Genomic DNA, 54,402 nt, shown 5'->3' on the forward strand with positions numbered 1-54,402 from the left:
GGTACCGGCCGAGGTGACACCCAGCAGCACCGCCACCGCGGCGACACCCGCTGCCGCCAGCCGCTGGGGGAGCGCCCGCTCGGCCGGGGCGTCCCACGGGCCGAGCGGCCGGGGTGGCCGAGGCCGGGCGGCCCGGTGCGCGGACCGCAGCGCCTCGACGTCCTCGACGACCGCCAGCCGCGTACCGGTGGCGCCGGCGTGGGCCAGGGTGAGGTAGAACCGGGCGTTCGCCGCGCCCGGTGCTGGTACGCGGAGACCCGCCGGGGTGCCACCGTCGGCGCCGTGCAGCAGGGTGACCGGGCGGCCCGGATGGTGCCCGAGGCCGTGCAACTCCCGCAGGGGCCAGTCCCGCCGGACGTCGTGCCCGGCGAAGGCCACCCGCCGGTCGGTCACCACTGCGGCGCCGCTGTCGACCACGCGCAGTCCCGCCGGCAGCGGACCGTCGGCCGGGTCGAGACAGCCGGCGAGCGTGCGGCCCGGCGCCGGTAGCCCGGGCAGGTGCCGGGCCGTGGCCTCGACCAGGTCGACGGTGGGCAGGATGCGGTAGACGACCTCGCCGTCGTCCAGCGGCACCGGGAGCGCGTTGCCGGGCAGCGCACAGCCACGGAAGCCCGCCGCCTCCATCGACAGCCGGTCCAGGTGTTCGGCGCGGCGCCGCCAGATCCGGGCCGCGGCCTCGTACGCCTGGCGCCGGCGCTCGTTCTCGCGCCGTGCCCAGGCCAGCCGCCGCTGCGGATGAGCGCCGATCGCATCGGGTCGCCTCGCCGTCACACCTGGTACAACGCTCTCCGGAAAGCGCGGATACGTGAGCGCGGCTATCGTCCGGTTTGGCGGTGGTATGCCCGCGATTAGACTTCGGGCATGCCGCGGATCGTCCAGTTGCTGGCCTCGCCCGTGCACCGGTACGTGGGCCGCCCGGCGGACGGACCAGCCCCCGCGCCACCGGGCGAACTGGTCGACCGGGTGGAGCTACGAGCCGGGCTCGGCATCGTCGGTGACCGCTACTTCGGCCGCCCCGCGCACCGGCAGGCGAGCGTCACGCTGATCGCGCGGGAGTCGCTGCCGCCCGGCGCGGACCTCACCCAGCTGCGGCGCAACGTGCTGACCGAGGGCATCCCGGTGGACGAGCTGGTCGGCCGCGTACTCACGCTCGACTCCGGCGACGGCCCGGTCCGGCTGCGCGTGCACCGGGCCGCACCGCCCTGTGCCTGGCTCGACGTGGTGGTCGCCCCCGGCACCTGGAAGGCGATGCGCCGACGCGGCGGCGTCCGGTGCGCCCCGCTCACCGACGGCGTCCTGCGGGTCGGGCCGGTCACCGTGTCCGTGGACGATTGACCCGGTTCGGGAACTTTCCCCACCCGAGGGCCGACCAACCGGGGGCGACCGGCACTCCGGCGCCGGCAGGAGGGACGCCAGGAATGAACCGAGCGGGGCGCGCATCCGTACCGTCCGGCATGAGCAAGCCGGACCGGCGGGCCGGCCGCGGATGAGCCCGGACGCCGACGACGAGCAGGTGACCGGGTGGGCGCGCCGCGCCGCCCGGGGAGACCAGCTGGCCGCGGCCGCGTTCGTCCGGGCCCTCCAGGCACCGGTGTGGCGGTTCCTCGCCCACCTCGCCGGGCCCGCCGAGGCCGACGACCTCGCCCAGGAGACGTTCCTGCGCGCGCTGCGCAGCCTGCCCGGCTTCGCGGGCCGGTCGTCCGCGCGTACCTGGATCTTCACCATCGCCCGCCGGGTCGCGGTGGACCACGTGCGCGCGGCGACCGCCCGGCCCCGGGTGGCCGCGCTGCCGGACTGGCAGGCCGCCGCCGAGGCGGCCGGCGCGGTGACCGGCGGCGGGGACGACGGTGTCGTGCTGCGCGGCCTCATCGCCACGCTGGCACCGGACCGGCGGGAGGCGTTCGTGGCCACCCAGGTGCTCGGCCTGTCCTACGCCGAGGCGGCCGAGGTGTGCGGCTGCCCGGTGGGCACCATCCGCTCCCGGGTGGCCCGCGCCCGGGAGGACCTGGTCGCCGCCTGGTCCGGCGACGCCCGCGACCGCCGGGCCCGCTGAGACCGCGACCACCGGGACCACGGCGAGGCGCAGGTCCGCGGGGGGACCGTCAGGCGGCCCGCCGGTCGCGGGCCTGTGCGGGGTACGGGCCGGGCGGCACCAGCCGCAGCGACGGCGCGGCCGGTTCCTCGGTCCGCAGCGCCCACCGGGATCCCCCCGACCGGCGCTGGCCGGGCGGGGTGTCGCCGGGACGCCGGCCGAGCCGGGACAGCACCAGCATCACGGCCCAGCCGACCAGCAGGAAGCCGTGGCTGACCAGCCGGGTCATCGCCACCTGCCCGGTGATCAGGTCGTTCACCGACAGCAGGACGAGCGTGGCGACGAACGCACTGAGCATCGGCAGCAGGCCGGACGGGGCGGACCGGCGCGCCGCCACGTAGAGGAACCCGGCGCCGACCGCCACGTTCCAGGCCGCCGACTCGTGCCACAGGTGCTGGCCGGAGGCGTGCGCGTGCGTGACGACCGCCTCCCGGCCGATCTGGGCCAGGCCGAGTACGAGCTGCACCGCGCCGAGCAGGCCGAGCGCCCCGCGCAGCCCGAGCGTGATCCGGTGGCGGCGGCTGGGCCGGGGCGGGGGAGCGGCGGCCAGGACCGCGTCGACCAGGTCGGGCACCCGCGGGGCGAGCTGCGTACGGGCCCGCCGGGTCACCGACGCGGCCGAGTCGAACCAGCCGCGGCAGCCGGCGCAGCCGGTCAGGTGCGCCTCGGCCGCCTCGATCTCCGACTCGGACGCCTCACCGTCCAGCTGTGCCGACAGGATCTCCCGCCACTGCTCACACACCATGTAGGGATAGTCGTCGGGACACCTCGCCTGGTTCCCGGCGGGGTGCGGGTCACGTCTGCGCGGCCGGTGACCGTTCCGCCCACGCGTGCAGCGCGTCCCGGTCGCCGGCGGAGTCGAGGTTCAGCGCCGCCTCGATGAGCGCCAGATGGGTGAACGCCTGCGGGAAGTTGCCCAGGGCGGTGCCGTCGGGCGCGCGTTCCTCCGGGTGCAGGCCGAGCGGCCCGGCCCGGCCGGCGAGCCGGTCGAAGATCTCCCGCGCCTCGCCGTGCCGGCCGGCCAGCACCAGCGCGGAGACCAGCTCGAAGGAGCAGAGCAGGAACGCGCCCTCGGTGCCGGGCAGCCCGTCGTCGACCCGGTAGCGCCGGATCAGGTCGGGCGCGACGGCGAGGTCGGCCCGGATCCGCTCGACGGTGGCGACCATCCGCGGGTCGTCGCCGGGCAGGAACCCGACGAGCGGCATCCGCAGCAGCGACGCGTCCGGCTCGGTGTCGCCGTACGCCATGACGAAGCTGCCGGCGCGCTCGTCGTAGCCGCGGTCGAGCACCTCGGCGTGCAGCGCGTCACGTTCCCGGCGCCACCGGTCCACCGGGGCGGTCCGGTCACCGAGCAGCCCGGCGAGGCGGATGCCCCGGTCCAGGCAGACCCAGGTCATCACCTTCGAGTTGACGTAGTGCCGGCACGGGCCGCGGATCTCCCACACCCCGTGGTCCGGTTCCCGCCAGCGCTGCGCCATGGTCTCGACGTGACGCCGCAGCAGCGCCCACTGCGGGCCGGTCAGCTCACCGGTGAGCAGCTGGTAGGCAAGCGCCGCGTCGAGGATGTGCCCGTACGTGTCGAACTGGATCTGGTGGGCCGCCTCGTTGCCGATCCGCACCGGCGCCGAGCCGGCGTAGCCGGACAGGTGCGGCAGCTCGCGCTCCTCGGTGGGGTGGCCGTGGATGCCGACGAGCGGGGCGAGCGGATGCTGCCGGGCGCAGACGCCGAGCAGGAAACGCAGGTAGCGGCGGCCCTCCTCGGCGTGGCCCAGGCGGAACAGCGCGAGCAGCAGCAGCGCCGCGTCCCGGTGCCAGGTGAAGCGGTAGTCCCAGTTGCGTACCCCGCCGATCTCCTCGGGCAGCGACGTGGTCGGGGCGGCCAGCAGCGCGCCGGTCTCGTCGTAGGACAGGCCCCGCAGCACCAGCGCGCTGTGCCGGACCGCGCCGGCCGCGAAGCCGCTGTAGTCGCCGCGCGCCGACCATGCCCGCCAGGTGTCGGCGGTCCGCCCGGTCAGCTCGCCGGCGTCGGCGAGGGCGGGCACCGGGTCGGCGTACCCGAGAAGCAGCGTGGCGTCCTGCCCGGCGCGCAGCTCCGCCTCGGCGACGAGCGTGCCGCCCTCGACCGTGACCGGCAGGTCGGTGCGCAGCCGCAGCGGCGTGCCGTCGGCGTGCCAGCCGGTACCGTCGCGCCGCCAGCGCACCGGGCGTGCCCCGTACCCGGGCCGGGGCGTCAGCTCGGCGCGGACCCGCAGCACACCGTCGGTGACCCGCAGCCGGCGCACCAGCACCCGCTCGGCGTGGATCGGCCGGTCGGCGGCGCCGGGCCGGACCGCGAGCAGGTCCTCACCGGCCGCCGCGCCGGACGGGGCGGCCCAGTCGTTCTCCAGCACCAGCGTGTCCGCCCGGTAGCGGCGCCGCGGCGCCGGGCAGCCGGCGACGGTGAGCGTGAACCGGCCGCCCGCGTCCCGGTCGAGCAACCGGGCCGCGACCGCGTCGCCCGCCGCGTCCGGTACGCAGAACCACTCGACCGCCCCGTCCGGCGCGACGAGCGCCGTGGTGTGCGTGTCGGACAGGAACGCGTACGCGTCGATCGGCGGGAACGCCGGCGGCGACTCGGGCACGGCGGTGACTACCCGGGGCGGGCACGGGTAAGCGGGCCGGGGAGGGCCGCTGTGACACGCGAGTTCGTGAACTGGTCCGGCAGCCTCCGCTTCACGCCGGCGGAGCGGGCCGAGCCCGCCGACGAGGCGGAGGTGTGCGCGCTGGTACGCCGCGCCCGGGAGAGCGGCACCACCGTCCGGCCGGTCGGCTCCGGGCACTCGTCCAGCCCGCTGGTGCGTACCGACGGGATCCTGCTGAGCCTGGACCGGCTGTCCGGCGTGATCTCCGACGACGGGCACCTCGCGACCGCGTGGGCCGGCACCAAGCTCAGGGCGCTCGGCGAAGGGCTCTACGACGCCGGGCTGGCCATGGACAACCTGGGTGACGTCGACTACCAGTCGATCGCCGGGGCGACCGCCACCGGCACCCACGGCACCGGCATCGGCTTCGGGAACCTGAGCACGCAGGTGACCGGCGCGCGCCTGGTCACCGGCACCGGCGACGTGCTGGACGTCGACGCGCGCCGCAACCCGGACCTGCTGCCCGCCGTCCGTCTCTCCCTCGGCGCGCTGGGCGTGGTCACCCGGATCACGCTCGACGTGCAGCCGAGCTATCAGCTGCACCGCCGCTCCTGGTGCGCGCACCTGGACTGGACCCTCGACCACCTCGCCGAGCTCCAGCACACCAACCGCAACATGGACTTCTACTGGTACCCGCGCAGCGACCGCACGCAGATCCGGGTGATCAACCGCATCGACACGGACGCCGCGCCGGAGCGGGCGGAGGTCCGGTTGCCGGGCGGCGAGCCCCGGCAGAGCCAGGTCGGGCCGACCCACCGCACCATTCCCCGGGACCGGGAGCTGCGCTTCGAGGAGATCGAGTACATGCTGCCGTCGGAGGCGTTCCCGGCCTGCTTCGCCGAGGTGCGCCGCCGGGTGCGCGACCGGCACCGCCGGGTGGCCGCCTGGCGGGTTCTCGTGCGCACCATAGCCGCCGACGACATCTGGCTCAGCAACGCCTACGGCCGCCCCACCACCACGATCGCCTGCCTGCAGAACACCTCGCTGCCGTATGAGGAGTACTTCCGGGACGTGGAGGCGGTGTTCCGGCACTACGGCGGACGCCCGCACTGGGGCAAGAAGCACTGGCTCGGCGCGCGGGACCTGCGTCCCCTCTTTCCCCGCTGGGACGACTTCCAGGCGGTGCGCCGCCGGCTCGACCCGGGCGGGGTGTTCCTCACCCCGGACCTGGCCCGCCTGCTGGAGGAGCAGTGAACGGGCCGGTCGGCGCCCGGATCTGGGTGGTGCCCGGCGGGCACGTGCCGTTCCCCGCGCACGGCCCGGAACCGGCGTTCACCGCCTTCGACCAGCTCTGCGTGCTCAACGCCGGCGACGAGGACGCCGAGCTGGAGCTGGACTTCTACTACCAGGACGCCGAACCGGCCGGGCCGTACCGGATACGGGTCGGTGCCCGACGCATCCGGCACGTACGGGTGAACGACCTGATCGACCCGGAGGCGGTGCGGCTGGACCGCCCGTACGGCTGCGTGCTGCGCTCCCCGGTCCCGGTGGTGGTGCAGTTCCTGCGGCAGGACACCCGGCTGCCCGGGGTGGTGGCGCTGACCGGCACGATGGCGTACCCCGGGTGAGGTTCGAGCGGGCGACCGCGGGTACCCGGGCGCATGCGGGATGCCGTCGACCGGGTACGCGACGCCGGGCGGTCGAGCCGCCGGAGGCTGCGCACGTACTTCCTCGTGGCGGTCCAGGCCGGCCTGGCCGCCGCGCTGGCCTGGACGGTGGCCCGCGAGGTGCTCGGCAACCCCGACCCGACGTTCGCGCCCGCCGCGGCGGTGAGCGTCATCGCCGCCTCGCTGGGCAACCGCACCCGGCGGACCGTGGAGCTGGTGGTCGGGGTGGTCCTCGGCATCGTCGTCGGCGACCTGCTGGTGCGTCTCTTCGGCACCGGCCCGTGGCAGACCGGCGTGATCGTGTTCCTGGCGGTCTCCGCGGCGGTGCTCGTCCGTGGCACCGGCGCGCTCGTCACCCAGGCCGGCGGTACGGCTGTCCTGGTCGCCACGCTGACCCCGGTGTCGCCCGACCTGGAGCTGCCCCGGACCGTCAACGCGCTCGTCGGCGGCGTCGTCGGCCTGCTCGTGGTGCTGGTGATCGCGCCGCTGAACCCGCTGCGCGCGGTCCGCCGCGTCGCCGACCCGGCGCTCGACACGTTCGCCCGCCAGATGACCGCGTCGGCGGAGGCGCTGGCCCACGCCGACGTGCGCGCCGCCGACGAGGTGCTGGAGCGGATGCGCGCCGCCGAGACGGAACTGGACCGCATCGACGAGATGGTCGGCGCCGCCGCCGAGGTGGTCCGGTTCTCGCCGGTGCGCTGGCGGCGACGGCGGGCCCTGGCCGCGTACCGGCGCGGCGCCGAGCACCTGGACCGGGCGTTCCGCAACAGCCGGGGCATGGTCCGCCGGATCGGCACCGCGTTGCGGGACCGGGAGCCGGTGCCGCCGGAGCTGCCCGCCGCGCTGGAACACTTCAGCGAGGCGATCCGGCTGCTGCACCGGGCGTTCCTGGCCGCCGACGAGCCGGTCGCCGCCCGGGAACGGGTGCTGCGCGCGGTCCGCGCCGCGGGCGAGGCGTGCCGGCAGGACATCGGCTTCTCCGGCACCATCGTGGTGTCGCAGCTGCGGACCGTCGCCAACGACCTGCTGCGCGCCACGGGCGTACCCCCGGACGAGGCCCGCCGCCAGGTCCGCCGCGCGGAGGCGGCCCGCTGAACGGGCCGCTCACACCTCGGTCAGGCGGGACTTCTGCACCTTGCCCATCGCGTTGCGGGGCAGGGCGCCGACCAGCCGCACCTGCCGGGGGCGCTTGTGCGCGGACAGGTGCCGCGCCACGAAGTCGATCAGCTCCGCCTCGGCCACGCCGTCGCCGACCACGTACGCGGTCACCTGCTGCCCCAGGTCGGGGTGGGGCGTGCCGACCACCGCCGCCTCCCGCACCCCCGGGTGGGCCAGCAGCGCGTCCTCCACCTCGCCGGCCCCGATCCGGTACCCGCCGCTCTTGATCAGGTCGGTGGCGGCCCGGCCGACGATCCGGTGTGCGCCGTCCGGGCCGACAGTCGCGACGTCGCCGGTGCGGAACCAGCCGTCCGCCGTGCGGGTGGCCGCGTCGGCGTCCGGCCGGTTCAGGTAGCCGTCGAACAACGTGCTGCCGCGTACCTGGAGCTCACCCATCGCCTCGGCGGGCAGCGGGCCGCCGTGCTCGTCCACCACCCGCGTCAGCACGCCGGGCAGCGGCACGCCCACCGTGCCGGGCCGCCGGGGACCGTCCGCGCGGGCGCTCACCGTCACGAGCGTCTCGGTCATCCCGTACCGCTCCAGCGGCCGGTGCCCGGTCAGCCCGGCCAGCGCCGCGAAGACCGGCTCCGGCAGCGCCGCGCTGCCGGACACCAGCAGCCGGGCGCCGCGCAGCGCCCGCGCCGCCGCCGGTCGCGCCGCGATCCGCGACCAGATCGTGGGTACGCCGAAGTACATCGTGGCGCCCGCCGCCGCGTACCGCTCGGGGTGGGGCCGGCCGACGTGGCGCAGCCGGCTGCCGACGCGCAGCGGGCCGAGCACGCCGAGCACCAGTCCGTGCACGTGGAACAGCGGCAGGCCGTGTGCCAGCACGTCGTCCGGCGTCCACGCCCACGCGTCGGCGAGCCCGTCCAGGCAGGCGGCGATCGCGCGGCGGGACAGCACGGCGCCCTTCGGCGCGCCGGTGGTGCCGGAGGTGTAGAGGATCAGCGCGATAGCCGCCGGGTCGGGCTCGGGGTGCCGGGTGTCCGAGCGCCGGGCCGGGTCCAGCGGCACGACCGGCGGCGAGCCGGTGTCGACGTCCGGTGCGCCCGGCGCCGCCAGCAGCAGTTCCGCGCCGGAGTCGCGCAGGATGTGGTCGCGTTCCATCGGGCCGGCGTCCGGCGGCACCGGCACCACCGCCGCGCCTGCCAGCAGCCCGCCGACCACGCCGACCACCGTCTCCAGGCTCGCCGTGGCGGGCACCGCCACCCGGGCCGCGCCCCGCAGGTCGTCGGCGACGGCGGCGGCCGCCCGGCGCAGCTCCACCCAGGACAGCGACCGGTCTCCCACGCGCACCGCGCCCGGGCGGTCGTCGGTGGCCTCGGCGAGCCGGTTCAGCAGCGACACGGGCACCCCTCTCACCGGTACGTCCGCCCGGCGTGTCGGCGGACCCACAGTGACCGTAGCCGGGGCGGACACCCCGGCCCGGCGCGCCGTCAGGAATGTGTCATCGTGGTCGGCGGCGAGGGAGGGATGGGCATGTCGGGTCCGTTGCGCGGGGTGCTGGTCGCCGACTTCTCCCGGATCCTCGCCGGGCCGTACGCCACGATGCTGCTGGCCGACCTCGGCGCGGACGTGGTCAAGGTGGAGGCGCCCGGCGGCGACGACACCCGCGGCTGGCGCCCGCCGGTGCGCGGCGACGTCTCCACCTACTACCTCGCGGTCAACCGCAACAAGCGTTCGCTGGTGCTCGACCTGACCGACCCCGGCGACCTGATGCTGGCGCACCGGCTGGCCGACCGGGCCGACGTGCTGATCCAGAACTTCCGCCCGGGCGCGCTGCGCCGCTTCGGCCTCGACCACGACACGGTCACCGCCCGCAACGCCCGCCTGGTGTACGCCTCGATCAGCGGCTTCGGCGCCGCCGGGGGCGCCGACCTGCCCGGGTACGACCTCATGGTGCAGGCCGCGGCCGGGCTGATGAGCCTCACCGGGGACGCCGACGGCCCGCCCTACAAGGCCGGGGTGGCCGTGTTCGACGTGATCGCCGGGCTGCACGCGGCGGTCGGGATCCTGGCCGCCCTGCGGCACCGCGAGGAGACCGGGCGCGGGCAGCACGTCACAGTGGACCTGCTGTCCTCGGCGCTGTCCGGGCTGGTCAACCACACCGGCGCGCACGTCGCGGGTGGGGCGGCGCCGCACCGGATGGGCAATGCGCATCCGAGCATCGTGCCGTACGAGCCGCTGCCCACCGCCGACGGCGAGCTGGTGGTGATCGCCGGGAACGACGGCCAGTTCCGTACCCTCTGCCGGGTGCTCGGCGTGCCGGAGCTGGCCGGCGACGCGCGGTTCCGCCGCAACGCCGACCGCACCGCGCACCGAGACGAGCTGCGCCCGCTGCTGGTGGCGGCGCTGTCCCGGCGCGGCAGCGCGGAGTGGTTCGCCGAGCTGCGCGCCGCGGGCGTGCCGTGCAGCCCGATCAACTCGGTCGCCGAGGGGGTCGCGCTGGCGCAGGGGCTCGGCCTGGATCCGGTGGTGACGGCCGGCGGGGTTCCGGGCATCCGCAACCCGATCGGCCTGTCCGAGGCGCCGCCCCGCTACGAGCTGCCGCCGCCGGGCCTCGACGAGCACGGCGCGGCGCTGCGCGCCTGGCTCGCCGCGGAGTGAGCCCGGCCGCCCGCCGGGCCGCCCGTCAGAGCGTCTCGACCAGGCGGAAGCGTTCCAGCACGGCCGGAGTGTCGTCGTCCACCGTGAAACCGGGGTCGCCGAGCCAGCCGCGGTAGTCCTCGCCGTGCCAGAACCGCTCGTGGCCGGCCCGCCAGGCGGCGACCGTGTCGAACCCCTCGCCCTCGTCGCGCGCGTGGTCGAGATCGACGTCGCCGAGGCGGGCGACGCGCACCTCGACCAGCTCGATCACCGCCACCGGCCGGCCGTCGGAGTCGATCACGGCCGAGCGGGTGCCGACTGCGGGCAGCGGCTCGCCGTCGATCTCGTAGTCCTGGACCAGCCCGGTGGTGGTGGTCTTGCTCCCGTCGAGCACGGCGGCGACGAGCTGGTCGCGCAGCGGGCCCGGGAAGGCGAACTCGAAGGTGGGCAGGTCGGCGTCCATGCGCGGCAGCGTAGCCGGGTCACGCGGGGCGGGCGACCGCCTTCCGCGGCGACCGCCTTCCGCGGCGCCCGGCCACCCGGCCCCGGCCACCCAGCCCGGCGGCGGCAGCGTCCGGTCGAGCCAGTCGAGCAGCACCCGCTCGTACTGCGGGCTGACGCCGTCCAGGTCCTCGCGGTCCCCGAGCGTGGGGGCGTGGTCGCAGCCGGCCAGCCGGGCCACCGTCAGCTCGGCGTCGCGGGCGCTCCGCCGCCACACCGCGAGGCTCTCCTCGATCGGGATCCACGCATCCGTCTCGCCGTGACAGAGCAGCACCGGGCCGGTCAGCCGCGCCAGAACCGGCGCCGGGTCGTAGTCCATGTCGGTCCAGGTGCCGGGCGTGGCGGGCAGTTCCTCGGGCAGGAACGCCAGCGGGAACCACTGGCGCCGCGCCGCCGCGTCGATCGCCGCCTGCGCCACCGGGCGGGCCACGTCGCCGCGCAGGTAGTCCTCGACGAGCGCGCGCAACTCGGCCAGCTCAGCCACGTCGGCCGGGCCGTACCCGTTGCGGCGCAACTGCTCGGCGGTGCCGTAGCGCATCTGCCTCGCGGGGCTCACGCCGCTGCACCCGACCAGGACCAGGAAGTCGACCGGACAGCGGGTGGCGGTGAGCGCCGCCGCCCACGCGCCCTGACTGAAACCCCAGAGCCCGACCAGGGCCGGCCCGACGTGCCGGCGCAGCTCGGTCACCGCGGCCGACGCGTCCTCGGCCTGGTCGGCCAGCGGCACGTCGTGCCCGTCGATCCGGGGGCGGCGGTCGTAGCGCAGCACCGCGATCCCGGCCGGAGGCAGCAGCCGGGCCAGGTGCGCGTACAGGAAGTGGGAGCGTTGCCCGGCGTGTGAGCCGTGCAGCACGACGAGGCCGCCGCGTACCGGCCCGGCCGGCAGGTCGACGACCGCCGGCAGTCCCGCCGCGCCGACCGTCGTCTCCATGCCGGGCAGTGAACCACGAGCCGTCCCGGCCGGTGGTCCCGGCCGCCGTCCGGGACACCCGCGTGCGTACGCTGACCAGGTACGTCGCCGCGACCGTGGAGAACCGCCATGACCAGCCCCGCACCGCGCACCGTCCGGGTCGCCCGCCCCGAGGACGTGGCCGCCCTCGTCGACCTGATCGAGTCGGCGTACCGCGGCGAGCGCAGCCGCCAGGGCTGGACCCACGAGGCGGACCTGCTGGCCGGGCAGCGCACCGACCCGGAGATGGTGGCCGCGGCGGTCACCGGCCCGGGCGGCGTGGTGCTGGTCGCCGAGCAGGACAGCGCCCTGGTGGCCTGCTGCCAGCTCGAACGCCGCGACGACCACGTCTACTTCGGCATGTTCGCGGTGGCCCCCGGCCGGCAGGGCGGCGGCCTGGGCCGGGAGCTGCTGGCCGAGGCCGAGCGCTACGCGGCCGAGCAGTGGCACGCCGGCGAGATGCGGATGACCGTGATCGTCCAGCGCGACGACCTGATCGCCTGGTACGAGCGGCGCGGCTACGTGCGCACCGGTGAACTGAGCCCTTTCCCGTACGGCGACGAGCGCTTCGGCGTGCCGCTGCGGCCGGACCTGGCGTTCGAGACGCTGCGCAAGAAGCTCGGCTGACTCAGCCCGCCACATCCCGGCGGCCGTAGGCCCAGCCGCCCAGGGCCGCCAGGGCGAACGCCGCCGCGACGAGCACGCCCTGAGCCGTCCAGTTCGGCGCCGCGTCGGGCACGGCGGCGAGATGCGCGTACGGGGACAGCGCGCCGATCCAGGCGGGCGCGCGCACGCTCTCCGTCACCACCGTCAGCAGGAAACCACCCGCTGTGGGCAGCATGCCCAGCACGGGAACGAGCCGGGGCGCCGCGCCGACGGCGAGGGTGGCCGCCCCGGCGCCGAGCAACGCCAGCGGCAGCACGTTGAACGTGCCCGCCAGGGCGGCGGTGAGCGGCAGGCCGGCGCCGACCACCGTGGTACCCAGCCACGTCGCGAGACCGGCCGCGACCGCCAGCGCCACCGCCCCGGCGGACGCGCTGCCCACGTCGGCGGCGAGCAGCCGGACCCGGCTGACCGGGCCGGCCCGCAGCAGCGTGAGCCGGCCGGCGACCTCGGCGGCGACGAAGGCGTTCAACCGCGCGGTGGCGAACGCGCCGATCGGCACCGCCAGCAGCGCGAACAGCGTGGCCACGTACCCCCGGACCCGGTCGAGCCCGCCGAAGCCCGCCCGCGCGGCGAGGTCGGCGAAGGCGGGGTTCTGCTCCAGGAAGCCGGTCAGCGACGTGGCGAGCACGCCGATCAGCAGGAAGTAGGCGGCGACACCGGTGGCCCAGCCGGCGAGCGGACGCAGGGCGCGCCGCATCGCGAAGGCCGGCACCGAGTGCAGCAGGTGGCGTCGCGGTGCCCGGCCAGCCGGTGGGCGCAGCAGTCCGGCGCCCACGTCGCGCCGGGCGCACAGGGCCAGCGCCGCCCCGGTCAGCACGACGACGGCGGCCAGCGACACGAGCAGCGGCGCCCACCGGTTCTCGTGGTACGGGCGGGTGAGCGCGAGCGGACCGTACGGCGGCAGCCACCGCAGCCACGCCGCCGCCGGCCCGGAGTCGCCGGCCATCCGCGCCAGCAGACCGGCCCCGAGCACGGCCAGGCCGCTACCGGCCGCCCCCGCCCTGGTCGGCTGGACCTGGACGACGACCGCGCCCACCGCGACCGCGAACGCCCCGGCCGAGGCGAGACCGGCCCCGTGCAGCAGCGCACCCTGCCACGGCGTGCCGGCCGCCGTCAGCGCGGCCGCGAGCAGCGAACCGGCCACCGCCGACGTCGCCGTCAGCGGCGCCAGGTGACGCCGCAGCACCGCCGCGGGTGTCAGCCGGCCGGCGAGCAGCAACCCCCACCGGCCGGCCTCCTCCTCGCCCCGGGTCACCCGGACGGTCGCCAGCAGGCTCCACACGCTGACCAGCACGGCCAGCACCGTGCCGGTGCGCCACACGGTGAACCCACCGGCGGTGTCCAGGGCGACGGGCTCGCCGAACAACGTACGGATCGCCGGGTTGTGCGCCAGCGTCGCCAGGGCGGCGGCGTCCATGCCCTCGCCGACGGCGCCGGCGTAGGTGGCCACCACCAGGGCGGACATGCCGACGGTCACGCCGGTCACGACGAGGGCCGGCCGCCAGACGCCGCGGGCGGCGAGCAGGCTGACCGCTGTGCCGGCCGGGCGGGTCACGACTGCTCCCCGTAGTAGTCGAGGAAGATCTCCTCCAGGCTCGGCTCGCGCACGGTCAGCGTGGTGATCTCCGCGCCGGACAGGGCGCGCAGCGCGGCGGCGGGCGGGCCGGCGAGGGTGAAGCGCAGCAGTCCCTGCCGCTCCTCGACCGCTTCGACGCCGGGCACGCCAGCCAGGCCGGGCGCGGGGCCGGTGAACCCTACCGTCACCTCGCTGCGGTGCAGCCGCCGCAACTGCGGCACCGGGGCGATGTCGACGAGCCGGCCGGCCCGCAGGATCGCCACCCGGTCGCAGACCGCCTCCACCTCGGCGAGCTGGTGCGAGCAGAGCAGCACGCTCTGCCCGTTGTCCCGCGCCTCGCCCACCGCGCGGCGGAACTGCAGCTCCATCAGCGGATCCAGCCCGCTCGTCGGCTCGTCGAGCACGAGCAGCGGCGCCCGGGTGGCGAACGCGGCGACCAGCGCGACCTTCTGCCGGTTGCCGGTCGAGTAGGTGCCGGCCGGGCGGGACGGGTCGAGCGCGAACCGTTCGACGAGGTCGGCCCGGTAGCCGGCGTCCACGCCGGGACCGGTCGCGGCGAGCAGGTCGAGGATCTCCGCGCCGGTGAGGTGCGGCCAGAGCGCCACGTCGGCCGGCACGTACGCCAGCAGCCGGTGCGCCGCCCGCACGTCAGCGGCGTCCGCCTCGAAGATCCGGGCGACACCCCGGGTGGGACGGGCGAGGCCGAGCAGCAACCGGATCGTGGTGGACTTGCCGGCGCCGTTGGGGCCGAGGAGACCGACCACCTCACCGGCTTCGACTGTCAGGTCCAGGCCGTCGAGGGCCACCAGGCGGCCGTAGTGCTTCGTCAGATCACGGGTGTGGACGGCGGGGACTCCCATGGCGTGGCTCCTGGGGACGGCGGGACGACGACCGCCGACCAGGCTTCCCGGCACACCGCGCTCACCGTACTGCCGATGTCCCGCCCCGGGGAAGCCCCGCCCGTGGCGTCATGGCCCCACCGGCCGGTCGACCAGCGCGACCAGCTTCTTCGGGGCCAGCACGCAGTAGCTCTCGGTGAGCAGCTCGGCGACCTCGGTCCAGTCCGTGTCCGTGTCCAGCCGCAGCCCGACCACGTCGGCGGCCCAGTCCGGCTTGAAGAAGTGCGGCCCGGCCGCGAGCAGCCCGGCGATCTCGTCACCGGGGGAGCGGAACGTCATCACGCAGACCGGCTCGTCGGTCGCCGCGGCCCGCGCGTACGCCGCCTGGTGGCCCGGGTCGACGGTGAGCACGTGGGCGAACGTCCGGCCGCGGACGCGCCATCGCACGCCCACCCAGGCCGCTTCCTCGTAGGTCTCCGGCAGGCCGAGGCAGACCGGCCGCAGGCGGGCGAGGTGCTCGGGTGGGACGTCTCCGGGGCCGGTCATGCGCGCAGGCTAGCCGCAGCCTCCGACAATCCGGCCGCACCGGCGTGGCGGCCCGCCGCCGCGCGTCCGGGAAGGAAATGTCGTAGCCGGGGAGTACGACAGCGATGAGTTTCGGTGAGCCGCACGGTCATTGCGGGGAGAACCCCTCGGACGAGAGGACGAGACATGAGCGGCGTACGAGTACTTGTCGGCACGCGCAAGGGCGCGTTCATCCTGACCTCGGACGGCAGGCGCGACGACTGGACCGTCGACGGGCCGCACTTCGGCGGCTGGGAGATCTACCACCTGACCGGTTCACCCGTCGAACCGGACCGGCTGTACGCGTCCCAGTCCGGCGGCTGGTTCGGGCAACTGATCCAGCGCTCGGACGACGGCGGCCGGACCTGGGCGACTGTCGGCAACGACTTCGCCTACAGCGGCGAGGTGGGGCAGCACCTCTGGTACGACGGCACCCCACGGCCGTGGGAGTTCAAGCGGATCTGGCACCTCGAGCCGTCCCGCCACGACCCCGACACCGTGTACGCGGGCGGCGAGGACGCCGCCCTCTACCTGTCCACCGACGGCGGTCAGAAGTGGTCCGAGCTGACCGCGCTGCGGCAGCACCCGACCGGCCCGTCCTGGCAGCCCGGCGCGGGCGGGATGTGCCTGCACACGATCATCCTCGACGCGGCCGACCGGGACCGGATCTACGTCGCGATCTCGGCGGCCGGCGCGTTCCGCAGCGACGACGGCGGCGCGAGCTGGCTGCCGATCAACAAGGGTCTGCGTTCCGGCGAGATCCCCGACACCGACTCCGAGGTCGGGCACTGCGTGCACCGTCTCGCCCAGCACCCGTCCCGGCCGGACACGCTGTTCATGCAGAAGCACTGGGACGTCATGCGCACCGACGACGCGGGCGCCAACTGGCGGGAGGTCAGCGGCGACCTGCCGACGGACTTCGGCTTCCCGATCGCGGTGCACGCGCACGAGCCGGAGACGGTCTACGTGGTGCCGATCACCAGCGACTCGCTGCACTACCCGCCGGAGGGCAAGCTGCGCGTCTACCGCAGCCGTACCGGTGGTGAGCACTGGGAGCCGCTGACCGAGGGGCTGCCGCAGTCGCACTGCTACGTCAACGTGCTGCGCGACGCGATGGCCGTCGACACGCTCGACCCGTGCGGCATCTACTTCGGCACCACCGGCGGTCAGGTCTACCACTCGGCCGACGGCGGCGACACGTGGGCGCCGATCGTGCGGGACCTGCCGGGCGTGCTCTCGGTCGAGGTCCAGGTGCTGCCGTGATCCGGGTGGTGCTGCCGGCGCACCTGAAGAACCTGGCGCACGTCACCGGCGAGGTACGCGTCGAGGTGGCCGGGCCGCCCACCCAGCGGGAGGTGCTCGACGCGCTGGAGGCCGCGTACCCGATGCTGCTCGGCACGATCCGTGACCGGCACAGCGGGAAGCGCCGGCCGTTCGTCCGCTTCTACGCCTGCGAGCTGGACCTCTCCAACGAGTCCCCGGACGACCCGCTGCCGGAGGAGGTGGTCGCCGGCAAGGAGCCGTTCATCGTGCTCGGCGCGATGGCGGGCGGTTGAGCGCCACGGCCGGCCGTTGAGCGGCACCACCGGCGGTTGAGCGGCACGACCGGGAACCGCGCTCGCCGGCGCCACGTCTGACCGGCATGACCCGTCACGGATACCGGACGCTCGGATGCACGCTGACCGTCACGCTGGCTCTCGCCGGCTGCACCGCGTCACCGCCGGCCGCCGACCCGCCACCCACCGGGCGGGTCGCACCGGCCGGCGGGCTGCGGCTGGTGGCGTTCGACGGCTGCGACGAGGCGCTGCGACAGCTCCGCACGGCAGCGAAGGCGGCGGTCGGCCCGTGGGGATTCGGCGCGGACGACCTCCGGCAGTTCAGCGCGGAACGGGCGACGGCGCTCGGCGGCGTCGCCAAGGACGCGAGCGGGGCGTCCGCGGCGGGCTACTCCGGCACCAACGTGCACGAGGCCGGCGTGGACGAACCGGACCTGGTCAAGACCGACGGGAAGCGGATCGTCACGGTCACCCGGGGCGTGCTGTCAGTGGTCGACCCGGCGAGCCGTCGCGTGACCGGCCGGCTGGCGCTCGATCCCGACGCCGAGCGGTTCTCCGGCGGCGAGGCGAGCCTGCTGCTGCACGGCGACCGGGCGCTCGTGCTGCTGCGCGCCGGCCGGACCGTCAAGGGCCCCGTACCGGGCAGGCAGACGCGCCCGGGCACGACCCCGCAGGCCCGGCTGGTCCTGCTGGACCTCGCCGGACCGCCGCGCGTGGTCGGGGAGTACCGGATCGACGGCCTCCTGGTCGACGCCCGGCAGTCCGGCGCGACCGCCCGCGTGGTGATCCGGTCCGCGCCACGGCTCGACTTCCCCTACCGCTCCGATCGCAAGACCGACGCCCAGCGGATCGCCGCCAACCGCGCGGTCATCGACAAGGCCACGCTCGATGACTGGCTGCCCCGCTACGAGATCCGCGACGACGTGCGGACCGTCGGCACCGGACGGGTCGGCTGCGACCGGGTCAGCCGGCCGGCGGGCTTCTCCGGCGCGTCGATGGTGACGGTGCTCAGCTTCGACCTGGGCGCGTCCGCGCTCGGTGCCGGTGACCCGGTCACCGTGGCCGCCGACGGCGACACCGTCTACAGCAACGGCGCACGCCTCTACGTCGCCAACGACCAGCGCTGGCGGACGTGGCGTGGCGGGCCGTCCGCGGCACGCGACACCAACACCGAGATCTACCAGTTCGACACCGCGGCGGGCACGCCCCGCTTCGTCGCCGCCGGGTCCGTGCCCGGCTGGCTGATCGACCAGTACGCGCTGTCCGAGTGGGACGGTCACCTGCGCGTGGCGACCACGACGGGTGACACCTGGGGCCGGCGGACCACCTCGCAGTCCGGCGTCTACGTGCTGCGCACCGACGGCGCCACGCTGACCCGGGTCGGCGCGATCACCGGCCTGGGCAAGGGCGAGCGGATCTTCGCGGTGCGGTTCGTCGGCGGCACCGGGTACGTGGTCACGTTCCGGCAGACCGACCCGCTGTACGGAGTGGACCTGCGTGACCCGGCCGCGCCCCGGGTCACCGGCGAGTTGAAGATCAACGGGTATTCGTCGTACCTGCACCCGGCCGGCGACGGCCGCCTGATCGGGGTCGGCCAGGACGCGACCGACCAGGGGCGGGTGACGGGCACGCAGGTGTCGCTGTTCGACGTGGCCGACCCGGCCCGGCCGGCGCGGATCGCCCAGCACCTCGTCGCGGGCGGCTGGTCCGAGGCGGAGAACGACCCGCACGCGTTCCTGTACTGGGCGCCGGAGCGCCTGGTGGTGATCCCGGTGCAGCGTCCGGGCGTGGTGACCGACCGGGCCGAGAGCGTCAAGGGCACGCCTTCCGGCGGTGTGCTGGCGCTGCGCATGGGCGACAAGGGCTTCACGGTCGCCGGCGCCGTCGACCATCCGGGCGCGCTCACCGACGGCGGCGAGTGGACCCCGATCCGCCGCTCGCTGATGGTCGACGGCGTGCTCTGGACGGTCTCCGACGCCGGCCTCAAGGCGACCGCCCTGTCCGGCATGACCACCCTGGCCTGGGTGCCGCTGACCTGACGCCGACGACCGGACCTCGCCGCGCCACGAGCGCGCGACGAGGTCCGGCACGTCACTGTTCCAGTGCCGCCTCGGCCGCCGCGACCTGCGGTCCCACCCGCAGCGCGTACGCGACGACGCCGCCGAGGAGGAACGTCGCGGCGGTGGCCGCGGCGATCCGGTTGCCCGGTTCCTGCGCCATCCACAGCGCCGCCTGCCGCCATTGCGGCCCGCCCGGGACGGCCAGGAACGCCCCCAGGGCGGCCCAGGCGGTCGGCACCTGCCAGGCGGCCCGTGCGCCGGCGAGCGCGGCGCCGAGCCCGACCAGCCCGATCAGCCCGGCCGTGTTGCGGGCCAGCGCGGCCGGCGGCCCGAAGTCCGCGCCGAGAACACGGGCGGCGGCCAGCATCCCGACCACCGCCGCGCCGTACGCGAGCAGGTGCCCGGCCCGGCGCGGCGGCCAGGACCACGCGGCGGTCCGCTCCAGCGCCGGGTCGGTGCCGGCGAGCGTCGGCCCGAGCGGCGCAACCGCCAGCGCGGTGGTGAGCACGGCGAGGCCGGCGGGCACCTCGGGGCGGTCGGTGAAGCCGGACCAGGCGGCGGCCATCACCGCGACCGCGACCGCGGATCCGGCCAGGGCGGCGGGTAGCCGGCGGGACCGCACGTACAGCGGCAGCCAGCGGCTCACGGCGCGGCCCGTCCGGTGAGCGCCGGCATCAGGTCCGGCTCGCACCGCGCGGCCGCGTCCCGCAGCGCGGTGACCCGCCGCATCTGCTCCGGCTCGGGCAGCGCGCGCAGTTGCCGCACCCCGGCCCGGATCTCCTCCTGCTGCTCGTCGGCGTACCGGTATCCGGTCCAGGAGTCCCACAGCCGTACGGTCTCGGTGTCCAGCAGCCAGGCCGCGACGATCGCCGGGGCGATGTCGTCGCCGCTGCGGCCGCAGCCGGACCACATGGTGCCGCCGCCCAGGGCGATGCGCTCGGCCACGTCCGCGGCCCGGCCGGTGCCCGGGTCGACCTCGAGGAGGAACTGGACGGTGCCGGGTGCGGGCCGGGGCCGGTGCCACTGCTCGCTGTCGTTGCTGCCGATGGTGTCCAGCCGCAACTCCACCGCGCGGGTCGGTGCGTCCGGCAGCTTCGCCAGCGCGCGCAGCCCTCGGCGGGCCTCGGTGGTGACCTCGGGCAGCAGGTGCGCGTTGACGGCGGTGACGCACACCTGCGGCGCGCCGTCGGCGCAGACGTAGCGGCGCGCTCCCGGGTCGAGCTGCCAGATCCCGGCCGGGCCGGGCACGCCGATCAGCACGAGACCCGCCACGCCGCCGGCCAGGCCCGCGAGCGCGCCGGCCCGGGTCAGCCACGACCCGCCCGCCGCCAGGAGCAGGCCGGCGAGCACCAGCCCGGCCCCCAGCGCCAGCCGGCTCAGCAGCAGCCGGTCCGACAGCGTCTCCCAGGGCGTGTCCGGCGGCCAGTTGATCATGAGGGACACGTTCGACATCTTGCTGTCCGCACCCGCGAGCATGGACACGCCCTCCTGCGCGACCAGCGCGGCGGCGGCCAGCAGCGGGGGCAGCAGCGGTGAGGACCACAGGCGCCCGACGGCCGTGCCGCACCAGGCCGCGCCGACGAGCACCAGCACGTCGACCAGGGGCCCGGCAAGCCCGCGTACGCCGACGTAGGCGCCGCCGGTGGCGACCAGCGCCGCACCGCCGGCGAGCACGAGCAGGTGCGCGGCCGCGACGGCGACGCCGAGCGCGGTCATCGCCGGCAGCGTGCGCTGCCAGCGGGGCCGGCCGGTGCTGTTCATCAGCTCGTCGGCGCGGGTGCGCCGGTCCCGGCGGCCGAGCACCGCGCCGCCGGCCAGCGCCAGGGGCATCAGGAGGAACATGGCCGAGGAGTGCACGTAGCCCAGCCGCAGCCACTGTCCCTGCCAGAAGCTGTACATGCTGGCGACGCCGAGGATCCCGATGAAGAGGAGCAGCACCGCCACGGCGGGCGCGTTCGAGCGGCGCAGTTCGATACGGACCTGTCGGATCATCACGCGCCCCGGTGCTGCTGGAGGAGGTACGAGTAGCCGCGCTCGGCGGCGCTGTCGCCGACGCCGCCGGTCTCGCCGTGGCGGACCAGGTCGGCGGGCAGGCCCTGGAACACGCGGGCGCCGTCGTCCATCAGGATGACGTCGGAGCAGGCCGCCACCACGTCCTCCACCAGGTGGGTCGAGACCAGCACGCACGCGTCCGCGCCGAGTTCGCGGATCAGCTCGCGGAACTGGACCCGCTGCTCCGGGTCCAGGCCGACAGTCGGTTCGTCGAGCAGCAGCAGCTCCGGTTCGTTCACGATCGCCTGGGCGATGCCGGCCCGGCGCAGCATGCCGCCGGACAGCGACTTGAGCTTGGCGTCGGCCCGGTCGGTGAGGCGTACCCGGTCGATTGCCCGCTGGGCGGCGCCCGGCACCGCCGAGGCGGGCATCTCCCGCAGCCAGGCCACGTACTCGACGTACTCCCGGACGGTGAACCGGGGGTAGTAGCCGAACTGCTGCGGCAGGTAGCCGAGGCGGCGGCGCACCGGGCGCAGCTCACGGGTCGTGGCGGCGTCCGCGCCGAGCAGCCGCAGCACCCCGGCGTGCGGCTTGACCACAGTGGCGAGCGCGCGCATCAGCGTGCTCTTGCCGGCGCCGTTCGGGCCGAGCAGCCCGTGCACGCCGGTGCCGAGCGTCAGGCCGAGGTTGTCGACTGCGAGGTGCCGCCCGGCCTTCACCGACAGTCCCACCGCCTCGATCCGCCAGGCGTGCCGGGTCGGCGCCACCTCGTCGGCGCTCACTGCGCGTACCAATGTCGTCTCCTTCTCGGGGCAGGGTGGTCCGCGGCGCCGTCGGGGCGCCGTGGCGTGGTTCGGGGGGCCGGCGTCAGCCGGCGGGCCGCCGCAGGTGTTCGGCGCGCAGCGCGGTCAGCAGAGTGAACACGACGGCGGCCACCGCCCAGGCGGGCATGGTGGCGGGCCGGAGCAGGGCGTCGGTCGCGGCGGCGGCGCGGGCCGCGTCGGCGCCGCCGATGACCGACACGGCCGCGACCGCCGCGAGCCAGCCGCCGCCGAGGACGGCGGCCGCGAGCGGCACGCCGACGCGGCTGCCGAGCAGCAGCGTCGCCGCGGTGAACGTCAGGCAGGGCAGCAGCCACAGCGCGGGGTTGCGGCCGACCGCCAGCCCGGCCACCGCGAGCACCGGCGCCACGAGGAGCAGAACCGCGAGGGTACGGCGCAGCAGCAGTTCCAGCCCGGCGCGGGCGGTGCCGGCGACCACCTCCCAGTTCGGGTTGGCGCGTCGCGACCAGGCCACCGCGAGCCCGGCCAGCGGTGCCACCGGCGCCAGCAGCAGCACCGCCGACGGTTGGTCCGGGTAGTTGCGGTCCAGCAGCACCGCGGCGAGGATCGCCGTGCAGGTCATGGCCGCCCAGGCCAGCATCGACCAGTCGGTCCAGCGCAGCCACCACCGCCGCAGCGGACGCCGGCGCACCGGCCGTGGCCCGGTGCGGGCCTGTTCCAGGATCGCCTCCCGGGTGTCGCCGAGCAGGGCGCGCAGCGGCGGGGCGGCCAGCTCGCCGAGCCGGTCCCGGCACTCGGCGCAGCCCTCCAGGTGCACCTCGATCGTCCAGGCGGCGGCGTCGTCGGGGCTGCCCGCGGCGTACGCGGCCAGGGCCGAGGGGGGAACGTGAGCGGTCATGCCAGCGCCTCCCGTAGCGCGTTGCGGGCACGCCGCGCCCGGCTCTTCACGGTGCCTTCCGGCACCCCCAGCAGGACGGAGGTCTCCCGGACGGTCAGCCCGTCCAGGACCATCGCGGCGAGCACCGCCCGCAGCTCCGGTGCGAGGGCGTCCAGCGCGGCGCCCACCTCCGAGCCGAACGACCCGGCGAGCGCCTCGTCCTCGGCGGCCGGCGCGCTGCGTACCGGCAGCACGTCGGTCGGCACCTCCTGCACCCGGGCGCGGCGGCGCAGCGCGTCGACCAGCCGCCGGGCCGCGATGGTCCAGATCCAGCCGGCGGCGGAGCCACCCGGCGCGTCCGCGCCGCCGGAGGGCCGGATCCCGCTGAACGAGCCGGCGGCCCGCCACACCGTCAGGTACGTGTCCTGGAGGACCTCGGCGACGATGCCGTCGTCGGCGCACCGCCGCCGTAGCCGGATCGCGAGCCACGGCGACGTACGCCGGTACAGCTCGTCGAACGCGTCCAGATCGGCGCGCGCGACCCGCCGCAGCAGCCGCTCCTCGTCCTGTTGGCTTCCTCCCACGCCTAGATGGTCGTTCACGGCACCTCCGACGGATCACGGCGCGGCGTGACCTGGGTCACGCCGCGCCGTGGGCAGGTGTCCGTCACTCCGGTGCGGCGAACGGTCCCTTCGGTCCGAACGCCAGCGCGGCGAACCGCTCGCCGATGCGCCGGTCGGCGGCCGGGTCGGGGTGCAGCTCGTCGGGCAGCGGCAGTTCGGCGTAGTCGGCCTCGCCGTACAGCTCCAGGCCGTCGAGGTAGTGCAGGTTGGGGTCCGCCGCGGACCGGGACGCCACGATCCGGGCCAGCTCGGCGCGGATGACGCGCAGCGTGAGCCGGCCGGACGCCACCTCGGCCGGGTCGCCGGTGGCCCGGAACCGCACCCGCCCGTCGACGAACTCGACCGCGCCCGGGCCGGGCGTGTCCTCCTGGATCGGGCACAGGATCGACGACACGACCAGCAGCGGGGTGTCCGGGTGCCCCTCCCGGAGGGTGTCCAGGAAGCCGTGCACGGCGGGGCCGAACGCGCGCAGCCGCATCAGGTCGCTGTTCACCACGTTGATGCCGATCTTGACGCTGATCAGGTCGGCCGGGGTGTCCCGCATCGCGCGCGCGGTGAACGGGTCGAGCAGCGCGCTGCCGCTGAACCCGAGGTTGACCAGCTCCACGCCGGCGAGCGTGGCGGCGATCGCCGGCCAGGTGCCGGTGGGGCTCTCCGCGTCCGAGCCGTGGCTGATCGAGCTGCCGTGGTGCAGCCACACCCGGCGGCCGCCCGTGTCGGCCGGCTCGACCGGCGCGTCCGTGCGCAGCGCGACCAGCTCGGTGATCTCCCGGTGCGGCAGCCAGATCACCACCTCCTTGTCGGTGGCGGGCAGGTCGGTGAAGCGCACCGTGGCGACCGGACCGGCCTCGACGCCGGACGTGCCGGTGGCGAGGTCGATGGTGAGCACCTTGCCGCCGCCGGCGGTGGCCTGGCCGGCGAGGCGGCCGTCGACGACCAGGTCGTAGCGGCCGTCGGGTCGCGGTCCGGTGCCCCGGTAGACCATCTTCGTGGGCAGCACGTCCAGCTCGACGGTGGTGGCGCGGGTACGGAACACCAGCCGTACGCCCGAGGGCATCGCCTCCGCCGTCATCAGCTGCGGGTCGACGTTCTGCGCCCGGGCCCACGCGGGCAGCCGGTGCGGCAGCACCCCGTCCGCTGTGTGTTCCAGGTCGAGCGCGCCGCGCAACAGGTCGGTGGTGATCGGGGTGGTGATGTGCGGGGATGCCATGAGCCCGATCCTGCCCCCGGAGCCGGGGGAGCGGCCACCTGATTCATCCGACAGGCCGGACTCGTCACGCCGGGTCAGCCGGTCAGCACCCGCTCCACGTACCGGGCGGTCATGGTGGCGAGTACCCGGTCCGGGTCGGTGTCCCACACCTCGGCGTTGAAGATCTCCACCTCGACGTCGCCTGAGTACCCGGCGGCCTCCACCGCGCGGCGCAGCGGCGGGAAGTCGATGTGCCCGTCGCCCATCATGCCGCGCCCGAGCAGCACGTCGGCCGGCAGCGGGGTGAGGAAGTCGCACACCTGGAAGCTCGCGATCCGCGTTCCGGCGCGGGCGATCTGCCGCCACACGTCCGGATCCCACCAGACGTGGAACGTGTCCACCACGACGCCGACCTGCTCGGCCGGGAACGCCTCGGCCAGGTCGAGCGCCTGCCCGAGCGTGGACAGCACCGCCCGGTCGGCGCAGTACATCGGGTGCAGCGGCTCCAGCGCGAGGCGTACCCCGCGCTCGGCGGCGTACGGCGCCAGCTCGGCCAGCGCGTCGGCGACCCGCCGCCGGGCACCGGGCAGGTCGCGGGAGCCGGGCGGCAGGCCGCCGACGACCAGCACCAGGCAGGCGGCACGCAGCGCGGCGGCCTCGTCGATGGCGCGCCGGTTGTCCGCCAGGGCCTCGATCCGTCCGGCCTCGTCGGCGGCGGTGAGGAACCCGCCCCGGCACAGCGACGACACCCGCAGCCCGGCGTCGGTGACGAGCCGCGCGGCGGCCGGTACGCCGATCTCGGCCACCGGCTCGCGCCACAGCCCGATCGCCGGGATGCCGGCGCGTACACAACCGTCGACCGCCTGCGCCACCGACCAGCGTTGCGTGGTGCGCTGGTTGAGCGACAGCCGGGCCAGCCGGGGGTCGGCGGTCATCCGGCCACGCCCGCGATGTCGAGGTACGCGCGCATCCGCCGCGCCGCCAGCTCCGGGTCGCGCAGCAGCCCGGCGGTGTCGGCCAGCCGGAACGCCTCGACCAGGTGCGGGACGCTCCGTCCGCCGTGCAGGCCGCCGACCATGGTGAAGCCCGGCTGCCGCCCGTTCAGCCAGGACAGGAACGCGATGCCGGTCTTGTAGTACGGCGTGGGCGGGGCGAACAGGTGCCGGGACAGCGGCACCGTCGGGTCGAGGACGGCACGGAACCCGGCAGGGTCGTCCGCGTCGAGCCGTCCCAGTGCCGCCGACGCGGCCGGGGCGATCGCCGCGAACGCGCCGAGCAGGGCGTGGCTGAACCGCTTCCCGTCGCCCTCGATCAGCTCCGGGTAGTGGTAGTCGTCGCCGGTGTAGACCTTCACGGCCGGCGGCAGCAGCTCCCGCAGCCGCACCTCCCGGCCCGCGTCCAGCAGCGACACCTTCACGCCGTCCACCAGGTCGGCGTGGGCGTGCACCAGCGCCGCGAACGTCGCGGTGGCCTCGTCCAGGTCGGTCGAGCCCCAGTAGCCGGTCAGCGCCGGGTCGAACATGTCGCCGAGCCAGTGCAGCACCACCGGCGCCCCGGCCTCCCGCAGCACCCGTTCGTAGACGCGCAGGTAGTCCTCCGGGCCGGTGGCGAGCGCGGCGAGGTGCCGGCTGGCCATCAGCACCGGCGTGGCACCGCACTCCTGGACCACGGCGACCTGCTCGGCGTACGCGGCGACCACCTCGTCGAGCGTGGCGGGCGTGCCGGTGAGCTGGTCGGTGCCGGCCCCGGCCACAATGCGCCCGCCGCAGGCGGCGGCCTCGGCGGCGCTGCGCCGGATCAGCTCGCGGGTGGCCGCCCAGTCCAGCCCCATCCCGCGCTGCGCGGTGTCCATCGCCTCGGCCACACCCAGGCCCCACGACCACAGGTCGCGCCGCACCGCGAGCGTCGCGTCCCAGTCCAGCCCCGCCGGGCGGCCGGGGGAGTTGTCGGCGTACGGGTCGGCGACGACGTGCGCCGCCGCGTACGCGATCCGGGTCGCCGGTGGCCCGGCCGGCCGGTGCCAGGCGGGCGGTTCGCGCAGCGTCAGCTTCTCGGTGCCGCCGCCCGGAACCGGCAGCGTGATCCGCGTGCTCACCGGGGGATCTCCTCGATCGGCACCCGCCGCCCCTCCCGCGCCGAGCGCAGCCCGGCCTCGGCCAGTTGCACGCCCCGGGCGCCGGCGAGGAAGTCCCACGGGAACGGTTCGTCGTCGACGACGTGCCGCAGGAACGCCTCCCACTGCACCTTGAACGCGTTGTCGTGCTCGCCGTTGTCCGGCACGGTCTGCCACTGCGCGCGGAACGGCTCGGTGGCCGGCAGGTCGGGGTTCCACACCGGCATCGGGGTGGCGCTCCGGTGCTGGATGCGGCAGTCGCGCAGCCCGGCGACAGCGCTGCCGTGCGTGCCGTCGACCTGGAACTCGACCAGCTCGTCCCGGTGCACGCGGACCGCCCAGGAGGAGTTGACCTGCGCGATGATGCCGCCGGCCAGCTCGAAGATGCCGTACGCGGCGTCGTCGGCGGTGGCCCGGTAGCGGGCGCCGGTCTCGTCGACGCGCTCGGGGATGTGGGTGGCGGTGACGGCGGTGACGGCGGTGACCGGGGCGATGATCTGCTCCAGCACGTAGTGCCAGTGCGGGAACATGTCCAGCGTGATGCCGCCGCCGTCCTCGGCGCGGTAGTTCCAGCTCGGGCGCTGCGCGGCCTGCCAGTCGCCCTCGAACACCCAGTAGCCGAACTCGCCGCGCACGGACAGGATCCGGCCGAAGAAGCCGCCGTCCACGAGCCGCTTGAGTTTGCGCAGGCCGGGCAGGAACAACTTGTCCTGCACGACGCCGTTGCGGACGCCCTTGGCGGCGGCGAGCCGGGCCAGCTCCAGCGAGGCGAGGAACCCCTCGGCGAGCGGCTTCTCGGTGTAGACGTGCTTGCCGGCCTCGATCGCCGCCCGGATCGCCTTCTCCCGTGCGGTGGTCACCTGCGCGTCGAAGTAGACCTGGTGGGCGTCGTCGGCGAGCGCCGCGTCCAGGTCGGTGGTGTACGCCGACAGCCCGTGCCGCTCGGCGATCTCGGCGAGCCGGTTCTCGTCGCGGCCGACCAGGGTCAGCTCGGGCCAGATGCGGCTGCCGTCGCGGGCCGGTACGCCGCCCTGGTCCCGGATGGCGAGCAGGGACCGGACGAGGTGCTGCCGGTAGCCCATCCGGCCGGTGACGCCGTTGAGGATGATGCCGACGGACGTGCGTTCCACTGGGCCTCCCCGCAGGTGAATGCGCTTTCAGTAAGCGCTTTCAGGGTGCTACCGTAGCCACGCCGGAACACCGGGTCAAGACGTTCCGCAGGGAGACGCATCGATGTCGCACGTGACGCTGGAAGACGTGGCCAGGGCGGCCGACGTATCCCTGGCCACCGCCTCCCGGGCGCTCAACGGGCGGCGCGTCACCCCGCACCTGCACGACCGCGTCCTGGCCGCCGCCGCGCGCCTCGCGTACACCCCGAACGCCCACGCCCGCGCGCTGGCCGGCGGGTCCCGGCGCAGCGTCGGCGTCGTCTGCCACGACGTCACCGACCCCTACTTCGCCGCCGTCGCCGGCGGCGTCATGCGCGTCGCCGCCGACAACGACCTGCTGGTCATGCTCGCCAGCACGTTCCGCGACCCGGAACGCGAGATCGCGTACGTGTCGATGCTGCGCGCCGAACGCGCCCCGGCCATCCTGCTCATCGGCTCCGGATTCGAGGACCCCCGCTGGGAACGGGCCATGGCCGCTGAGCTGGCGCCGTACCTCGACGGCGGCGGCCGGGTCGCCGTGGTCAGCCGGCACCGCACCCTGAAGGTCGACAGCGTGCTACCGGAGAACCGGGCCGGCGCCGCCGAACTGGCCCGCGCGCTGCTCGGCCTGGGGCACCGCCGCTTCGCGGTGCTCTCCGGCCCGCCCGAGCTGACCACAGTCGCCGACCGGCTCGGCGGGTTCCGCGACGAACTGGCCGCCGCCGGCGTGACGCTCGCCCCGGGTGCGGTGGCCGAGGCGGCGTTCACCCGCGACGGCGGCTATCGGGCGATGACCGAGCTGCTCGACCGCGGGCTCGACGCCACCTGCGTGTTCGCGTGCACCGACGTGATGGCCGTCGGCGCGTACGCGGCGCTGCGCGACCGCGGGCTGTCGGTGCCCGGCGACGTCTCGGTCGCCGGCTTCGACGACATCCCGGTCGTACGCGACCTCACCCCGCCGCTGACCACAGTGGCGCTGCCGCTGCACCGGCTCGGCGAGGAGGCGATGAAGCTGGCCCTGACCGAGAACACCGCTCGCCGCCGCCGGATCGTGCGGCTGCCCGGCGAGGTGGTGCTGCGGGCCAGCACGGCCCCGGTCGCCTGAGCCCGGCCGGTAGGGTGCCGTCATGATCAAGGACGCCACGTGCCGCTGACGAACCCCTGGCTGACCGGACCGACGCCGACGCGGAAGCTGGACCGGGACCGCCTCGCCGAACGCATCCTCAACCTGCTGTCGTCGCAGAACATGTGCGTGCTCGCCACCGCCGGGCCGGACGGGCCGCTGGCCACGCCGGTGCGCTACTACCCGCTCGACTTCACGCTGATGTTCACCGCCGCGCCGCGCTCACCGAAGATGCGCAACATCGCCGCCGACCCGCGCGTGTCGGTCGGCGTCTTCGCCCCGCTGGTCGGGCTCGCCAGCAGCCGCGGCGCCCAGGTGTTCGGCACCGCCCGGGTGCTCGGCCCCGAGCACCCCGACCGGGCCCGCCACTGGGCCGCGTTCCGCTGGGAGAACGAGCACGCCGAGCGGGGCCGGTCGCTGTCCGAGCCGCCCGAGGACCCCCTTGTCGTGATCGAGGCCGACCGCATCGTCTACACCGAACACTGGCTGCGCCGCGAGGGCTACGCCCCACGCCAGCACTGGCGTCGCTGACGCCGCTCACCGTTCGCCGGTTCCACCCAGGCGCGCTAGGGACCGGCGGGGGAACGGGTGGCGCGCAGCAGATTGCCGGCCAGGCGCAGGTCCGCCCCGCCGACCCGGGCGAGCACGTCGATCCGTTCGACAGCGACGTGCGTCCAGTCCGGCTCGGGGAAGGCCCCGCGCAGGGCGTCGGCGTCCAGGCCCCAGCCCTCGCCCGCGTCCGGCGACACCGCCAGCACGAACACCGCACCGCCGGGCGCGGTCAGCCGTGGCAGCAGCGCCAGGTAGTCGCCTACGGCAGCGCCCCGCCGGTCCAGCGAGTGCAGCAGCCCGGAGTCGAACACCGAGTCGTACGGCACCGGCGGCACCGGGATCGCGGTCGCGTCGCACACCTCGAAGCGCACCGGCAGGCCCGCCGCTGACGCCTTGGCCCGGGCCTGGTCGATCGCCGCCGGTGAGATGTCGACACCCGTCACGTCGTATCCGCGGCGGGCCAGCGCGAGCGCCAGCTCACCGGTGCCGCAGCCGACGTCGAGCACGCGCGGGCCGCGTACCCCGGTGTCGAGGACCTCGGCGAGCGCCGGCTGTGGCCCGCCGATCTCCCACGGCGGCCGGTCGGCGTCGCGGTAGAGGCGGTCGTAGTGGACGTCGTCCGGCTCGTCGGTCATCGCGTACCCCCTCGGTCGGCGCCGGCCCACCCCCGAGCGTGTCACGTCCGGCGGCGATCAGTGCCCCGCCGGAGGTCAGAACCGCAGGCGGCGCAGGTAGCGGTAGCCGACGGCGGCGGTCTGCTGCGGCGTCAGATCCGGGGTGTCGTTCTCCACGATGTACTCCATGACCTGGTGCCCCCGGAAGATCCGCGCGAAGTCGATCATCCCGGTGCCCAGGTCAGCCATGTCGCCGGTGGCCGGGTCGCGGTCCTTGACGTGGTACTGCAACACCCGCTGCGGCGCCGAGCGGATCACGTCGAGCGTGAAGCCCTCCGGGTCGTCGACGCCCTCACCGGAGTTGATGCCGCCGGTGACCGCCCAGTAGATGTCGATCTCCAGGTGCACCAGGCGCGGGTCGAGTTCCTCGGTCAGCACGTCCCACGGCCGCCGGCCGTTGCCGAAGTCGATGGTGAACTCGTGCGCGTGGTTGTGGTAGCCGTACCGCAGGCCCGCCTTGCGCGCGGCGGCGGCCTCGACGTTCATCTGCTCCGCCCAGCGCTTCCAGTCGTCCTCGCGGTCGGAGTTCAGGTACGGCACCACCATGAACCGCTGGCCCAGCGTCCGGGCGTTCGCGATCTTCTCCTCCAGCGCAGCGGCGTCAGCGGCGAGGCCGTCGTGGCTGGAACTGGCCTTGATGCCGATGCCGTCCAGGAACCGGCGCAGCTCCCGCGCGGTACGGCCGAAGTAGCCGAGTGCCAGCTCGATCCGCGGGTAGCCGATCCGGGCCAGGTGCGCCAGCGTCGCGTCGTAGCCGGGAGAGCCGTTCAGCGCGTCGCGGACGGTCCAGAGCTGGAGGCTGATCAGCTCCTTCGGCACCGGACGCCGGCCGTGGTGGTGCGCCCCGCCGGCCTGGGCCGCAGTCGCGCCGAGCCCGGCCGCGAGCCCGATCCCGGCCAGCGCCGCCAGGGAGCCGCGCAGCAGGTCGCGCCGGTCCAGCGACTGCCGCAGCGCGGCGTGTCCGTCGAATCCGTAGCACATGGTCGCACTCCTTCGTCGCCTGTGACCGACGCTACAAAAGGCATGTCGATATGTCTATGGCTTTCGGTGCCCTGAGTCGAACTTTCGATCGGCGCGGCGGAAAGTCGAGGCTGCGCGTTGCCGGTGCCGCGTGGCAGGCTCGGGACGTGGCCGCATACGACGTCGCTCTCGTCCTGCTCGTCGATCCGACCGGCGCGATCCTCATGCAGCATCGCGACGGCAACGCGCCCGTCTCGCCGTACCAGTGGAGCCTGCCCGGCGGCAGCATCGAGCCCGGCGAGACCCCGGAGCAGGCCGCCCGCCGCGAGCTGCGCGAGGAGACCGGGCTGACCGCCGGTGAGCTGCACCTGCTGTGGAGCGGCCCCCGCCCGCACGAGGAGGGCTTCGCGCACACCGTCACCGTGTACGTCTTCCGTGGCGCCACCGACGCCCGGCAGGAGGACGTGGTGCTCGGCGAGGGACAAGCGATGGTGTTCGTGTCCCGCGACGAGGTGCTCGACCGGGATCTGGCGGTCAGCGCGGCGAAGGTGCTGCCGCTGCACCTCGCGGAAACCGCCTAGCGCCCGGTCAACGCCCCGGCCAGCACGCCGGCGAACCGGGGGAGCAGCTCGTCGTCGGGCAGATGATCCGGGTTGATCTCGGTGACCGACAGCCCGGCGAACCGCGGGCTCGCCACCAGCTCGGCCAGCGTCGCCGCCGCCTCGTCGAGCCTGAGCCCGAACGGCTCCGGCACGTCCGCCAGCGGCGCGTCCACGAAACTCAGCACGTCCACGTCGAAGTGCACCACGAACCGATCGGCCACGCCCTCGGCCACCGACCGGGCCCGGCGCGCCGCCGCCCGCGCGTCGGCATGCACCTCCTCGGCCGGCACGTACGCCAGCCCCAGCTCCGCCACCAGCTCACGCTCGTGGTCACCCCGGGGCAGCGAGTCCCCGTACACCACCACGCGCTCCGGCAACAGCAGCGGCACCGCCGGCCCGACACCCGCCACCTCGGGCAGCGTCCCCGGCAACCCGAGCATGTGCGCCAACCCCATGGCGTCCAGGTTGCCGTTCGCGCGGGTCTCCGGCGTGTAGAGGTCGGGGCCGCCGTCCACGTACACCAGCGCGGGCGACAGCCCGGCCCGCGCGCAACCCGCGACCAGGCCCACAGTCACTGTGCAGTCGCCGCCGAGCACCAGCGGCGCGCGCCCCCGGCCCAGCGCCGCCGCGACCCGGTCGGCCACCGCCGAGGCGACGGCGGCCACCGCGCCCGCGTTCTGGCCCCTCGGGTACGCGGGGTCCGGCCGCCACCGGAAGCCCGGCACGTCACCGGCGTCCTCGACATCGGCGCCCAGCAGGTCGAGCAGACCTGCGGCGCGCAGGGCGGCGGGTGCGCGCTCGATGCCCGGGGTGTGGGCGCCGGCGCTCGACGGCGCCCCGACGACCGTCCACTGACGATGATCCATCGCCCCACCCTAACCGCGGCCGGGGCGCACCACCGGGATCAGCGCAGCACGAGCAGGTCCAGGGCGTCGACGACCGGACCGTCGTCGGTCCTTGCTGCCTCGCGTAGCCGCTGGACGCCGGCGGTGTACTCCGCGTCGGTGATGAGCTGAAGCGGCGTGTGCGCCTCCCGGCGTAGGCCGGCCGCCGCCTCCCGCAGCGACGGCGCGGTGACCTGCGGAACCTGCTCGACCGCCGCGGTGGCGAAGCCGGCGGCCGCGAAGGCGGCCTCGACGTCGGCGATGCCGGGGTACGTGTCGAGCACGCGGATCGCCTCGGGGAAGTAGTCGAACAGCGTGATCGCCTCGTGCCGTCCGGCGAACGCGGACCGGATGAGCACCGGTGCGCCGGGCTGCAGCACCCGGCGCAGCTCGCGTGCCGTCGCGGCCAGGTCGGGCACGTGGTGGATGACTGTGGACAGCCACGCGCCGTCGACGCTGCCGCTCGCGAGTGGGATGCGTTCGGCGTCACCCGCGATCAGCGGGGCGAACGCGCACCGGGCGCGCATCGCCGCCGACGGCTCGACGGCGACCACCTCGACGCCGGGAAACCAGTCGGTGAACGCGCGTGCCCAGCTGCCGGTCCCGGCACCCAGGTCGAGCAGTCGCGTGCCCGGGCGCGGGGTGAGGTGGCGGGCGACGGCGGCACGCCAGGCCGTGAGACCGTCGTCGGTGAGGTGCCGGGTCGCGGCGAACGCCTCGGCGTCGGCGTCGTGGTACGCGATGCGGGCCATACTCGACAGCCAACTCCCCGGCGGGCTGCCGGGGCAAGCGCTGTGACGCGTTACCTGCGGACCTCGGAGAGGGGTAGAGAGTGCGGTATCGGATCCACTTCGACGCCGAGCTACCTGCGGACGCCCTGCGCGCGTTCCTGTTGTTGGAGTACGGCGTCGCGCCGGAACGGACTACCCGAGCGTGCGTGCCCACCCCGTTGACCCGCAGCTCGACGGCGATCAGAAGCATCCATCAGCTGAGCATCTCCATGACCGTGGCCTCGATCTCTGCAGTGGCCGAATGGCCTGCGAGTGCGACTCGGATGCGTCGACGCAGGGTCACGAAGCTTCGCCCCTCCTCAAGATCGAGTCCAGCCACGAACTGACACTGGTCCTGGCCGAGCTCGGAGAGGCGTCGGTGCGTCCGGTCTGCGTCGTCGTACCGGGGGATGGGTAGTTTCCACACGTGTTTGTCGATATGACGTTCGTCCTTGCTGTATGACATCAGCGGACGGGCGAGCGTGGTAAGAGCCGGGCTGTTCAGGATCGCGCTGAGATAGTGACCTTCCGCCCGGCTGTCGATCGTGCAGTAATAGAGAGCATGCTCGATGATCGCGGCCGGGTCGTCGACGATGGCGGCGGCAACGTGCATCCCGGAGGCGGAGTAGGCCAACCGGAGGGGCGGCGCGGGAAGCTGCGCGGTCAGCTTGCGTCGGAAGTTGAGTTGCTCACCCAGAGTTAGACGGGCGCTGCTGCGATGCGCCTCCCAGGTGGCTTCCGCCTTCCGCCACCATTCGGCCAGACCGAAGTAGTAGTCGAGTCGAGAGCCGGACCCGGTCATCAGGATAGAACCGTCGAGCGGAAGCACCGCCTTCTTCGCGGGCAGGATCCGGTACGGCAGCAGCGTCTCGCCGAGCAGCACGGGGCGGATGAACTCGCTCTCCACGACGCCTTCGAGAGCGGGCAGATCCTTCCACGGAGGATTCTCCATGTTGCTGCGGGCCGAGCGAACGGCGTGGCGGCCGACGCCGAGGCCGAGCCGCCCGCCGGGATCTGCCTCGACGAAAAAGAGGATCTTGGGAAAGATGGTCGCACCGTTGTGCACGTGTGCCTTGTACGGTGACTCGGCGAGGTACGCCCCACCCAGGGGGACAAGTTCCCGGTTGATAGACGGCGCCGCCTGTTTCCATCTCCTGGCATCGGCGCCGAGGCGTCCCGTCCATCGCTCGGTGACCGAGGGAAGGCGGTGAGGGCTGCCCGTGGCCGCCTTATTGCCGAAGACGACACTCGCGCCCCGGGGAAATGGATGGGGGCGCAGGCGGCGCAGGTCCCAGGAGCCGGTGAAGGCAACGTCTGTCGGCTCAGTCTCGTCCGTGTACCGCCCGCTGCGGAAGGCCTCGAAGTGCTCGCGGTCGAGCACGGCGTTGGGCAGGACGAAGGCGAACGCGCCACCGTCGCGGAGATACTGCTGGATGGTTCTGACGACAAAAAGGGTGGAGAGGTCCTGCTGCGTCGCGAACTGATTACCACGCCACAGCCCGCGATCACTGCAGAGCTTCTTGAACATTGCCTGCATGCCGGTAGGCATGTGACGGTACGAGAGCCACGGCGGGTTGCCGATGAGAACGTCCACCCGGTTGTCGTCCATCGCAAACCAGACGGGCCGGGCCAGGTTGCGCAGGTAGTAGCTCCAGATGTGGTCGCGGCCCTCGTCGTGCAGTCGGCACATCGCCTCGAAGGTGCCGCGAATCATCGGCTGGTCGTCAGCCCTGATCTGCAGGTGGTGGAAGAACGCCGCCAGCGACGGCGGGTTGTTCGGGTCTCGCGGTTTTGCCGCGATGCCGGCGAGTCCGGAGACGATCTGGTCAAAGCGGCTCGGCTCGTCGAGCAGGGTTTTGGGGAAGCGGAGCCACTCCTCGACCGCGCTGGCGTTGTAGCCAGCACTGATTCGTACGTGTTCCTCCGTGAAGAGGTCACGGCGCTCCCGCCACTGCATGCTGTCGCCGAGATAGACCGGGATGGTGATGGCGCCTCGCTGGTCGGTCAGCCGCTGGTGGCCGATGGCGAGCAGGTAGGTCACGCGCGCGAGCGCCACGGCGACCGGGTGCAGGTCGACGCCGACCACGTGATGGGTGAGTTGCGTCAGCGCGGCATCGAGCGGAACGTCCGCCATGTCGGCAGCGGCGAGATACCGGCGGACCGCGTGGAAGAGAAAGGTACCGGAGCCGCAGGCGGGATCCAGCACACGTTGCCGCAGCGGATCGGTGACGACGGTATCGACGATGTGCTCGGCGAGCCAGTCGGGGGTGTAGTACTCGCCCATCCGCTTGCGCGTCTCCGGGCCGATCATCGACTCGTAGAGCACCTTGAGGATGTCGTGGTCGGCCCGCAGCCAGTCGAACCGGGCCAGTCGCCGGGTGAGCCCCTGGATGAACTCGCGACCGCCGGGCACCTCCGTGGTCCAGCCGAAGAAATCGTGCTCGACCACGCCCAGGATGCGGGCCTGGTCGAACCGTTGCCCGGTGATGAGGTCCTGCGGCTGCAACTCCAGGGCGTCGATGCCGACGACCAGGTGCGCGATGATGTATGCGCTGTTCATCAGCAGGGTGTGCTCGACGAACAGGTCCGGATCGTCAACGAACTGGGTGCCCAGGGCGCTGTCGAGCAGCTCCGCCCACAGCTTCCGCTTCAACTCCACGGTCGGCAGCCGTTCATGCTCGGCGTAGAGCGCGGCGAGCGCGGCACGATCCAGCTTGTGGGAGGTGCTCTGCGCGCCGAGGCGGCGAGCCACCTCGCCGGGAGCCGGCCGGACCCGCTGGCTCGTCGCCAACACACCTTCCAGCCAATAGAAGAGGGCCAGACCGTCGGGGCGGGTGGCAGCGACCGTATGGGTGTCGACGAGAGTCAGCTCGTCGCCGGTCAGGTGATATGCCCGCCAGGTGGCGCCGTCGGTGAGGATGCCGACGTACCTCTGGCCACTCTCCATGCACCGCGACCACACGTAGCCAGCGAGCTGGCGCTCAGCATCCCGGAGTGGGCGACCGGTCTGGAGCCCTCGCTTAACCTCGATGATGGTGTAGCCGACCTCGATGTCGATGCGCCGGCCACCGCCAGCCGGGGCCTCGAGGTCGATGTCGTCGAGGTGGCAGCCAGAGAGTCCGAAATCGCCAGCCAGCAGCAGCTGGCGGATGTCGGACTGCAGGGTCGCCTCACTGCGGGCGGCGCGCCGGTCGGCGATCCGCGCCAGCAAGGGCTGCAGTGACGGAGGGAAGCCGTCGGGCGCGCGTACCTGCGGCCGGAGTGACGAGTGGCGGCTTTGGCTTACATCTGGCATACCGTCCGAGCGGGCCATACGCCAGTGTGGATATTGTGACTCGCTGAAGCCAAGCGATTACGAATGACTGTCAGATTAAGGACAGCGCACATCAAGGCCTTTACAAAACCCGTGGCGGTTCAACCCGTTGAGGACGGGCCGTGTTGCGCGGCGTCGCGCGCGATATGACGCGCGGACACCGATCATCGTCGATCGAGGGTCAGCATGTCGAGCGTGCGCCACGTAGGGTGGGCTTCGGACGTCTCCCCGTTACCGGAGTGCATCTTGAGCCTCAAGTACTACCTCTACCTGTCGCATCTCAAGATCGGGCTCCTGGCGGCGCAGGTCGCCTCCTCCGCGCAGCACGAGACCGAGCTCGCCGTGGACCTGAAGGTCGTCCGCTACAGCCGCAAGGCGGTCCTGCCCGAGCGCCACGACCTCGACAAGCTGGAGAAAGTGGTCCGGCACCTGCAGGACGCCGACCAGATCGGCGCCGCGGACGAGGAGCGCCCCTACGTCCAGGCCTGCCTGGAGATGCGCTGGCAGGTCTTCCCGACGGCCGGCATCGTGGTCTTCGCGGGGACGCTCGAAGACCAAGTCGTCGTCCTCGGCGGGTCGGCGTCGCACGTGGTCGGTGGCGGTGACGCCGAACCGGTCGGATCGGTCCCGCCGTACCTGTTCCGCAAGCTTCAGGAACTGCGAGCCGACCCGGGCGAGTTCGACGACGAGCGCTTCCACGAGTCGCTGGCGCAGATCGGGGCCGCGCTCCCGGGGCCGGCGCAACGGGTCGAGTTCGTCGCGAAGCGGCTGGCCGAGAGGCCGGGCCCGAACGGCACGCTGCTGGGCAGCCCGATCTACGTGGCGCTCGTCGGCTAGGGCCTCGGCGTGGACGCGGGGCAGGTCATCCGGTGGCGGCCGGGGGAGACCGTCCTCGACACGTTCCGCATCGAGGAGGTCGTCGAAACCGGCGGCACGGGGTTCGTCTACCGCGCGCATCACCTCGGCTGGGGCGTCGACCTGGCGGTGAAGACGCCGCGCCCCGACCTGGCCTCGGCGCCCGGGATCCTCGACCTGCTCGCGCAGGAGGCGCAGGCCTGGACCGATCTCGACCCGCACCCGAACGTCGTCGGCTGCAACTATGTGCAGCGCGTCGGGGCGTACCCGGTGGTCTTCGCCGAATGGGTCGCGGGCGGCGACCTGACGGCGGCGGTGCGGGACGGGCGGTGCCGCGATCTCCCGCGGGCCCTGGACGTCGCGATCCAGATGCTGCGCGGCATCGGCCACGCGCACGCGGCAGGTCTGGTGCATCAGGACATCAAGCCCTCCAACGTCATGTACGACGGTGAGACCGCACGGGTGACCGACTTCGGCACCGCTAAGGCGAAAGCGTCCGTGTCGCACAGCGCAGCGGGTGGCGTAGAGACCTCGTACGCGACGCTCGGCGGATTCACACCGCAGTACTGCTCCCCGGAGCAGGTCGATCCGGACGGAAGGATCGGCCGGACCAGCGACATGTGGTCCTGGGCGCTGACGGTGATCGAGCTGCTGCACGGGCGCCGGCTGTGGAAGTGGGGACACGACGGTGCGGATGCGCTGGCGTCGCTACGCGGAGATCTCCCGCAGCCGCTGCGCGACCTCCTGTCCGGCTGCCTGGCGCGCGACCCCCGGTCGAGGATCGGCGACACCGCCGAGGCGGAGGCCGTCCTGCTGAGCGTCTACGCGGACTGCACATCGGGTCCCTACCCGCACCCCGACCGGGTGCCGCCGTCTCTCAAGGCCGACGGCCTGTCCAACAAGGCGCTGTCCCTGTGGGACCTCGGCGACCAACGCCGGGCCATCGAGATGTTCGAGCGGGCCAAGGCGATCGACCCGCACAACGTCCGGGCGGTCTACAACCACGGGCTCCTCAGATGGGCCGACGGCATGGTCACCGACGAGACCCTCCTGTCGGAACTGCGCGCCACGGGCGACTCCTGGGAGGCGGACTACCTGGCCGCGATGGTGCACATGGAACGCGGTGACGGCGTCCTCGCGGCCCGGCACCTGGCTGAGGCGGACCGCAAGCATCCGGGTTCGCCGGAGATCGCGGCCGCGCGGGAGCGCTGTGCCCGACTGGAGCCGAGGGGCACGCTCGAGGTGTTCGGGCAGATGTCCGGCCAGGTCGTCGCGATGGCCTGCGATCACGACGCGACACACGTGGTGGTGGCCGAGAAATCAGGGCGGGTGCGGGTCTGGGACGCCTTCGCGGGCCGGGTGGTCGCGGAACTCGCCGCCTCCGGCCCGGCTCCCGTCGACGTCGCGATCGACCACGCCGGAGCGCGGATCCTCGTCTGCTACCAGGATTCCCGCGTCGAGCGGTGGCGGCTCGCCGACGGCACGGCCCACCTCGAAGGCCGGCTGGAGGGAGGAACATCCGTGGCGCTCAGCCCCGAGGGTGGCTTCGCGGCTGTGGGTACGGCCGACGGCCGCGTCCTCGTCTTCCGCACCGGCGCGTGGGAGCCGGTCGCCGGCATCCGGCCCCACGACGGCACAGTCACACGGGTGATCCTCGGCCCGGACGCCGAGGTGTGCGTCTCCGCCTCACTGGGCCGCCCCGGCTCCGCTGTCGACCACCGGGTGGAGCAGTGGTGGCCCCTGCGGGACACGAGGATGCGGGGCCTGCACATACCCGCCGACGAGATGGACGGCGACGGCCAGAAGGTCGCCCTGGCGGCGGACGGGTCGACGGTCCTGAGGATCGGCTACCAGTCCCTGACAGTGGTGGACATGCGGGTCTGGGACGAACCGCGACGGTGGGAGGTCCCCTGGCTGACCGGTTACCGCATGCTCGGCGTCTCCGGCCGGGCCGGTTGGGCGCTGCTCGACCCCGGGACCGGCGACCTTCAAGTCCTCGAACTCGCCATCCGCCGATGCGTCCGCACCTTCCCGAAGGACTGGGCGCGGGGTTCGCGTCGCGACGCGACGGCGTTCAGCGGGGACTGCGGCTACGCGGTCATCGCCGAATCGCACGGCTACAGCGGCCAGACCTCGCTCTCCCGCCTTCCCATGCCGCTCAGCGGGCACCTCGCTCCCTGGTCGTACGCGCCGCCCCGCCCGGTCGGTGCCCTCGCGCGCGACGAGCGGGCGTTCGACCAGGTCATGGAACGCGTCGAGGCGATGATCGCGGCCGGAGAGGATCGGCGCGCGGCGGACGCGATCCGCGAGGCGCGTGCCGTTCCCGGCCACGAACGTCACCCGCGGCTACGCCGGGCCTCCGGGGCCCTGGGCCGGAACCTGCGGCGCACCGGACTGACCGGCATCTGGCTGGAGCAGGAGCTGTCCGATGTCATGCTCGCCCGTGGCACCTTCGACGTCGGCGCCTCCGGCCGGTTGTTCGCCTTCCCGGCCAACGTCGACGAGGTCGAGATCTTCGACCTGGAGACGCTGGAGAAGGCAGGCGGGGTCACCGAGCGGCGGAACCCCGCCACCAGCCTGTCCTTCGCCAGGGGCGGCCGGGACGTGATCATCGGCTACTCGGACGGATCGGTGGCCTGCCACGACACCAGGACGTTCCAGCCCCGGTTCAAGGTGGCCGGCGCCCTGCCTCGCGATGACGGGAACACCACGCTCGACATCTCGGGCGACCTGTTGGCGGTCGGCTTCGGCCATGGATTGGCGACGGTGTGGTCGCTGGAGGCGGCCGCCTGCGTCGCGACGGTCCGCACCGGACCCTGCACGATCGTCGGCGTCACGGCCGACGAGGCGTCCCGCTCGATCGCCGTGCAGCTGCGAACCCACGACGCGGCCGCCGTGGAGGTCCGGTCGATGGACACCGGAAAGCCCGTGAAGACCTTTGCGGACGTCGACCGGCACACGGAGATCCGGTTCGCCTCCGGGATGCTGCTGCTGGCCGGGATGACCCGCCTGACCGCGTGGCGACCGGGTGACAGGCGCCCGTCGTACCGGCTCGACCGGGTCAAGCACAGCTCGTCGGCGGCGTTGGCCTTCGCGGACTCCCGTCGGCTCGCCGTCATCGCCGGGCTGACCGGCTTCGTCGTGTGGGACGCCGCGAGCGGAGAGCTGGTGTTCGACGGGAGGGCTCTCGACGGCCCGGCCGGAAGCCTCTCCGGGGTCGAGGAGGTGGTGGTGTCGCCCGACGGGAGGTTCGCGGTGGCCGGAGACCCGGGAGAGCAGACCGTCGACGTGTGGGATCTGCGCGCCGGACGCCGGATCCGCTCCCTGCACGGTCACCACGTCCGGGTCAACGCGATACGCGCCGACGACGCGTTCGGCACCGTCGTCACCGGCGACCACCAGGGCAATGTCCGCATCTGGGGCCTCGATTGGGACTACGGAGAGTGATCCGATGACCGGACGCCGTCAGCACGAGGAACTGCGAGCCGCGTTCCTGGCCAACCGGGAGCGCGTCAGAACCTGGCTCGACGCCTGGGAGATCCCCGAAGTGGTGTGGACCGACGAGTTCAACGAGATCCCTCTGCCCTGGGTCGTGCGGGAGCAGGAAAGGCAGAGCTGGCTCAAGCGCCACGCACCCTTCCTGGACGCGTACGACTGGTTGTTCGTCGGACGGCCGCTGACCCCGGGGGTCCGCGAGGTGCGGGCACTGTGGCACTTCGGGCCGGCGCACCGGTTCGCGGAACTCGATCTGACGATCACCAGCGTCTGTGACCCCGAGTACCTGGCCGAGAAGCTGACCCTGGCGGTTCACCATGCCGGCTTGAAGGGCTGGCGTGACGCCGACGCGCAGCCGCTCTATCAATGGCTCGTCGAGGGTGTGCACACCATGCCCCTCGACAACGGTGTGCGGGGCAGCAAACGTTCGGGGTTCGTCCTGTTGCGTTTCACCCGCTTTCCGACCTCCGACGGGGACGTGATCGTGCGTCTGACCGCAGCGGAGACCGACCGCGCCCTGGACGGCTCACCCCTCGACGACGACGGGGTGTCGGTTCCTGACGGGTAGATTAGGTGACCAGGCCGGTGCGGTACGCGTACACCACCGCCTGTACCCGGTCCCGCAGGTCCAGCTTCGTCAGGATCCGCGACACGTACGTCTTCACCGTCTCCTGGCTGATCACCAGCCGCGCCGCGATCTCACTGTTCGACAGCCCGTCGGCGATCAGCCGCAGCACCTCCAGCTCACGCGGCGTCAGCCCGACGTCCCCAGGCGTCCCCTCGGCCGGGCGGATGCGCGCTGCGTACCGGCCGACGAGCTGCCGCGTCACCTCGGGCGCGAGCAGCGCGGCGCCGGAGGCGACGGTGCGGATGCCGTGCAGCAGCTGCGCCGGTGGGGCGTCCTTGAGCAGGAACCCGCTCGCGCCGGCGCGCAGCGCCTCGTAGACGTACTCGTCGAGGTTGAACGTCGTCACCACCAGCACCTTGACCGGGTGGGCGACGCCGGCGCCGGCCAGCAGGCGGGTCGCCTCGATGCCGTCGAGCACCGGCATGCGGACGTCCATCACCACCACGTCGGGCCGCAGGCGGCCGGCGAGGTCGACAGCGGCGCGGCCGTCGCCGCACTCACCCACCGCCTCCATGTCCGGCTGCGCGCCGATGATGGTGGCGAATCCGGTACGGATCAGGGCCTGGTCGTCGCAGACGAGCACCCGGATCGGGGCGGTCACGACGCGCTCCCGGTGGGGATGCGTGCCCGGACCACGAAGCCGCCACCGGCCCGGCGCCCGGCGTCGAACTCGCCGCCGAGCACCGTGACGCGCTCGCGCAGCCCGGCCAGGCCGCGTCCGCTGCCGCCCGGACCCGCGGCGCGCGTGCCGGGGCCGTCCGTGCTGATCTCCACAGTGATCTCCCTGTCGCCATGGTGTACGTGGACGGTGGTGGGGCGGCCGTGGGCGTACTTGAGCGCGTTCGTCAGCGCCTCCTGCACCACCCGGTACGCGGCCACCTCCGCGCCGCCGGTCACCTCCGCCGGGCTGCCCTCCTGCGTGAACTCCACCGGCTGCCCGGCCCGGCGGGTCTGCTCCACCAGGGCGTGCAGCTCGCCGACGGACGGCGTGCGTGCCTCCGTACCGTGGTCGGGGTTGAGCACGTCGAGCAGCACCCGCAGGTCGCCGATGGCGCGGCGGCCGGTGTCGGTGACGGCGGTCAGGGCGGCGTCGAGGCGGTCGGGCGCGGCGGTCAGGTAGCGGGCCGCCTCGGCCTGCACCACCATCGCCGTCACGTGGTGGGTCACCACGTCGTGCAGCTCGCCGGCGATGCGGGCGCGTTCGGCGGCGCGGGCGGTCTCGGCCACGTGCCGGCGGCGTTCGGCCTCGGCGATGCGGTTCTGCCGCAGCCACGACCCGGTGCCCCAGGCGAGCGCCAGCAGCAGGTAGAACGTGGTGAAGCCGACCACCCCTTCGGTCGACCCCTGGCGGTCGAGGGCGACGGCCAGTCCGACGTACGCGAGGGAGCCGGCGAGCACCGTGGTACGGCGGACCCGGTCCAGGTGGGCGCCCGCGCTCAGCAGCGCGACGGCGAGCGCGGCGCCCGCGAAGGTGTGGTACGCGCGCACCTGGTCGATGGCGAAGCCGAGTGACACGAGGGCGAGGGACAGCGCGGGACGGCTGCGGCGCAGCGCCAGCGGAAGGCACTCCAGCGCGATCACCACCACTGTGAGCGCGTCGAACGGCCGCGCGGGCAGGTCGCCGAGCTGCGTACCGATGCCACGCAGCGGTGGGGTCACGGCCGCGAGCGCGATCACCAGGGCGAGCGGGAGATCCCGGACCGTGACGGGCCAGTGCCGCCAGGAGTCCGGGAGCATCCGTCGGGTGATCATCAGGAGACCGCAACGCTCTCCGCCGGGGCCTCGACCGCACGGCGGCGGCGCCGCACGATGTGGCCGCGGCGGTGGGCCAGCCAGAGGAAGACCACAGTCAGCGCCGCCCCGGCGGCCACCGTGTAGAGGCTGCCCTCCGGCCCGAAGTCGCCGCCGCTGAGCAGCGTCGAACCCGACGTGCTGGCGTCCAGCAGCCCGGTCGACTCGCCGTTGCCGGAGACGACGACACTGAAGACGCCGCCGGCGGCGAAGTTCCAGCCGAAGTGCAGCCCGATCGGCAGCCACAGGTTGCGGGTCGCGGCGTAGCAGGCCGCCAGCATGAACCCCGCCTCGATCGCGATGGCGGTCGCGCCCCACAGGCTGGCGTCCGGGTTCAGCAGGTGCATCAGGCCGAACAGTACGCCGGTCAGCAGCAGCGAGAGCCACGTACCGAGCCGTTCCTCGACCAGGCGGAACAGCAGACCGCGGAACATCAGCTCCTCGGTCACCGCCGCGGCGGCCATGAACCCGACCATGCCCACCGCGCCGGACACCGACCCGATGCCGTGTACGTGGTAGCCGCCCATGAGGGCGATGTTGACGATGACCGCCGCGAACATGGCGAAGCCGATCAGCACCCCGCGATGGAGCCGGGCCGCAGCGCCGTCCCGGGCCAGCTCCGTGACCTCGCGGCGTTCGGTACGGCGCACCACCCACCCGTACACCATGATCGCCGCCGCGGCGGTTGCGACGCCGAGGATCAAGCTGAGCCAGGTGTTGTCCTGTGCCGCGACGACCGCCCGGCTGCCGACGAGACTGACCGCGACGACGGCCAGGAGCTGCTTCACCACACGCATGACGATTCCTTCGGAAGGTCCGCGGCCGGAGCGCCGCGGTTCACCTGGAACGCTATGGATTCGCGGGTCGGGAATCGTCACCGTGCGGTGGACACTTGCGGGTAGCTCGCACGGGGGACGAGCGCGGCGTTCGGGGCGTGCCCTGAGCAGAACGGCTGGCCTCGGGACGGCCGCGGCGGGCAGGCTGCCGGCATGGCGACGGGCTTCGGCGGTGAGGTGGCGACCTACTACGCACGGCATCGGCGCGGCTATCCGCCCGAGGTGCTCGACGCGCTGGCGGCAGCCTTCGAGCTCGGCACCGACGACACGGTGGTCGACCTCGGCTGCGGCTCCGGTCAGTTGAGCCTCCCGCTCGCCGATCGGGTGACCGCGGTCATCGGCGTGGATCCGGAAGCGGACATGCTGGCGATCGCCCGGCGTACCGCCCTCGACCATGGCATCGACAACGCCACGTGGGTGCTCGGCAGCGACAGGGATGTGCCCGCGTTGTCCCGGCTGGTCGGCGAGCGGACGGTCGGTGCGCTGACCGTCGCCGTCGCCATTCACTTCATGGACCGCGACGCCCTGTTCGCGGCGGCCCGGCCGTTCCTGCGCCCCGGCGGTGGCATCGCCGTCGTCACCAACGGCGAACCCCTGTGGACGCAGGACGCCGATTGGTCGCGCGCGCTGCGCGAATGCCTGGAGCGGATGCTCGGCCACCCCGTCACGGCGAGATGCCAGACCGACGAGGACGGGCGTCGGCGCAACCGGGAGGCGCTCGTGCGTGCCGGTTATCGGTACGAGGAGACGTCGGTGCGGTACGACGCGCCACTCACCGTCGACGACATGGTCGGCGGCGTCTTCTCCGCCATGTCCGCCGAACAGCTACCGACTGACCAGCAACGCGAACGCTTCGCCGCCGAGCTTCGGGATGCGCTCGGCGGGAGGACCGAGGCGACCGAGAGTGTGCGGGTCTGGTTGCAGTGTGGCGTGCGCGACGAAGGCTAGCCAACTCGCGAAGGGCGTGCCGCCCGGTGGGCCAGCCACGACCGTCTCGCGCTGCGTGTGGGCCCCGTGACGTCACCGCGACAAGCGCACTCCCCTGTGGAGGGACGTCCCGGCGAGCCGGGCGTTGCTAGGGTCTGGTTGACCGTGACGGGGAGGCAACGGGATGACACAGGACGCCACGGCCGACGACTACGCGGCGCGCGTCTCCGGCTATCGCGAGGAGCTGGCGGCCCTGCGCGCCGGCGGGCCTGCCACCGGCGTCACCGCCGAGGCGCACGGCCGCGCCGCCGACGGCCAGGTCGAGGTGACGGCGGAGAACGGGCGGCTGCGCTCGGTGGAGCTGGCGGCGCCGTTGATGCGGCTGTCCGAGGACGAGCTGGGCCGCCTGGTCGAGCAGGCGGTGAACGACGCGCTGACCGCGTCACGCAGCAGCCTGGCGAGCAGCGAACCGGCGCCCGACCTGCCCGCGCTGGCCGGAAGCCTCGGGGCCGTCCTCGCCGAGAGCGAGTCGGCGATGCGCCGTCTCCACGGCGCGATCGCCGAGGCCGTCGCCAAGGCCGGTCCGGCGACCGGGCTCGGCGGGGATCTCCCGGCGAACGGGCCGGCGGACCTCCTGCACCAGGTCATGGGCGTGCTGGGCGCGGCAACCGGCGGGACGGCCGACGACGGCGGGGCCGAGCGGTGGAGCGGGTCCGATGACGCCGGGACCGTGCGCGCGGAGGTCGACGGCTCGGCTCGGCTGACCCGGCTGGAGGTCACCCGACCGCCCCGCCGGCTGTCCTCGGCGGAGCTCGGCGAGTCGGTGGTGGTCGCGGTCAACCGCGCGCTGGAGCAGATCCCTCAGGCGGCGGCGCCGCAGGGGATCGGCTCGGCGGCGCTCGACGCGCGGCTGCGCGAGCTTCAGGAGGCGAGCGTCCGCCAGATGTCCGCGCTCACCGGCGCACTGACCGGCGTGATGCAGACCATCCGGGAGCCGGGACGATGACCGACGGAGAGGAGCGCTGATGGCTCGCGAGATCGAGATCGATCCCGAATCGATCATCGGGGCGGGTGACGACATCGTCGCCTCCGCGCAACGTCTGCGTGCCGCGCTGTCCGCGTTCGACGCCGAGCTGGCGGCCTTCGGCACCCCGTGGGGCAACGACGACCTCGGCTCGCTCATCGGGATGGTGTACGAGACGATCCGCGACCTGGCGCTGGAGAGCTACGACGCGAACCTCGTCGAGATCGAGGACATCGGCAAGCTGAGCCGGGTGATGGGCCTCAACTACCAGGAGACCGAACGCATGATCACTGAGAGCCTCGGCCGCTTCCGTGAGGTGCTCGGCTGACATGGGAATGACCCTGCCCGGAGAACTGGTGTCCCTGCTCGGCATGCTCGGCTACACCTGGCCGGAGGCCGACGAGACGAAGCTGCTGGAGATGGGCCAGGCGTGGCTCGCCTTCCCGGACCGGCTCCGTGCTCCGGTGGCCGACGCCGACCGGTCGGCGCAGCAGATGTGGACCCAGAACCGCGACGACGCCATCGAACGCTTCCAGACGAGCTGGCAGGCGGCGGACTCGGCGAAGACCAACCTGGACGACGGGGCCTCCGCGGCGGCGCTCATCGGGACCGGGCTCATGGTGTGCGCCGGGATCGTCCTGGCGTTGAAGATCAACGTGATCGTGCAGCTGACGCTCCTGGCCATCCAGATCGCACAGGCGGTCGCCACGGCGGTGGTCACCTTCGGTGCCTCACTGCTGGAGATCCCGATCTTCAAGCTCATCACCGGTGTCCTCATCGACCAGTTGCTGAACATGGCGACCGAAGCGGTGCTCGGTGGGTAGGCGGGGAAAGGCCGGTCTCTTCACGCCGGTGGAGAAGTGGCTCCGGGCCCGGATGCGGCACCGCCGCTACGCGCACATCTTCCGCGGTCACGTGAACACCAACGCCAATCCGCCCCGGGGTACCGGCTTCCACCACCGGTTCATGGGGGAGAACCCGCCGGGTGCCCGGGTCCGCGTCGACGCGGACGGCCGCGAGATGATCCTCGAACGGCACGCCGACGGCACGTACCGCGCCCGCGTCGACGTGCAGGACGACGGCGGCGTCTGGCGTCAGAAGCGCGGTTCGAGCACCTTCTTCCCGGACAACTGGACGCCGCAGCGGGTCGACGAGACGATCGAGGGCGCGTTCCGGTCCGGCGGCCCGCACCCGGACGACCCGAACAAATGGCAGGGGAGGGCCAACGGGCTGCTCGTCGAGGGCTTCTACAATCCCGGTGGCACGACGTGGTACTCGGCTTGGCCGGTGGGGGGACGCTAGCTGTGGGTGACATCCAGTTCGGGCGCAATCAGAACGGCGCGCCCACCATGACCAGCGGCGACGCGCGTTTCCGCCCGTTCGCCTCCCAGCTCGTCAGCGACATCCAGACCTACGCCCCGGACTGCCTCGAGCTGCTGCAGTGCATCGACGACGTGATGTCCGGGCGCTCGGACTACGAGGAGTACGAGGGCAACTCCGCGGTGGTGCGCTGCACGCCGACCGGCGTCAACGTGGACAGCCTCGGACCGGTGCCGTCGGGGGCGTCGTACACGGTCGACGAGGCCCGCACGGTGATCCTGGCCTACTTCGACTTCCTCGCGCCTACGCCTGCGGAGAAGAAGCGTCACCTCGCCACCTGGGAGCGGGAGCACGGCGGCCCCTTCCCCGGGCGGCACCTGCTGCGTCTGGCCGGCTGACGCCGCTCAGCGGGCCAGCCGGGCGATCGCCGCCACCGACCGGTCCACGTCGGCCTCCGTCGTGGTCGCGTTCGACACCGAGATCCGCATCAGCCGCAGGCCCCGCCACGTCGTCCCGCCCGCCCAGCACGTCCCGTCGGCCTGCACGGCGGCCACCACCCGGTCGGTGCGCGCGTCGTCGCCGAATCCGACGAGCACCTGGTTGAGCACCACGTCGTTCGCCACCTCGAACCCGGCGGCGGTCAGCCCGTCGGCGAACCGCCGGGCCAGCGCGCAACACCGCTCGACAAGGGCGGCGACGCCGTCGCGGCCCAGCTCCCGCAGGCCCGCCCAGACCGCGAACCCACGGGCGCGGCGGGAGGACTCCGCGGTCAGGTCCGCGCCCGCGGGCACGCCACCGGAACCCACGAGGTACGCGGCCGTGTACGACATGGCCGCCGCGTGCACGTCGGGCCGGGCGCAGAACGCGAAGGCGGTGTCGTACGGCACGTTCAGCCACTTGTGGCCGTCGCAGGCCCACGAGTCGGCCGCCTCCAGCCCGTCCACCAGGTGCCGGGTGGCCGGACTGGCGGCCGCCCACAGCCCGAACGCGCCGTCCACGTGCGCCCAGCCGCCGTACCGGTGGACCAGGTCGCAGGCGCGGCGCAGGTCGTCGCACGCGCCGGTGTTCACGTTGCCCGCCTGCAGGCAGACGATCGTCGGTCCGGGACCGGCGTCGCGCAGCGCCGCCGCCAGCGCGTGCGGGTCGATGGCGCCCTGCGGGCCGGTCGGCACCGGGCGCAGCGCGTCGGTGCCGAGGCCGAGCAGCCGCAGCGACCTGTCGATGGTGGCGTGCCGTTCGGCACCGGCGAACACGCGGATCGCTGGCGTGCCGTGCAGGCCGCGTCGTTCCACGTCCCAGCCGGCGTCGGCGAGCACCTGGTGGCGGGCGGCGGCGAGTCCGGCGGTGTTCGCGGCCTGCCCGCCGGTGACGAACCCGGCCGACGCGGTCGCCGGGATGCCCAGCAGCTCCTTCAGCCAGGTACCGGCGGCCGACTCGGCGGCCACCGCGGCGGGCGAGGTGACAGCGTTGAACGCGTTCTGGTCCCACCCGGCGGCCAGCATGTCCGCGGCGGTGGCGGCCGGCGAGGCGCCGCCGATGACGAAGCCGAAGTAGCGCGGCCCGGCGGTGGCCACGAGTCCGGGTTCGGCGGCGGTCACCAGCTCCGCGAGCACCTGTTCGGGCGGGGTGGGCGCGTCCGGCAGCGGGCCGGCGAACGCCCGGGTCAGCGCGGCCTGGTCCACGGGTACGCCGACCGGCCGGTCCGGCAGCGACAGCCGGTAGCCGGCCGCGTGGTCGGCGGCGCGCCGGAACAGGTGCCTCAGCTCGTCCATCGCCGCACCCTAGCCGAGGACACGTTCCTTGCGAGCCGCCCTCATGAACCGTCCTGGCCGTCGGACACGCCAAGTGCGGCGTCGAGGCGGTCCAGGTGCGCGGCGACCGGCCCGGCGGTGAGCAGGCCGCTGCCGGCCCCGGCCAGCTCCGGCGCCGCCGGGGCGAGCGCGTCCCGCGCCCGGAGCATCGCGTCCCGGTCGCCCAGCGCCACGGCGGCGCGGCCGGTCAGGCACCACAGCGCCTCCAGCAGCAGGTCACGCGGTGGCGCCGGGGTGCGGCGCAACGCGGCGGCGGCCTCCTTCCGGCGGCCGTCGGCGAGCAGGAGCAGCGGGCGGGCCCAGGGCGCGTACGGGCCCCAGTCCGTGTCGCTGGGGAAGTCGGCGGGCCGGTCGTGCCACACCCGCAGGCAGAGCAGAGCCAGCGGCAGCAGCCCCCGTTCCACGCCGGGCATCCCGCAGCCGGCCAGCGCGGTCGCCCACGACCGGTACGCGGCCTCCGCCTGCGGGTACGCGGCGCCGGTGGCGGCGGTCCGCATGGCCCGGTAGCCGCCGGTGAACACGCCGACGAGCGGGCTCTCGTGCCGGGCGGCGAGCCGGTCCGCCGCGTCGGCGTGCGCGTCGGCGGCGGAGAAGTCGGCGAGCGCGCCGCGCGCCTGCACCCGGATCAGGTGCCCGAGGATCTCGGCTGTGGCCAGGCCGTGCCGGGCGGCGAGCGCGACCAGTTCGGCACCGATCGCGTCCCGCTCGGCGGCCAGCCCGGCCCGGTGGAACGTCTGCATGTACACGCCGTTGAGCGCCTGCGCCAGCAGCGCCGAGTCGGCCACCCGGCGGGCGATCGCCTCCGCCTCCCGCGCCGCCTGCGCCGGTCCGGGCGACGCCGTACCGCGGGACTCGATCGCGACGGTGGCCAGCAGCCGGGCGCGGGTCGCCTCGGGCGCGTCCGGGCCCAGCCCGGCGAGGGCCCGCTGTGCCGCCGCGACCACCCGGGCGGCCTGCGCCGGGTCGTCCGAGCGGGTCCAGATCGCCGGTACGTCGTACCCGCCGATCACCCGCGCGGTGAACTCCGGGTCGCCCAGGTGCTCGGCCGCGGTGATGGCCGCCTCACGCTGGTCCCGGGCGGCCTCCAGTCCGCCGGGCCCGGTGACGGCGAGGCTGCGCAGCATTCCGACCGTCGACTCCAGCCGGGCCCGCGCGCCGGGCACCACACTGCGCTCGTACGCGGCGGCGGTCTCCGCCCAGACCCGCGCCGGACCGGTCGGTTCGGGTTCGGCCTGGCGCAGCAGGTCGGTCTCCAGCCGCCGCAGCCGCGGCCCCGGGTCCAGGCCGAGCTGGTCGCGCAGCAGTTCCCGGGCCCGGCGCAGGACGGCGAGCGCGTCGGCCTGCCGCCCGGCCCGGTAGAGCGCCGACGCCAGCAGCGCCCACCCCTCTTCCCGCCACGGGTACGCCGCGACGTGGGCGTCGAGATCGGGTACGGCGTCGGCGGCCCGGTCCAATGCCAGCAGCGCCTCGGCCCGCCGCTCCACGGCCGTCAGCCGGATCTGGTCGAGCCGGGACCGTTCGGCGTGTGCCCACGGCTGGTCGAAGCCGGCGTACGCGGGTCCGCGCCACCAGCCCAGCGCCTCGTCGAGCCGGTCGAGCGCGGCCCGGGGCAGCGCCTCGGCAGTCGCGGTGACGGTGTCCTCGAACCGCCAGGCGTCGACGGTGTCCGGGGCGGCGCGCAGCGCGTACCCCGGTCCGTCGGTAACCAGCAGCCGGGCCGGCTCGCGTGGCGGACGGTGCGGTTCCAGGCGGCGGCGCAGCGCCGCGACGAACGTGCGGACGGCGCCCACCGCGCCGGCCGGCGGGTCGTCCCACAGGTCGTCGACGATCTGCCCGACCGGCACGGTCCGGCCCCGGGCGGCGACCAGCCGCGCCAGCACGGCCCGGTGCCGGGGCCCCCTGAGGTCGACCGGCGCACCGGCGTCGTCCCAGGCCGTCACCGGACCCAGCACACCGAAACCGACAGGCACCGACCCTCCTCGACCAGGGGTCACCGTATCGCGCTCATCGGATGCTCATCCGGCGCCGCCACGCTGGACCGGTACGACGAGACGAAAGAGGGATCGAGATGAGCACCGCCATCGCGGGATTCGACTACCAGCGCGTTCCGGTCGCCGAGGGCGTGACGCTGAACGTGGCGGTGGGTGGCTCGGGCAGCCCGGTCGTGCTGCTGCACGGCTTCCCGCAGACCCACCTGATGTGGCGGCACGTCGCCGCCGACCTGGCCGGCGAGCACACGGTGATCTGCCCGGACCTGCGCGGCTACGGCGCCAGCGACAAGCCGGCCGCCGCCGCCGAGGACACGTACAGCAAGCGGACCATGGCCGCCGACGTGGTGGCGGTGGCCCGCGCGCTCGGCCACGAGCGGTTCGCACTCGCCGGGCACGACCGGGGCGCCCTGGTCGCGGTCCGGGCCGGTCTGGACCACCCGGACACCGTCACCCACCTGGCGTCGCTGGACGTGCTGCCCACCCTCGACATGTGGGACGTGCTGCACGGCGTGTCCGCGTCGGTGGCGTTCCACCTCTACCTGATGGCCCAGCCGCCCGGCCTGCCCGAGAAGATGATCGCGGGCAGCGCCGACGCGTTCTTCGGGCACTTCCTCGACGCCTGGGCCGGTGACCCGGCGGCCATGCCGGCCGAGGTGCGTGCCGAGTACCTGCGGGCCTCCCGGGAGGCGGTCGACTCGATCGTCGCGGACTACCGGGCGTCGGCCGGGATCGACGTGGCGCACGACCGGGCGGACCGGGACGCCGAGCGACGGCTGGCCATGCCGGTCACCGTCATCCAGCAGGACTGGGGCGCCGTGCTCGGCTACGACGCGGCGGCGGTGTGGCGGGCGTGGGCCCCGGACCTGGAGCACCGCACCACCACGGCCGGGCACTTCATGGCCGAGGAGGCGCCGGGCGAGATCGCCGAGGCGCTGCGTGCGCTGCTGAAGCGCTAGGTACGGCGGTCCGGGCGCGCGTGGCGCCCGGACCGTCCGCCCCCGTCCGCTCAGCCGGCCCGTCTCCGGACGTGCCACAGGCCGAACGCCGCCAGCAGACCGGCCGCGCCGAGGTGCAGCGCCAGCTCGATCCACTGGAACGCCCAGAACCGGCGGTTCGGCTGGTAGGCCAGGTCCACGTGCAGGTCGAGCTTGCCGAGGCAGACCGCCGTGTCGCCGAACGTGCCGCTGGCGCCGGTGCGCGGCGGGTCACGGAAACAGGTGCCGAACGCCTCGTCGGAGAGCTGCCGCCCGTCGGCGGTCCGCAGCGGGCTGATGTCGGTGACCCACGCGCCCGGCACGTCCAGCCCGCCGACGACCGGCGAGCCGGTGATGCTGCCCAGGTTGCGGGCCCGGTTGACCGCCTCCGCGGTCATCGGCACGGTGACCCGCTCCGGCGGCAGGTAGTGCGGGCGCAGCAGGTTCGGCACCGCGAGCTGCACCACGACCACGGCCAGGAACACCACTGCCATGGCCGGCAGCGTGCGGCGCAGCACCAGCCCGGCCACCACGCCGAGGACGAGGCCGAACACGGCGTACCCGACCGGCGCGATGCCGCGCGCGCCGAACAGCACGGTGCTGAACCGGTCGCCGGCGACCCGGTCGACGGGCGCGGCCGCCCAGGTCAGCAGCGCGCCGAGCACACCGGCGACGAGCGCGGCGGCCACCGACAGCACCGCCAGCTTGACCGCCAGCCAGCGGCGGCGCGGCACGCTCTGGTTCCACACCAGCCGGTGCGTGCCCTGCTCCAGTTCCCGGGCCACCAGCGGCGCACCCCAGAACGCGCCGATCAGCGCGGGCACCAGCGCGAACCCGCCGGCGAGGAACAGCATCGTCTGCGCGTACCGGTCGGGCAGCCGGGCCGGATCGGGCACGGCCCGGATGTCCGCGCCGAGCCGCAGCAGGTAGGCGCCGGCCAGCACCAGTGCGACGGCGCCGACGAGCGCCGGAAGGCGGAACTGCCGCAGCGTCATCCGGATCATCGGGTCACCGCCGGGCGGGCGACGGCCCGGGACAGGTACGCCAGGACCAGTTCCTCCAGCGTGACCGGCGCGCCGTCGCGTACCGCCGGGCCCCGGACCACGACGCGGCCGGGTTCGGCCCAGACCACCTCGGCCCCGGCGGGCGCGGCGGCGGTCTTGCGGTGCGTGGCGAGCAGGTCCGGGACCGGGCCGGCCACCTGGACCCGGGCGGCGCAGAGCACGACCAGGTGGTCGCAGACCTGCGCCACGTCGCCGAGCAGGTGCGAGGAGAGCACCGCCCCGGCGCCGAGTTCCCGCACGAAGCCGGCCAGCCCGTGCATGAACTCGCGGCGGGCCAGCGGGTCCAGCGCGGCGGCCGGCTCGTCGAGGATCAGCAGTTCGGGGCGCTTCGCGGCGGCCAGCGCGAGGGCCAGTTGCGCGCGCTGGCCGCCGGAGAGCCGGCCCGCCTTCTGCGCCGGGTCGAGGCCGACCTCGTCGACGCGCCGCCGGGCCAGCGCCGCGTCCCAGGACGGGTTCAGCCAGGCGCCCATCCGCAGGTGCTCGGCGACGGTGAGGGAGGCGTACACCGGCGTGTCCTGGGCGACGAAGCCGACCCGGGCCAGGTGCGCGGCGTCGGCGGCCGGCGGCGAGCCGAGCACCGTCAGCGAACCCGAGGTGGGCGCGATCAGCCCGCAGGCCAGTTGCAGCAGCGTGGACTTTCCGGCGCCGTTGGGGCCGACCAGGCCGACCACGTGCCCGCGCGGAACACTCAGGTCGCAGTCGGCAAGCGCGGTGCGGCGGCCGTACCGTTTGGTCAGCCGCTCGGCGTGCAGGGCGAGTGGTGGATGCATGCGGCTCATCCTGGGCACGCCGCGACCGGCGGACATCGGTCCGGAGCAGGGTCCGGCGCGCGGCGGCCCCTACTTTCGGCCGGTCCGCTGCGGCCGGCGATCTCCTAGCGTGCTGGGCATGGCTACCGAACGGCTCACCCGGGTGGCGGCGACGGCGGGGCTCGCCGTGGTGCTGCTCGCCGCGATCGGCGTCCAGGCGGTCGCGATCGCCGCGAGCTGGGGACTGCGGTACTGGCTCGCCGGCGGCACGGCCGCCGTCGTGGTCGGCGCGCTCGCTCTGGTACGCCACCGGCAGCGCGTCGTCACGGCCGTTGCCGGACTCGTCGTCGCCGGGTCGGCAGTCGCCGCCGCCCGGCTGTTCGACCTGCCGACCGAGCCGGGGCCCGCGCTGGCGATGGCGTCGGCCGTCCTGGTCGGATCGGCGGTACGCGCGCTGCCGCCGCCGCCCGCCGGGCTGATCGCCGCCGGTGGGCTCGTGG

Annotated in this window: 51 protein-coding genes and 2 pseudogenes; 24 read left to right on the forward strand and 29 right to left on the reverse strand. The window is 74.2% G+C overall.

The window, feature by feature from the left end:
- Positions 1–771, reverse strand: a pseudogene (locus EAD96_RS16315) (hypothetical protein); the annotation flags it as partial.
- 90 nt (positions 772–861) lie between these two features.
- Here EAD96_RS16315 and EAD96_RS16320 point away from each other — a divergent pair.
- Complete coding sequence (locus EAD96_RS16320) at positions 862–1,335, forward strand: molybdenum cofactor biosysynthesis protein (protein WP_121684925.1); 474 nt, start codon at positions 862–864, stop codon at positions 1,333–1,335.
- Positions 1,336–1,486: 151 nt separating this feature from the next.
- On the forward strand, positions 1,487–2,053 hold the full coding sequence (locus EAD96_RS16325) for a sigma-70 family RNA polymerase sigma factor (RefSeq protein WP_120570026.1): 567 nt from the start codon (positions 1,487–1,489) through the stop codon (positions 2,051–2,053).
- Positions 2,054–2,102: 49 nt separating this feature from the next.
- Here the strand turns inward: EAD96_RS16325 and EAD96_RS16330 are convergent, their stop codons facing one another.
- Positions 2,103–2,837 carry a zf-HC2 domain-containing protein gene (locus tag EAD96_RS16330; RefSeq protein ID WP_121684926.1) on the reverse strand — a complete coding sequence of 245 codons (735 nt, stop codon included), beginning with the start codon at positions 2,835–2,837 and terminating at the stop codon, positions 2,103–2,105.
- A gap of 49 nt (positions 2,838–2,886) precedes the next feature.
- The gene (locus EAD96_RS16335; RefSeq protein ID WP_199733197.1) at positions 2,887–4,713 is read right to left on the reverse strand and encodes a glycoside hydrolase family 15 protein; all 1,827 of its coding nucleotides are present in this window, start codon (positions 4,711–4,713) and stop codon (positions 2,887–2,889) included.
- 51 nt (positions 4,714–4,764) lie between these two features.
- Between EAD96_RS16335 and EAD96_RS16340 the strand changes: the two genes are divergently transcribed.
- Genes EAD96_RS16340 through EAD96_RS16350 form a run of 3 tightly spaced genes read left to right on the forward strand, consistent with a single transcriptional unit; the run spans position 4,765 to position 7,475 of the window.
- Positions 4,765–5,967 (forward strand): D-arabinono-1,4-lactone oxidase, encoded by a 1,203-nt coding sequence (locus EAD96_RS16340; protein ID WP_121684927.1) that lies wholly within the window; start codon positions 4,765–4,767, stop codon positions 5,965–5,967.
- Positions 5,964–6,341 (forward strand): sensory rhodopsin transducer, encoded by a 378-nt coding sequence (locus EAD96_RS16345; RefSeq protein WP_120570023.1) that lies wholly within the window; start codon positions 5,964–5,966, stop codon positions 6,339–6,341. Before EAD96_RS16340 ends, EAD96_RS16345 begins: the two co-directional genes overlap by 4 nt.
- A 33-nt stretch (positions 6,342–6,374) precedes the next feature.
- Complete coding sequence (locus EAD96_RS16350) at positions 6,375–7,475, forward strand: FUSC family protein (RefSeq protein ID WP_121684928.1); 1,101 nt, start codon at positions 6,375–6,377, stop codon at positions 7,473–7,475.
- A 9-nt stretch (positions 7,476–7,484) separates the two neighbouring features.
- On the opposite strand, the gene EAD96_RS16355 is transcribed toward EAD96_RS16350, so the two are convergent.
- The gene (locus tag EAD96_RS16355) at positions 7,485–8,885 is read right to left on the reverse strand and encodes an acyl-CoA synthetase (protein WP_121684929.1); all 1,401 of its coding nucleotides are present in this window, start codon (positions 8,883–8,885) and stop codon (positions 7,485–7,487) included.
- Positions 8,886–9,017: 132 nt separating this feature from the next.
- Between EAD96_RS16355 and EAD96_RS16360 the strand changes: the two genes are divergently transcribed.
- Positions 9,018–10,145, forward strand: a complete 1,128-nt coding sequence (locus EAD96_RS16360; RefSeq protein ID WP_121684959.1) for a CaiB/BaiF CoA-transferase family protein — start codon at positions 9,018–9,020, stop codon at positions 10,143–10,145.
- A gap of 25 nt (positions 10,146–10,170) precedes the next feature.
- On the opposite strand, the gene EAD96_RS16365 is transcribed toward EAD96_RS16360, so the two are convergent.
- Positions 10,171–10,587, reverse strand: a complete 417-nt coding sequence (locus EAD96_RS16365; RefSeq protein ID WP_120573794.1) for an ASCH domain-containing protein — start codon at positions 10,585–10,587, stop codon at positions 10,171–10,173.
- 1,077 nt (positions 10,588–11,664) lie between these two features.
- Here EAD96_RS16365 and EAD96_RS16375 point away from each other — a divergent pair.
- Positions 11,665–12,201 carry a GNAT family N-acetyltransferase gene (locus tag EAD96_RS16375; RefSeq protein ID WP_120570020.1) on the forward strand — a complete coding sequence of 179 codons (537 nt, stop codon included), beginning with the start codon at positions 11,665–11,667 and terminating at the stop codon, positions 12,199–12,201.
- 1 nt (position 12,202) lies between these two features.
- On the opposite strand, the gene EAD96_RS16380 is transcribed toward EAD96_RS16375, so the two are convergent.
- The 3 genes from EAD96_RS16380 to EAD96_RS16390 form a co-directional block, all read right to left on the reverse strand.
- On the reverse strand, positions 12,203–13,795 hold the full coding sequence (locus tag EAD96_RS16380; RefSeq protein ID WP_121684930.1) for a polyketide antibiotic transporter: 1,593 nt from the start codon (positions 13,793–13,795) through the stop codon (positions 12,203–12,205).
- A complete protein-coding gene (locus EAD96_RS16385; protein ID WP_121684931.1) occupies positions 13,792–14,676 on the reverse strand; it encodes an ABC transporter ATP-binding protein in 885 nt (294 codons plus the stop codon). The genes EAD96_RS16380 and EAD96_RS16385 overlap by 4 nt, the downstream gene beginning before the upstream one ends.
- Before the next feature lie 108 nt (positions 14,677–14,784).
- A complete protein-coding gene (locus EAD96_RS16390) occupies positions 14,785–15,201 on the reverse strand; it encodes an MmcQ/YjbR family DNA-binding protein (protein ID WP_121684932.1) in 417 nt (138 codons plus the stop codon).
- Between the two features lie 165 nt (positions 15,202–15,366).
- Here EAD96_RS16390 and EAD96_RS16395 point away from each other — a divergent pair, with 165 nt between their 5' ends.
- From EAD96_RS16395 to EAD96_RS16405, 3 genes are all read left to right on the forward strand, one after another.
- Entirely contained in the window at positions 15,367–16,482 is a 1,116-nt protein-coding gene (locus EAD96_RS16395) for an exo-alpha-sialidase (protein ID WP_120570017.1), read from the forward strand.
- The gene (locus EAD96_RS16400; RefSeq protein ID WP_018784437.1) at positions 16,479–16,775 is read left to right on the forward strand and encodes a MoaD/ThiS family protein; all 297 of its coding nucleotides are present in this window, start codon (positions 16,479–16,481) and stop codon (positions 16,773–16,775) included. The genes EAD96_RS16395 and EAD96_RS16400 overlap by 4 nt, the downstream gene beginning before the upstream one ends.
- An 86-nt stretch (positions 16,776–16,861) precedes the next feature.
- The gene (locus EAD96_RS16405; protein WP_233585886.1) at positions 16,862–18,814 is read left to right on the forward strand and encodes a beta-propeller domain-containing protein; all 1,953 of its coding nucleotides are present in this window, start codon (positions 16,862–16,864) and stop codon (positions 18,812–18,814) included.
- Positions 18,815–18,866: 52 nt separating this feature from the next.
- On the opposite strand, the gene EAD96_RS16410 is transcribed toward EAD96_RS16405, so the two are convergent.
- The 9 genes from EAD96_RS16410 to EAD96_RS16450 form a co-directional block, all read right to left on the reverse strand.
- Entirely contained in the window at positions 18,867–19,481 is a 615-nt protein-coding gene (locus EAD96_RS16410) for a hypothetical protein (protein WP_121684933.1), read from the reverse strand.
- A complete protein-coding gene (locus EAD96_RS16415) occupies positions 19,478–20,827 on the reverse strand; it encodes a hypothetical protein (protein ID WP_121684934.1) in 1,350 nt (449 codons plus the stop codon). The genes EAD96_RS16410 and EAD96_RS16415 overlap by 4 nt, the downstream gene beginning before the upstream one ends.
- On the reverse strand, positions 20,827–21,621 hold the full coding sequence (locus EAD96_RS16420; protein ID WP_120570014.1) for an ABC transporter ATP-binding protein: 795 nt from the start codon (positions 21,619–21,621) through the stop codon (positions 20,827–20,829). Before EAD96_RS16420 ends, EAD96_RS16415 begins: the two co-directional genes overlap by 1 nt.
- A 73-nt stretch (positions 21,622–21,694) precedes the next feature.
- Positions 21,695–22,507, reverse strand: a complete 813-nt coding sequence (locus tag EAD96_RS16425) for a zf-HC2 domain-containing protein (RefSeq protein WP_121684935.1) — start codon at positions 22,505–22,507, stop codon at positions 21,695–21,697.
- A complete protein-coding gene (locus EAD96_RS16430; RefSeq protein WP_120570012.1) occupies positions 22,504–23,088 on the reverse strand; it encodes an RNA polymerase sigma factor in 585 nt (194 codons plus the stop codon). Before EAD96_RS16430 ends, EAD96_RS16425 begins: the two co-directional genes overlap by 4 nt.
- A 64-nt stretch (positions 23,089–23,152) precedes the next feature.
- Positions 23,153–24,319: an SGNH/GDSL hydrolase family protein gene (locus tag EAD96_RS16435; protein WP_121684936.1), complete on the reverse strand. Its 1,167-nt coding sequence runs from the start codon at positions 24,317–24,319 to the stop codon at positions 23,153–23,155.
- A 74-nt stretch (positions 24,320–24,393) separates the two neighbouring features.
- Complete coding sequence (locus tag EAD96_RS16440; RefSeq protein ID WP_121684937.1) at positions 24,394–25,233, reverse strand: sugar phosphate isomerase/epimerase; 840 nt, start codon at positions 25,231–25,233, stop codon at positions 24,394–24,396.
- Positions 25,230–26,393 carry a dihydrodipicolinate synthase family protein gene (locus EAD96_RS16445; RefSeq protein ID WP_121684938.1) on the reverse strand — a complete coding sequence of 388 codons (1,164 nt, stop codon included), beginning with the start codon at positions 26,391–26,393 and terminating at the stop codon, positions 25,230–25,232. Before EAD96_RS16445 ends, EAD96_RS16440 begins: the two co-directional genes overlap by 4 nt.
- Positions 26,390–27,541 carry a Gfo/Idh/MocA family protein gene (locus EAD96_RS16450; RefSeq protein ID WP_121684939.1) on the reverse strand — a complete coding sequence of 384 codons (1,152 nt, stop codon included), beginning with the start codon at positions 27,539–27,541 and terminating at the stop codon, positions 26,390–26,392. Before EAD96_RS16450 ends, EAD96_RS16445 begins: the two co-directional genes overlap by 4 nt.
- A gap of 103 nt (positions 27,542–27,644) precedes the next feature.
- Between EAD96_RS16450 and EAD96_RS16455 the strand changes: the two genes are divergently transcribed.
- Both EAD96_RS16455 and EAD96_RS16460 read left to right on the forward strand, forming a co-directional pair.
- Complete coding sequence (locus EAD96_RS16455) at positions 27,645–28,664, forward strand: LacI family DNA-binding transcriptional regulator (RefSeq protein ID WP_121684940.1); 1,020 nt, start codon at positions 27,645–27,647, stop codon at positions 28,662–28,664.
- 39 nt (positions 28,665–28,703) lie between these two features.
- Positions 28,704–29,213 (forward strand): pyridoxamine 5'-phosphate oxidase family protein, encoded by a 510-nt coding sequence (locus EAD96_RS16460; protein ID WP_091427041.1) that lies wholly within the window; start codon positions 28,704–28,706, stop codon positions 29,211–29,213.
- Between the two features lie 35 nt (positions 29,214–29,248).
- Here EAD96_RS16460 and EAD96_RS16465 read toward each other — a convergent pair whose 3' ends face one another.
- Positions 29,249–29,869, reverse strand: coding sequence for a bifunctional 2-polyprenyl-6-hydroxyphenol methylase/3-demethylubiquinol 3-O-methyltransferase UbiG (locus EAD96_RS16465; protein WP_121684941.1), 621 nt, complete (start codon positions 29,867–29,869; stop codon positions 29,249–29,251).
- 75 nt (positions 29,870–29,944) lie between these two features.
- On the reverse strand, positions 29,945–30,889 hold the full coding sequence (locus tag EAD96_RS16470) for a sugar phosphate isomerase/epimerase (RefSeq protein ID WP_121684942.1): 945 nt from the start codon (positions 30,887–30,889) through the stop codon (positions 29,945–29,947).
- Between the two features lie 146 nt (positions 30,890–31,035).
- Here EAD96_RS16470 and EAD96_RS16475 point away from each other — a divergent pair, with 146 nt between their 5' ends.
- Positions 31,036–31,449, forward strand: coding sequence for an NUDIX domain-containing protein (locus EAD96_RS16475; RefSeq protein ID WP_120570004.1), 414 nt, complete (start codon positions 31,036–31,038; stop codon positions 31,447–31,449).
- Here EAD96_RS16475 and EAD96_RS16480 read toward each other — a convergent pair.
- The 3 genes from EAD96_RS16480 to EAD96_RS16490 form a co-directional block, all read right to left on the reverse strand.
- Positions 31,446–32,336: an arginase family protein gene (locus EAD96_RS16480; protein WP_120570003.1), complete on the reverse strand. Its 891-nt coding sequence runs from the start codon at positions 32,334–32,336 to the stop codon at positions 31,446–31,448. The two genes, EAD96_RS16475 and EAD96_RS16480, sit on opposite strands and share 4 nt — an antisense overlap.
- 38 nt (positions 32,337–32,374) lie before the next feature.
- The gene (locus tag EAD96_RS16485; RefSeq protein ID WP_121684943.1) at positions 32,375–33,106 is read right to left on the reverse strand and encodes a class I SAM-dependent methyltransferase; all 732 of its coding nucleotides are present in this window, start codon (positions 33,104–33,106) and stop codon (positions 32,375–32,377) included.
- Positions 33,107–33,338: 232 nt separating this feature from the next.
- Positions 33,339–36,335 carry an N-6 DNA methylase gene (locus tag EAD96_RS16490; protein WP_199733198.1) on the reverse strand — a complete coding sequence of 999 codons (2,997 nt, stop codon included), beginning with the start codon at positions 36,333–36,335 and terminating at the stop codon, positions 33,339–33,341.
- Positions 36,336–36,683: 348 nt separating this feature from the next.
- Between EAD96_RS16490 and EAD96_RS16495 the strand changes: the two genes are divergently transcribed.
- Genes EAD96_RS16495 through EAD96_RS16505 form a run of 3 tightly spaced genes read left to right on the forward strand, consistent with a single transcriptional unit; the run spans position 36,684 to position 41,355 of the window.
- The gene (locus EAD96_RS16495) at positions 36,684–37,274 is read left to right on the forward strand and encodes an SAVMC3_10250 family protein (RefSeq protein ID WP_121684944.1); all 591 of its coding nucleotides are present in this window, start codon (positions 36,684–36,686) and stop codon (positions 37,272–37,274) included.
- Between the two features lie 9 nt (positions 37,275–37,283).
- A complete protein-coding gene (locus EAD96_RS16500; protein ID WP_121684945.1) occupies positions 37,284–40,739 on the forward strand; it encodes a protein kinase in 3,456 nt (1,151 codons plus the stop codon).
- Between the two features lie 4 nt (positions 40,740–40,743).
- Positions 40,744–41,355: a hypothetical protein gene (locus EAD96_RS16505; RefSeq protein WP_121684946.1), complete on the forward strand. Its 612-nt coding sequence runs from the start codon at positions 40,744–40,746 to the stop codon at positions 41,353–41,355.
- Position 41,356: 1 nt separating this feature from the next.
- Here EAD96_RS16505 and EAD96_RS16510 read toward each other — a convergent pair whose 3' ends face one another.
- The 3 genes from EAD96_RS16510 to EAD96_RS16520 are packed head-to-tail and all read right to left on the reverse strand — an operon-like array spanning position 41,357 to position 44,003.
- Complete coding sequence (locus EAD96_RS16510) at positions 41,357–42,016, reverse strand: response regulator transcription factor (protein ID WP_121684947.1); 660 nt, start codon at positions 42,014–42,016, stop codon at positions 41,357–41,359.
- A complete protein-coding gene (locus tag EAD96_RS16515) occupies positions 42,013–43,167 on the reverse strand; it encodes a sensor histidine kinase (protein WP_121684948.1) in 1,155 nt (384 codons plus the stop codon). Before EAD96_RS16515 ends, EAD96_RS16510 begins: the two co-directional genes overlap by 4 nt.
- Positions 43,167–44,003 (reverse strand): CPBP family intramembrane glutamic endopeptidase, encoded by an 837-nt coding sequence (locus EAD96_RS16520; protein ID WP_121684949.1) that lies wholly within the window; start codon positions 44,001–44,003, stop codon positions 43,167–43,169. Before EAD96_RS16520 ends, EAD96_RS16515 begins: the two co-directional genes overlap by 1 nt.
- A 192-nt stretch (positions 44,004–44,195) precedes the next feature.
- On the opposite strand from EAD96_RS16520, the gene EAD96_RS16525 reads away from it, so the two are divergent.
- The 6 genes from EAD96_RS16525 to EAD96_RS16550 all read left to right on the forward strand — a co-directional run bounded on the left by EAD96_RS16525 (position 44,196) and on the right by EAD96_RS16550 (position 47,711).
- Positions 44,196–44,990: a class I SAM-dependent methyltransferase gene (locus tag EAD96_RS16525; RefSeq protein ID WP_121684950.1), complete on the forward strand. Its 795-nt coding sequence runs from the start codon at positions 44,196–44,198 to the stop codon at positions 44,988–44,990.
- A 163-nt stretch (positions 44,991–45,153) separates the two neighbouring features.
- Positions 45,154–45,975 carry a hypothetical protein gene (locus EAD96_RS16530; protein ID WP_121684951.1) on the forward strand — a complete coding sequence of 274 codons (822 nt, stop codon included), beginning with the start codon at positions 45,154–45,156 and terminating at the stop codon, positions 45,973–45,975.
- Between the two features lie 19 nt (positions 45,976–45,994).
- Positions 45,995–46,321 (forward strand): hypothetical protein, encoded by a 327-nt coding sequence (locus EAD96_RS16535; RefSeq protein WP_120569993.1) that lies wholly within the window; start codon positions 45,995–45,997, stop codon positions 46,319–46,321.
- A gap of 1 nt (position 46,322) precedes the next feature.
- Positions 46,323–46,817, forward strand: a complete 495-nt coding sequence (locus tag EAD96_RS16540; protein ID WP_120569992.1) for a hypothetical protein — start codon at positions 46,323–46,325, stop codon at positions 46,815–46,817.
- Between the two features lie 28 nt (positions 46,818–46,845).
- Positions 46,846–47,295 carry an EndoU domain-containing protein gene (locus tag EAD96_RS16545; RefSeq protein WP_120569991.1) on the forward strand — a complete coding sequence of 150 codons (450 nt, stop codon included), beginning with the start codon at positions 46,846–46,848 and terminating at the stop codon, positions 47,293–47,295.
- A gap of 2 nt (positions 47,296–47,297) precedes the next feature.
- The gene (locus EAD96_RS16550) at positions 47,298–47,711 is read left to right on the forward strand and encodes a hypothetical protein (RefSeq protein ID WP_121684952.1); all 414 of its coding nucleotides are present in this window, start codon (positions 47,298–47,300) and stop codon (positions 47,709–47,711) included.
- 6 nt (positions 47,712–47,717) lie between these two features.
- Here EAD96_RS16550 and EAD96_RS16555 read toward each other — a convergent pair whose 3' ends face one another.
- Together EAD96_RS16555 and EAD96_RS16560 are read right to left on the reverse strand one after the other, a co-directional pair.
- Positions 47,718–49,085, reverse strand: coding sequence for a pyridoxal-dependent decarboxylase (locus EAD96_RS16555; RefSeq protein ID WP_121684953.1), 1,368 nt, complete (start codon positions 49,083–49,085; stop codon positions 47,718–47,720).
- A 41-nt stretch (positions 49,086–49,126) separates the two neighbouring features.
- Positions 49,127–51,094 carry a BTAD domain-containing putative transcriptional regulator gene (locus EAD96_RS16560; RefSeq protein WP_121684954.1) on the reverse strand — a complete coding sequence of 656 codons (1,968 nt, stop codon included), beginning with the start codon at positions 51,092–51,094 and terminating at the stop codon, positions 49,127–49,129.
- Between the two features lie 98 nt (positions 51,095–51,192).
- Here EAD96_RS16560 and EAD96_RS16565 point away from each other — a divergent pair, with 98 nt between their 5' ends.
- Positions 51,193–52,071, forward strand: a complete 879-nt coding sequence (locus EAD96_RS16565) for an alpha/beta fold hydrolase (RefSeq protein ID WP_121684955.1) — start codon at positions 51,193–51,195, stop codon at positions 52,069–52,071.
- A gap of 50 nt (positions 52,072–52,121) precedes the next feature.
- Here EAD96_RS16565 and EAD96_RS16570 read toward each other — a convergent pair whose 3' ends face one another.
- Positions 52,122–53,093 carry an ABC transporter permease subunit gene (locus tag EAD96_RS16570; protein WP_121684956.1) on the reverse strand — a complete coding sequence of 324 codons (972 nt, stop codon included), beginning with the start codon at positions 53,091–53,093 and terminating at the stop codon, positions 52,122–52,124.
- Positions 53,090–53,923: an ABC transporter ATP-binding protein gene (locus EAD96_RS16575; RefSeq protein ID WP_121684957.1), complete on the reverse strand. Its 834-nt coding sequence runs from the start codon at positions 53,921–53,923 to the stop codon at positions 53,090–53,092. Before EAD96_RS16575 ends, EAD96_RS16570 begins: the two co-directional genes overlap by 4 nt.
- A 118-nt stretch (positions 53,924–54,041) precedes the next feature.
- On the opposite strand from EAD96_RS16575, the pseudogene EAD96_RS16580 reads away from it, so the two are divergent.
- Positions 54,042–54,402: pseudogene (locus EAD96_RS16580) on the forward strand (sensor histidine kinase); the annotation flags it as partial.

The sequence above is a fragment of the Micromonospora sp. BL1 genome (genome assembly GCF_003667485.1).
In the GTDB taxonomy this organism is placed as follows: Bacteria; Actinomycetota; Actinomycetes; order Mycobacteriales; family Micromonosporaceae; genus Micromonospora; species Micromonospora tulbaghiae.

What these genes read in the sequence shown, in the direction of transcription:
- EAD96_RS16320 (WP_121684925.1), top strand. Translation starts at nt 862, where the DNA reads ATGCCGCGGATCGTCCAGTTGCTGGCCTCGCCCGTGCACCGGTACGTG.
- EAD96_RS16325 (WP_120570026.1), top strand. Translation starts at nt 1,487, where the DNA reads ATGAGCCCGGACGCCGACGACGAGCAGGTGACCGGGTGGGCGCGCCGC.
- EAD96_RS16330 (WP_121684926.1), bottom strand. Translation starts at nt 2,837, where the DNA reads ATGGTGTGTGAGCAGTGGCGGGAGATCCTGTCGGCACAGCTGGACGGT.
- EAD96_RS16350 (WP_121684928.1), top strand. Translation starts at nt 6,375, where the DNA reads ATGCGGGATGCCGTCGACCGGGTACGCGACGCCGGGCGGTCGAGCCGC.
- EAD96_RS16360 (WP_121684959.1), top strand. Translation starts at nt 9,018, where the DNA reads ATGTCGGGTCCGTTGCGCGGGGTGCTGGTCGCCGACTTCTCCCGGATC.
- EAD96_RS16365 (WP_120573794.1), bottom strand. Translation starts at nt 10,587, where the DNA reads ATGGACGCCGACCTGCCCACCTTCGAGTTCGCCTTCCCGGGCCCGCTG.
- EAD96_RS16375 (WP_120570020.1), top strand. Translation starts at nt 11,665, where the DNA reads ATGACCAGCCCCGCACCGCGCACCGTCCGGGTCGCCCGCCCCGAGGAC.
- EAD96_RS16385 (WP_121684931.1), bottom strand. Translation starts at nt 14,676, where the DNA reads ATGGGAGTCCCCGCCGTCCACACCCGTGATCTGACGAAGCACTACGGC.
- EAD96_RS16390 (WP_121684932.1), bottom strand. Translation starts at nt 15,201, where the DNA reads ATGACCGGCCCCGGAGACGTCCCACCCGAGCACCTCGCCCGCCTGCGG.
- EAD96_RS16395 (WP_120570017.1), top strand. Translation starts at nt 15,367, where the DNA reads ATGAGCGGCGTACGAGTACTTGTCGGCACGCGCAAGGGCGCGTTCATC.
- EAD96_RS16405 (WP_233585886.1), top strand. Translation starts at nt 16,862, where the DNA reads ATGACCCGTCACGGATACCGGACGCTCGGATGCACGCTGACCGTCACG.
- EAD96_RS16415 (WP_121684934.1), bottom strand. Translation starts at nt 20,827, where the DNA reads ATGATCCGACAGGTCCGTATCGAACTGCGCCGCTCGAACGCGCCCGCC.
- EAD96_RS16425 (WP_121684935.1), bottom strand. Translation starts at nt 22,507, where the DNA reads ATGACCGCTCACGTTCCCCCCTCGGCCCTGGCCGCGTACGCCGCGGGC.
- EAD96_RS16435 (WP_121684936.1), bottom strand. Translation starts at nt 24,319, where the DNA reads ATGGCATCCCCGCACATCACCACCCCGATCACCACCGACCTGTTGCGC.
- EAD96_RS16440 (WP_121684937.1), bottom strand. Translation starts at nt 25,233, where the DNA reads ATGACCGCCGACCCCCGGCTGGCCCGGCTGTCGCTCAACCAGCGCACC.
- EAD96_RS16455 (WP_121684940.1), top strand. Translation starts at nt 27,645, where the DNA reads ATGTCGCACGTGACGCTGGAAGACGTGGCCAGGGCGGCCGACGTATCC.
- EAD96_RS16465 (WP_121684941.1), bottom strand. Translation starts at nt 29,869, where the DNA reads ATGACCGACGAGCCGGACGACGTCCACTACGACCGCCTCTACCGCGAC.
- EAD96_RS16470 (WP_121684942.1), bottom strand. Translation starts at nt 30,889, where the DNA reads ATGTGCTACGGATTCGACGGACACGCCGCGCTGCGGCAGTCGCTGGAC.
- EAD96_RS16480 (WP_120570003.1), bottom strand. Translation starts at nt 32,336, where the DNA reads ATGGATCATCGTCAGTGGACGGTCGTCGGGGCGCCGTCGAGCGCCGGC.
- EAD96_RS16485 (WP_121684943.1), bottom strand. Translation starts at nt 33,106, where the DNA reads ATGGCCCGCATCGCGTACCACGACGCCGACGCCGAGGCGTTCGCCGCG.
- EAD96_RS16505 (WP_121684946.1), top strand. Translation starts at nt 40,744, where the DNA reads ATGACCGGACGCCGTCAGCACGAGGAACTGCGAGCCGCGTTCCTGGCC.
- EAD96_RS16515 (WP_121684948.1), bottom strand. Translation starts at nt 43,167, where the DNA reads ATGATCACCCGACGGATGCTCCCGGACTCCTGGCGGCACTGGCCCGTC.
- EAD96_RS16520 (WP_121684949.1), bottom strand. Translation starts at nt 44,003, where the DNA reads ATGCGTGTGGTGAAGCAGCTCCTGGCCGTCGTCGCGGTCAGTCTCGTC.
- EAD96_RS16525 (WP_121684950.1), top strand. Translation starts at nt 44,196, where the DNA reads ATGGCGACGGGCTTCGGCGGTGAGGTGGCGACCTACTACGCACGGCAT.
- EAD96_RS16530 (WP_121684951.1), top strand. Translation starts at nt 45,154, where the DNA reads ATGACACAGGACGCCACGGCCGACGACTACGCGGCGCGCGTCTCCGGC.
- EAD96_RS16535 (WP_120569993.1), top strand. Translation starts at nt 45,995, where the DNA reads ATGGCTCGCGAGATCGAGATCGATCCCGAATCGATCATCGGGGCGGGT.
- EAD96_RS16540 (WP_120569992.1), top strand. Translation starts at nt 46,323, where the DNA reads ATGGGAATGACCCTGCCCGGAGAACTGGTGTCCCTGCTCGGCATGCTC.
- EAD96_RS16555 (WP_121684953.1), bottom strand. Translation starts at nt 49,085, where the DNA reads ATGGACGAGCTGAGGCACCTGTTCCGGCGCGCCGCCGACCACGCGGCC.
- EAD96_RS16565 (WP_121684955.1), top strand. Translation starts at nt 51,193, where the DNA reads ATGAGCACCGCCATCGCGGGATTCGACTACCAGCGCGTTCCGGTCGCC.
- EAD96_RS16570 (WP_121684956.1), bottom strand. Translation starts at nt 53,093, where the DNA reads ATGATCCGGATGACGCTGCGGCAGTTCCGCCTTCCGGCGCTCGTCGGC.
- EAD96_RS16575 (WP_121684957.1), bottom strand. Translation starts at nt 53,923, where the DNA reads ATGCATCCACCACTCGCCCTGCACGCCGAGCGGCTGACCAAACGGTAC.